The sequence below is a fragment of the Thioalkalivibrio sp. XN8 genome, assembly GCF_011058255.1.
In the GTDB taxonomy this organism is placed as follows: domain Bacteria; phylum Pseudomonadota; class Gammaproteobacteria; order Steroidobacterales; family XN24; genus XN24.
In genome coordinates, this window is the sequence record NZ_JAALFH010000067.1 from 1 (window position 1) to 55,008 (window position 55,008).

Consider the following 55,008-nt stretch of genomic DNA (forward strand, 5'->3'; position numbering starts at 1 on the left):
AGGACACGATGGCGCTTGGCGTCCGCGAGGGGGCGCCGGCAACGTCCGACGCACCGGCAGCGGGGCCCGGCGCTATCGCTGCCGCGGCGCCCGCCGCCGCCCCGGCACCGGCCGACGAACTGCCGCTCGGCCATGCGCTGGGCCAGCTTGGCGGGGTCTACATCCTGGCGCAGAACCGGGACGGGCTGGTCATCGTCGACATGCACGCGGCCCACGAGCGGGTCTTGTATGAGCGCCTGAAACAGGCGCTGGGGGGCACGGAGGCGGCGGGCCAGCCGCTGCTGGTGCCGCTCAGCGTGCGGGTGTCGGCGCGGGAAGCCGAGCTGGCGGACTCGGTGCGCCCGGAGCTGGCGCGCATCGGGCTCGAGATCGATCGCCGCGGCCCTGATGTCCTGGTGATCCGCCAGGTGCCGGTGCTGCTGGGCAACACCGATGCCGAGGCGCTGCTGCGCGACCTGCTCGCCGACCTGGCGGAGCAGGGCAGCAGCCGGCGGGTCGAGGAGCGCATGAACGAGGTGCTGGCCACCATGGCCTGCCATGGCTCGGTCCGGGCCAACCGCCAGCTGACGCTGGCGGAGATGAATGCCCTGTTGCGCGACATGGAGCGCACCGAACGGGCAGACCAGTGCAATCACGGGCGGCCGACCTGGACCCAGCTCAGCATGGCTGAACTCGACCGGCTGTTCCTGCGCGGCCGCTGAGCGACGGCGTGGAGCGCCAGCCCGCGATCCTGTTGATGGGCCCGACGGCGTCGGGCAAGACCGGCCTGGCCATCGAGCTGGCCCGCGCGCTGCCGCTGGAGATCGTCAGCGTGGACTCGGCGCTGGTGTATCGCGAGATGGATATCGGCACCGCCAAGCCGTCGCCGGCGCTGCGCGCGGAGACCCCGCACCACCTCGTGGACCTCGTCGATCCGGCCGAGACCTATTCCGCCGGCCGTTTCCGCCGCGAGGCGCTGGCGGCGATGACGGCCATCCGCGCCCGGGGCCGGGTCCCGCTGCTGACCGGCGGGACGATGATGTATTTTCGCGCCCTGCAGCGGGGCCTGGCCGAATTGCCCCCGGCCGACCCGGCGCTGCGGGTCGAGCTCGATCGCCAGGCGGCGGCGCACGGCTGGCCGGCGCTGCATGCCAGGCTGGCCGTGGTCGACCCGGTGGCGGCCAGCCGCATCCAGCCGGGCGATTCGCAGCGCATTCAGCGGGCGCTGGAGGTCTGGCAGCTTGCCGGCCGCCCGCTCTCCGAGCTGCAGGCGGCCGGCGACAGCCCGCTCGAGGGCTGGCGGCTGCTGAAGCTGGCGCTGGCGCCGCCCGACCGGGCCGCGCTGCATGCCCGCATCGAGCAGCGCTTCCGGGACATGATGGCGGCCGGCCTGCTGGCAGAGGTGGAACGGCTGCACGCGCGCGGCGACCTGCATGCCGGGCTGCCGTCGATCCGCGCCGTGGGATATCGCCAGCTGTGGCGCGCCGTCGCCGGGGAATGCGAGCTCGACCGGGCCGTGGCCGACGCCATCACGGCCACGCGCCGCCTGGCGAAGCGGCAGATGACCTGGTTGCGGGCGGAGTCCGAGCTCCACTGGCCGGCGGACGGCGCCGGCGCGCGGGCCCTGATCGAGCGCTGGCTGGGCTGAACTCCGGGCGGCCCGCAGGTGTCGGTATGCTAAACTTGGATATCAGGTGCGCGGGCTTGGGCCGGTGCGCGCATCGCCGGTGGAGGGAACTCCCGGAAGAATAACGGCCCGCCACGGAGAGCTCATTCAATGGCCAGAGGACAGTCGCTGCAGGACCCCTTCCTCAACGCCCTGCGCAGGGAAAAGGTGCCCGTTTCAATTTACCTGGTGAACGGCATCAAGCTGCAGGGCCAGATCGAGTCTTTCGACCAGTTCGTCGTACTGCTCAAGAACAGCGTCAGCCAGATGGTGTACAAGCACGCCATCTCCACCGTCGTGCCCTCGCGCAATGTGCGCATCGCGACCGGCGAAGACGCCGGCGACGACGACGGCCAGGGCTGAGGCGCAGCGGGAGGACCTGTTGTTCGAACGTCCGGGGCACGGTGAGCGTGCCGTTCTGGTCCAGGTCGGTTTCGGCGATCGTCCTTCCGCGGCAGAACTAGAAGAACTCGAGCGCCTGGCCGTTTCCGCCGGGGCCACGGTCGCGGGCCGGCTCACGGCCTCGCGGGCCGCGCCCGATCCGCGCCTCTATATCGGCTCCGGCAAGGCCGAGGAACTCGCCGCGTTGATCCGCGAGTCCGGCTCCGACCTGGTGCTGTTCAATCATTCGCTTTCCCCCAGCCAGGAACGCAACCTGGAAAAGGTTTTGAGCTGCCGCGTGCTCGATCGCACCGGGCTGATTCTCGATATCTTCGCCCAGCGCGCGCGCAGCTTCGAAGGCAAGCTGCAGGTCGAGCTCGCGCAGCTGCGGCACCTGTCCACCCGGCTGGTGCGGGGCTGGACCCACCTGGAGCGCCAGAAAGGCGGCATCGGCCTGCGCGGGCCCGGCGAGACCCAGCTGGAGACGGACCGGCGCCTGCTGGCGAACCGCATCAGGATGCTCACGCGGCGACTGGAGAAGGTCGACAAGCAGCGCGAGCAGGGCCGGCGGACCCGCGCCAAGGCGGAAGTGCCCACGGTTGCGCTGGTCGGGTACACCAATGCCGGCAAGTCGACGCTGTTCAATCGCCTCACTGAGGCGCGCGTGTACGCCGCCGACCAGCTTTTCGCCACCCTGGACCCGACGCTGCGCCGCCTCGAGCTGGCCGCCGGGCTCGACGTGGTGCTGGCCGACACGGTGGGTTTCGTGCGCGACCTGCCGCACGAGCTGGTGGCGGCCTTCCGCTCGACCCTGAAGGAAACCCGCGACGCGGCGCTGCTCCTGCACGTGATCGACAGCGCCGACCCGCTGCGGGACGAGCGCATCGAGCATGTCGACCGCGTACTGGCGGAGATCGGCGCGGAGGATGTGCCCCAGCTGCTGGTCTACAACAAGATCGATGCGACGGGGGAGGCGCCCGGTACCAGCCGGGACGAGGCCGGCCGCGTGCGCTCGGTGCGCGTATCGGCGCGCAGCGGCGCGGGGCTGGAGCTGCTGACCGCGACGCTGCGCGAGCACTTCGGCGCGGGCCGGGTCCTCGGCAGCTTGCACCTCGCTGCATCGGAGGGCGGCCTGCGCGCGAAACTCTATGATGCCGACATGGTGCGGCAGGAGTCGGGCGACGATGCCGGCGGCTGGAATCTCGAGGTCGAGGCGCCAAAGGTGGCCCTGGAACGATTCTGCCGCGATACTGGTCTGAAGCGCAGCCGGATACGCCCCCGTCCTTGTGAGGGGTCCGGCGCATCCCTACAATCGCGGACCGTGGCCTGAGTGACGATCCGCGCTCAGCGCGAACAACGAGTCTTTAAGGAACATCATGGCTTGGAACGAACCTGGCAAGGGCGGTAATCCCTGGAATTCCGGCGGCGGCAAGCAAGGCCCCCCGGACCTCGACAAGGTCGCCCGCGACCTGCAACGGAAGCTTTCCGGGGTCTTCGGCGGCAAGGGCCGCGGGACGGGCTCGGGCGGCGGCGGCGGCCGCGCGGCCGGAGCCGGCCTGGGGCTGGTGGCGGCGGCGGGTGTCGTGCTCTGGCTGCTGTCCGGCTTCTACCAGGTGGACGAAGCCGAGCGGGGCGTGGTCCTGCAGTTCGGCGCCTATCACAAGACCACCTTGCCCGGCCTGCACTGGCACATCCCTTACCCGATCCAGCGCGTCGAAACCGTCAATGTCGCGCAGGTCGACTCCTTCACCCACTCCACCCGGATGCTGACCGCCGACGAGAACATCGTCAGCGTGGACCTCAGGGTCCAGTTCCGTCGCACGGACGCGCAGGCCTTCCTGTTCAACGTGCGTGATCCCGAGCAGACGCTCGGCGAGGTCACCGAGACTGCGATCCGCGAGGTGGTGGGCAAGAGCCTGCTGGACTTCGTCCTGACCGAGGGCCGCGCCGAGGTCGCCGTGCAGGCCCGGGAAATCATCCAGTCGACGCTGGATTCCTACGGCACGGGTATCGAGGTCACCTCGGTGAACCTCGAGGACGCGAACTTCCCTTCGCAGGTGGAAGCGGCCGTGCAGGACGCCATCAAGGCGCGCGAGGACCGCGACCGCCTGGCGCTGGAAGCGGAGGCCTATGCCAACGACGTGGTGCCGCGCGCCCGCGGTGGCGCGGCCCGGCTGATGGAAAGCGCCGAGGCCTACCGGGCCCAGGTCATCGCCGAGGCGGAGGGTGAGACCGATCGCTTCCTCGCCCTGCTGGCCGAGTACACCCGCGCGCCCCAGGTGACGCGACAGCGCCTGTATTTCGAAACCATGGAACAGGTGCTCGGCAATGCCAGCAAGATCCTGGTCGATGCGCCGGGCAGCGGGACCCTGATGTACCTGCCGATCGAGGAGCTCTTGAAGCGCTCCGGCGGCGCCTCCACCCGCCTGGCGGATCCCGCCGACCAGGGCCAGGCGAGCCAGCCTCGCCAGACAGAGCGCGCGGCCCCGCCCACCACCGACCTGCGTTCGAGGGGGACCCGCTGATGGGCGCCAAAGGAACAAGCCTGCTGCTGATCGCCGTGGCAGCCGTGGTGCTGCTGTCGATGTCCGTGTTCATCGTCGACGAGCGCGAATATGCCATCAAGCTGCGTTTCGGCGAGATCGTGCGGATGGACTTCGAGCCGGGACTGCATTTCAAGACGCCGTTCGTCAACACGGTGCGGAAGTTCGACAACCGGGTGCTGACCCGCAACAACCCGAACGAGCCCTTCCTGACGGCCGAGAAGAAGAACCTGCGGGTGGACTTCTACGTCAAGTGGCGGATCGTGGATGTCGGCCAGTACTTCCGGGCGACCGGCGGCGACGAACGGCTCGCGACCAGCCGCCTGCTGGAAATCATGAAGGATGGCCTGCGCGCGCAGTTCGCCCGCCAGACCGTGCAGGAGGTCGTGACCGCCGACCGCGCCCAGGTGGTGGACGAGTTGATGGACACCGCCGGGGTCACGGCGCGCGAGCTCGGCATCGAGATCGTCGATGTCCGCGTCAAGACCCTGGACCTGCCGCCCGACGTCAGCGAGAGCGTGTTCAACCGCATGCGCCAGGAGCGCGCCCGGGTGGCTGCGCAGCTGCGCGCGGAGGGCGGGGAGACCGCCGAGCGGATTCGCTCCGACGCTGACCGCCAGCGCACCATCATCATCGCCGAGGCGCAGCGCGACGCCCAGCGCATTCGCGGCGCCGGCGATGCGCGGGCGGCCGAGGTGTATGCCCAGGCCTTCGAGCAGGACCGTGACTTCTACGAGTTCTGGCGCAGCATGCAGGCCTTCCGGACGTCCATCGGCCAGGGCAATGACATGCTGGTGATCGAGCCCGACGGCGAGTTCTTCCGCTTCCTGAAGGATCCGACGGGCGGGGCCGGGCGCTAAAGGGCGCCGCCGGCATGAACTGGACCGACCTGCTGGCGGCGGTCGCGCTGGTCATGGTGATCGAGGGATTGTTGCCCTTCGCCAACCCGCGCGGGTCGCGCAGGGCCATGGCCATGCTGGCCCAGATGCCGGAGGACAAGCTCCGGCTCATCGGCCTCGTGAGCATCGTGGCGGGGCTGCTGCTGCTGTATTTCGTGCGTTCCGGGGCTTGATCCAGGGGAGGCCTCCGTAGTGGGCAAGAACGTGGTCGTCATCGGCACCCAGTGGGGTGACGAGGGCAAGGGCAAGATCGTCGACCTCCTGACGGATCGCGTGGCCGCCGTGGTGCGCTTCCAGGGCGGCCACAACGCCGGCCACACGCTGGTCATCGAGGGGCGCAAGACCATCGTGCGCTTGTTGCCTTCCGGCATCCTGCGCGAGGGCGTGGCCTGCCTGATCGGCAACGGCGTGGTGCTGTCGCCGGAAGCGCTGCTGGGGGAGCTCGACGAGCTTACGGCGCGGGGCGTCCCGGTCGCCGAGCGCCTGCGCATCAGCCCCGCCTGCCCGCTGATCATTCCCTCGCACGTGGCGCTGGACGCGGCCCGGGAGCATGCCAAGGGCGCCGCCAAGATCGGCACGACCGGGCGGGGCATCGGCCCGGCCTACGAGGACAAGGTCGCCCGCCGGGCGCTGCGCGTGTCCGACCTCGCCCACCGCGAGCGCTTCGCCGCCAAGCTCGGCGAGGTGCTGGATTTCCATAACTTCGTGCTGCAGCGCTATTTCCAGCGCGACCCGGTGGACTTCCAGGAGACGCTGGAGACCCTGCTGGCCCAGGGGGAGCGGATCCTGCCGATGATGGCCGACGTGGCCAGCCTGCTCGAGGCTTACCGCCGCGCCGGCCACAACGTGCTGTTTGAAGGCGCGCAGGGCGCCCTGCTGGACATCGACCAGGGCACCTATCCCTACGTCACCTCGTCGAATACCACCGCCGGCGGCGCGTGCACCGGCGCCGGCGTGGGGCCGAGGGCCATCGATCACGTGCTCGGCATCGTCAAGGCCTACACCACCCGGGTCGGGGCGGGGCCGTTTCCGACCGAATTGTTCGACGAGATGGGTGAGCACCTGGCCCGGGTCGGCCACGAGTTCGGCTCGGTGACCGGCCGGGCGCGCCGCTGCGGCTGGTTCGACGCCGTGGCCCTGCGCCGCTCCATCGCCCTGAACAGCGTCTCGGGGCTGTGCGTGACCAAGCTCGACGTGCTGGATGACCTCGACACCATCCGCATCTGCGTGGGCTACAAGGTGGGTGGCGAGGTCGTGGATACGCCGCCGCTGGCCGCGGACCAGTACGCCGAGATCGAGCCCATTTACGAGGACGTGCCGGGCTGGAAGAGTTCGACGGTCGGGCTCACCGCCTATTCGGAACTGCCGGAAAACGCCCGCGCGTATCTCGACCGATTGCAGGACGTCGTCGGCGTGCCGATCGATATCATCTCCACCGGGCCTGACCGGGCCGAGACCATCGTCCTGCGTAACCCCTTCGATTGAGCCCCGGGGCTGGGGACTGTCCCCACTGGGGACAGTCCCCGCCGGATCTACTGCCTGACAGCGACATTGCGCTCGCTGAGGATGCTCTTCACGTGCCCCGGCTCGTGGCAGCCGATGCAGTGGGGCGCCGCTTGCAGGTACTCGGAATGCCGCTCGATGTAGTACGGGGCCACGGTGGCGACTTCCTCGTTCATGTGGCAGCCGATGCAGTTGGCCATGGTCTTGTCGGGGTAGCTGGCCAGCTGGTCGTGGTGCGGATCCATCTGCCCGGTGAACACCAGCCAGACCTTGCGCGCGCCCTGGGTCTTGTCCCGCCAGAAACCGCCGGTGTGGCAGTCGAGGCAGCCGACCTCGGGATGCATGCCGTGGTCCCAGGACGCCTTGTGGTAGGCGTGGCAGGAACTGCAGAAGGCGTCGGTCTTGGTCATCTTGTGGCCCGCCACGCCGCCCACGGCGAACAATGCGAGCAGGCCGGCGATGACGATGATCCAGAGCTTGTTCATCTCCTGCCTCCCGTCACTGTACGCGTTCCGTGCCGTTCCACACCAGGTCGGCCTCGGGCAGCAGCGGCAGGTACTGGAGCCAGACGTGCGAATCGAGGTGTTCCTGGCTCTGCTGCAGCTTGCGGCTGTGCTCGCGGATCGGCGGGACCAGTTCCTTGATCGGCGTGTCCATCACCTCGGCGATGGCGTAGCCGGAGGCCCGGATGGCCAGGCTGGCGGCCTGGTCGCTGTACTGCTGCGAGGCGGCGAGCGTGTCCAGGGCCTTGACGGGGTTGTGAGCGCCGGCGCTGTTCTCGGCCGAGACGTAATCCCAGAACCACTGGCCCTTGCGCACCAGCTCGCGCGCCTGCGCAAGTAGCTCCTCGTCGACGTCCGGCGTCTCCATGGCGCGCCGAATGGCCTCGTGCGCCCGAACCGACTTGTCTTGGGCAATCAGCAGCTGGTCCCAGACGCGCTCCTGGTTGTAGACCGTGCGCTCACGCAGGTCGGAGGGACTCTGGTCCGCATGGCAGCTGCCGCAGGAATTCTTGATCGACTCGTCGTTTTTCAGCGGCGAGGTCCAGTGGTGCGAGGTAATGGTCACCGGGCCTTCCTTGACGCGCGGCATGTGGCAGTCGGCGCATTGCACGCCGGCCTGGGCGTGGACGCTGTCGGAATACATCTCGTACTCGGGATGCTGGGTCTTCAGCATCGGCGCCTTGGACACCGCGTGGACCCAGTCGGTGAACTGGCCCTTGAAGCCGTCGCGCTCCGGGTCGCCTGCGGACATCAGCTCGTAAATATCTTCCGCGTTCAGGCCTTCGTCCCAGGGGAAGTGCACTTTCGCGGCGACGCCGGCGTCACCCTTCTCGAAGTAATACTCGACGTGGCACTGGGCGCACACCAGCGAGCGCATTTCGTCGTTCGAGGCATCCCGCCAGTCACGCCCCTGGCGCTTCAGGTAGTCGTCCAGCGGGATGCTGGTGATCACCAGCTTCATCTGGTTGTCGGGGTCGTGGCAGTTGGTGCAACCGATGTTGTGGCGCTCCGGGTCGTGCATCTCACGAAAGTCGTGGAAGTTCATCGCCCAGAAGTCGTTGCCATGCTTCTCCAGCAGCTGCGGGATGGTGTTGGTCTTGCAGTTCCAGCAGGTGGCAGGCAGGCCGGCCTGTTCGCTGTAGCGGTTGATCCGGTCGATCTTGGTCACGTCCTGGATCGCATAAGTATGGCCGCGGGCGCGGTCGTACTCGTAGCTGAAGGGATAGCCGAGCCACAGGTTCTTCAGGTATGGCTGGGCGTGCTTGTAGCCTTTCGGCAGCGGGTCCCAGTTATTGTGCTTCTGGTGCGGGACCGAGCCGGCGTACTCCGTCATCTCGGAGTCGTCGTTGTTCTGCAGGTACGACTGGTACTGGGGCAGGTTCTGGAAGGCCAGGTTGCCTTCGCCCAGTTCCCGTTCCGACGGCGGCTGGAAGGCCCCCGGGGTCTTGGGCGCCGAGGATTCGTCCGGCGACTGCGCGCTGAGCGAAAGGGCGCCGCCCGCCAGGACGGCGGTGGTAAGGAGGGCGATTAAGTAACGCATTGCGGTGGCTCCTGCAAGATTCTGCCCGTGGCAGCGATCGACAAAACCGGACGCCCCGTCCGGCCGTTAAATGAATCATATGAGATGCATCAAATAGGAGTGAATAGGGAGTTATCCCTATTGCGATGCAACAGCTCCGGCGCGGGCTGGCACACCGGGTGGCGGGTGCCCTGCGCTCCATGGCGCTGGCTAGGAGCCGGCGCCGATCAGGTAGGGATCGCCGTGCGCCGCGACGAGGATTTCCCGGGCCCGGCGCGCCTGCTCCCGGTCGGTGGCATGCACCACCACGGGGAAGGCCCCGGCGCGGGCGTCGTCCTGCGCGGCCGTCGCCAGCAACCCCTTGGCCGGGCGTGCGGACAGCAGGCCGCCCAGCAGCAATCCCGCGACGGCGCCGAAGGCGCCGGCCACGAAGAACATCAGCGCCGGCATGGCCAGTACCAGCGTCGAGCGTGCGTTCCAGGCGAACAGCCACAGCAGGATGCCGAGCACGGCACCCGCGGCGCCGAGCAAGACGTGCCAGCGGACGAGCGCCTTGCGGGTAGCACGCCGCTCGGCGCCGCGGGCCACCTGCAGCCCTTCGCTTTCGTCGACGATCTCTACCTGGGCCCGGGCGATGTTCGCCGCAGCCAGTTGCTCGATCGCCTTTTCGGCGGCCTCCCGCGACGAGAACCGGGCGCCGACGTCAACGGGCGCGGGATCGATCGCGACCCTGTCTTTCATGTCGAGCATGCGTGCCCCTGGGCTGTCGTTTCAGGCCAACGTTCGCAACTTCCGTGGATTACGGCACTGAGAAATCGCAATGCGGCGGCAGCGCCGTTGCGTCATGAATGTGTGACGACCTCGAAGAGAAAAGGGGGGCGATCATGCAGCCCATCAGCAGAGAAACACTGGAGAAGATGAACGAGCAGAAGAAGGATGACTTCGTGCTCATCAACGTGCTGCCCCGCGAGGCGTTCCGGGAAGCCCACATCCGCACGTCCATCAACATTCCCCACGAGGATGACACCTTCGTCGAAGAGGTGGAGAAAGTCGCCGGCGGCAAGGATCGCAAGATCGTCATGTACTGCGCGAACAAGGATTGTGACGCGTCTCCGACTGCCGCGAAGAAGCTGGACGAAGCGGGCTTCGAGCACGTCTACGACTACGAGGGGGGCACCAGGGACTGGCTGCGGAACCACTGAAGCATGTCCGACGACCACGACATCGAGCGCTTCGAAGACCTGCTGCAGGGGTTCGACCACGCCATGCTGGTCAGCGTGGCGAATGACGGCAGCCTGCACGCCCGGCCGATGGCCATCGCCGACAGCGACGGCGCGGCCCTGAGCTTCGCGACCAGCAATCGTTCGGCCAAGGCGACCGAAATCACCATGCGGCCCGGCGTGGCCGTCGTGATGCAGGCGGCGGGCGCCTACCTGGCGATCTCCGGGACGGCCCGGCTGGTCGACGACCGCGCCCGGGTGGAGGTGCTGTGGCGGGACGATTGGCAGCTCTGGTTCCCGGAGGGACCCGGGGATCCCGCACTGGTGCTGATCGAAGTCGATCCGGACCGGGCGGAGTACTGGGATCGTACGGGAGCACGCCGGCTCGAATTCCTGTGGGAGGCGGGCAAGGCGATGGCCGCGGGACGCCGGCTCAGCGAGAAGGAGCTGTCCGGCCACGGGAAATTCACTTTCGGCTGATGCCGAGCCGGCCGCCACGGGCGCCAGGTCGCGCCGCGGGCCGGCGCAATGTCTTCTTGGAGATGACGATGAACGAAAAATATTCACGGCCCGTGACCGTGCTCTGCGCCGCGGCCCTGGCCTTAGTGCTTGCTACGCCGCTGGCGGGGTGCCCGAACCGTTCGGACGAGCAGTCCGCATCCGAACAACCCAAGGCGGGAGAACTCGCGCGGGAGAAGGAGGCCGAGCGCAGGCCGGGCGCAGCGGAGCCCGAAACGGACCCGGGCGAAGTCGACTACACGGACGAGTACTCCGAGCCTCGCGAGTCATGGACCGGCGGCGGTACGGCGCGCGACGCCGAATTCACCGGCATCGCCGCAACCGATGCCCGCGCCCAGGAACAGCTGCGGGAGACGCTGGCGGCCCGCGAAGATTTCGGCGACGTCCAGGTCGAGGTGACGGACGGAATCGCCCATCTCACCGGTGAAGTCGACTCGATGGCGATCAAGCGCGACGCCGGCGCCCTCGCGATGGCCCTGGAAGGCGTGGTCGAGGTCCGCAACGACCTGAAGATCAGGACGGTCCCCGAATAAACACCGGGCGACCATCGGGCGCGGTCATAGAGGGCGATTAGCACTGGATTCTCGGGGCCGGTGCCGGTAGCCTCACGCGATGATCGCCCGACGACGGAAACATGCGCCGCTGCGCGCGCTGGCGGCGCTGACCGGGACCGCGTGCCTGGCCCTTCTTCCGGCTGTGGCAGCCGCGGCGGCCGAGGGCCCCGGCGACTGGTCCGGCTCGTGGGAGAGCCGTTGGCGCGGCGGTGGTGCGCAGCTGATACTCGAGCAGTCCGGCGACCGGGTCGAAGGGACGTATCCGGTGCTAGAGGGCGTTATCGAGGGCCAGGTCGAGGGATCCCGGCTCAAGGGCACCTGGCGCGACCCGAGCGGCTCGGGCGATTTCGTGTTCTCCATGGCGCCGGATGGGCAGACTTTCATGGGCCGCTTCGGCACCGGCGAGTGGTGGACCGCGCGCCGGCAGTCGCCCGGCGAGTCGGCGGCGATCTACAAAGACAAGTCGAGCCCGGCGAAGACGCTGTTTTCCTTCCTGCTTGGGGCCAACGAGGCGGCCACGGGCCGGATCGACCGCCTCGGCCCGACGCTTGAGCTGCTCGATTTCAGTGCTTACCACCAGACGCTGACGCCGACGGTGCGCATGCAGCTGGCAACGAGCTTCTTCAGGGTCCTGGACCGGCTTACGTTCCGCGTGTGGTCGGTGCGCTCGCTCGGGAACGGCGGCGGTGACGAGTTCTCCACCGAACTGGAACAGGCCGGCACCGGCGTCGAGTTCAACTTGCGCTTCCGGCGCGTCTCGGCGCCGGGCGAACCGGACGCCTGGCTGCTGGTGGTGCCCCCGGAAGACGAGATGGAAGAGGTGCTGGATCGCCTGCTCGAGGTCTACGACGGCGAGATCCCGCATGCACGGCAGCATCATGAGCTGAAGTCGCCGCGGGACACGATGCGCACCTTCCTCGAGGAGTGGCACGGGTGGCGCGTCGAGCCCTCGGAACTGTTGCTGCGGACGATGGACCTGTCGCGGCTGCCGGCGGCAACGCGCCTCGAGGAAGGCGCCCTCCGCGGCCAATACCTGAAAGAGATCATCAGCCGCATCGGCCCGGTGATCTGGCAGGAGATTCCCGACAATCCCCGGCAGCGCTCACCCTACGTGCATTTCCTGCACCCTGAAGGCAGCGTCGAGATCGTGCCCGTGCAGCAGGAGGAGGGTAGCTGGATCTGGCAGTTCAGCGCGGACACGGTCGCCAGCTCGCGCTCCCTGTTCATGGCGCTGGAGGACATGCCGCCGGACGCCCGGGTAATGCGGGAAGGGACGGAATCGACGCCGTTTTTCGAGGTTCGCAACCGGGTAAGGGCTGTTCATCGGGGCCTGCTCGTGGATATCGGCGGCGTCGAACTGTGGCAGTGGCTCGCCCTCGGGCTGTGGCTGGTCGTCAGCGTTCCGATCAGCTGGCTGCTGACGTCGTTGCTGGCGTGGGTCCTGCGGCTCAGGCGGGACGTGATACCGATCGACGGCTTCAGCGTCAACGCGACCTTCATCTGGCCAATGCGGCTGATCCTGATCACCTGGATCGGCCTGTTCGGCCTGCGGCGGCTGGGCCTGCCGCAACATGTGGACATCCCGCTGCGGGCGGCCATCGGCGTCGTCCTGTCGGTCGCCGGCGCCTGGCTCCTGTACCACCTCATCGGCAAGATCAGCGCGTTGTTCGAGGCACAGTCCCGGCGCTACAAGTTCCGCGACGAGATCCTGCGCTCGCTGCTGACCTCGATCGCCAAGCTGGCGGTCATTGTCGGCGCGTTCCTGTTCCTGGCCGAGATTCTCTCGATCCCGGTCCAGGGGGTGATCGCCGGTCTCGGCATCGGCGGCCTGGCGGTGGCGCTCGCCGCGCGCGGCACGCTGGAAAATTTCATCGGCGGCATCACGCTGTTTGCCGACAAGCCGATCGACGTGGGCGATTTCTGCAGCTTCGGCGACCGGCTCGGCGTGGTCGAGGCCATCGGCCTGCGCTCGGTCAAGATCCGCTCGCTCGATCGTACGGTCGTTACCGTCCCGAACGCAGAGTTTGCCAATCTGCATATCGTGAATCTCAGCCGCCGGGACCAGATGCTCTTGACTGCCGAAATCGGCTTGCGATATGAGACCACGCCGGACCAGTTGCGCTGGGTGCTCAGCGAGATTCGCAAGCTGCTGCTCGAGCATCCGCTGGTCACCGACGATCCCGCGCGCGCGCGCTTCATCGGCTTCGGTGAGCATGCCGTGAACATCGAGATTTTCGCCTTCGTGGCCACGTCGGACTGGAATCAGTTCCTGGCCGTGCGGGAAGATATCTTCCTGAGGCTGATCGAGATCGTCGAGGAAGCCGGTACCGGCTTTGCGTTCCCGTCCACGGTCAATTACCTTGCCCGTGACAGCGGCATCGACCAGGAGCGCAAGCAGCGCGCGGAAGAGACCATGGAGAAACTGCGCCAGGACCACAAGCTGCCGTTCCCGGACTTCGACGAAGCGACGCGGGAGGAGGTCCGCGACCGGCTGGATTACCCGCCGGCAGGCTCCCCGCACGCGAAGCGAGACTGAATCCGCCATGCGATCGCTGCTCCGTAAACGCCGCTTCCTGTCTCCGGTCTGGCGCGGCGCCGCGATCGCCTCGCTGGCTCTCCTGTCACCGCAGGCCGTCGCGGCCGAAAGCCTGCATCCGTGGCTCGACCAGAGGGTGGGCGCCTTCGTCGGCGCCGTGAACTTCGATGTGGACGTCACCATGGCGAAGTGGACCGAGGGCGAGCGCATCGACTACATCAACCTCGCCCGGCTCGGCGTGCCGGAAAGCGACACCGATCTCTGGGCGCGGCTGAGTACCCGCATTGGCACGCGGTGGCAGCTCGGCTTCGACTATTTCACCATCGATGTCGCCGGCGGCAGGGCGGTCGATTTCGAATTCGAGTTCGGCGACCTCGCGGTCCCGGTCGGGGCCTCGACGGAGGCGGCGCTGGATGCGGATTTCTATGTCGTCAGCATGAACTACTCTTTCTACCGGTCCCACCGCGCCGAGTTCGGCGCCGGGCTCGGGGTCCACGGCGTGGACCTGGAATACGACCTGTTCGCCGAAGTCCGCGCCGGATCCATGGTGAGGACACTGGGCGAGGAACAGGACGATTTCCTGGCGCCGCTGCCCAATGCGGCCATATACGCGGCCTACGCGTTCACCCCGAAGCTCCTGGGCCAGCTCAAGGGGGGCTGGATCAGCCTGAGCTACGACGAGTACGACGGCGAGTTGCTGGCGCTCCATGCCCAGCTGGCATACCTGCTTACCGGGCGAGTGAGCGTGGGGCTGGGCTACAGCATGTTCGATCTGGACGTGACGAGAGACCGGGGCACGCTGCGCGAATACTACGATTTCGATCTGCAGGGACCGAGGGTCTTTCTGGCCGTCGGGTTCTGATCAGCCCTTCGGGAGAGGCTGGTCCAGTCCGGATAGGGACGACTCGGCCGTCGAGATGGTGCCGAGGAGAGGACTTGAACCTCCACGGGGTTACCCCCACTGGCACCTGAAGCCAGCGCGTCTACCAATTCCGCCACCTCGGCACGAGGGCAAAGCAGGAGAACCCTGCTGAGCGGGACGCGAAGAATACGGCCGCCGTGTATCCTTGTCAACGCGGCCGGACAAGAATCCGGGCGCCAATCTGCATGGGCCCCAGGAAGCAAATATGAAACGTACCGGACGGCGTGGCGGCACGCCGACTCGACCCCGCGATGGCAAGCCGGACAGCGAGCGCTACCGCGTCGCCATCCCCTCCCGCGACGAGATCCTGAAAGCGCTCGAGCATGCCGGGCGGCCACTGGAGCCCAAGGCGCTGCACCAGGCACTGGGCATCGAGGACGACGAGGTGCGCAGCGCGCTGGGCAACCGCCTGCGGGCCATGATCCGCGACGGCCAGATCATCGCCAACCGGCGCGGCCACTACTGCCTGGTCGGGCACATCGGCCTGGTCACGGGCGTGGTGACCGGCCACCGGGACGGCTACGGCTTCGTCAGCCCCGACGAGGGCGGCGAGGACATCTATCTCTCGCCGCGCGAGATGCGGGAGGTCATGCACGGCGACAAGGTCGCGGTGCGCATCGCCCGTACCGACGCGCGCGGCCGCGCCGAGGGCAAGCTGGTCGAGGTGCTGGCGCGCAACACCTCCGAGATCGTGGGGCGCTACGTGCGCGAGAGCGGCATCGGCTTCGTCGTACCCGACAACCGGCGCTTCAGCCAGAGCATTGCGGTGCCGCCGCGCCAGGCCAACGGCGCCCAGCCCGGCGACATCGTGGTGGTGGAGCTGACCGACCCGCCGAGCCGGGACACCCAGCCGGTCGGGCGGGTGATCGAGAACCTCGGCGAGGCCGGCGGGCCGGGGATGGAAACCGAGATCGCCATGCGCGCCCATGGCCTGCCGTTCCGCTGGCCCGAGGAGGCGCTGGCGGAGGCTGGGGGCTGGGGCGACCGCGTGCGCCCCTCCGCCAAGCGCGGCCGCCTGGACCTGCGTGAAGTGCCGCTGGTCACCATCGACGGGGCGGACGCCAAGGACTTCGACGACGCGGTCTGGTGCGAGCGCGACGGCCGGGGCTGGCGGCTGCTGGTCGCCATTGCGGACGTCTCGCACTATGTGGCGGTCGACGGGGCGCTGGACACCGAGGCCCGCGAGCGCGGCACCTCGGTCTACTTCCCGCGCAAGGTCATCCCGATGCTGCCGGAAAGCCTCTCCAACGGGCTGTGCTCGCTGAACCCGGGCGTCGACCGGCTCTGCATGGTCTGCGAGATGCAGGTCGGGCCCACGGGCAAGGTCCGCGCCGCGACCTTCCACGAAGGCCTGATGCGCTCGCATGCCCGCCTGACCTACGACGAGGTCGCCGGCATCCTGGTCGAGGGCGACCCGGGCCTGCGGCGGCGGCACGAGAAGCTGCTGCCGCACCTGGAGGCCCTGCACGACCTGTGGCGGGCCCTGCACCGGGCCCGGGGCCGGCGCGGCGCGGTCGATTTCGACCTCCCCGAGGTGGTGCTGCGCTTCGACCCGAAGGGGCACATCGCGCGCATCGAGCCGCGCCATCGCAACGATGCCCACCGCATCATCGAGGAATGCATGATCGCCGCCAACGTGGAGGCGGCCCGGTTCCTCGAGAAGCACAAGATCCCGACCCTCTACCGGGTACATGCGCCGCCGGAGGAGGACCGCCTCGCCGCCCTGCGCGAGTTCCTCGGGGCCTTCGGCCTCAAGCTCCCGACCCGGGAGCGCCTTGAACCGAAGCACTTCTCCGAGCTGGTCGGGCAGGTCGCCGGGCGCCCCGACGCCGACCTGATCGAGACGGTGATCCTCCGGGCCATGAGCCAGGCGGTCTACCAGCCGGAGAACATTGGCCATTTCGGGCTGGCGCTGGAGCGTTACGCGCATTTCACCTCCCCGATCCGGCGCTACCCGGACCTGCTGGTCCATCGCGCGATCCGTCACCTGCTCCGCGGCGGCAAGCCGCAGGACTTCACCCACGGCCGGCGCGAGATGGAGGGCTTCGGCCGCCACTGCTCCATGACCGAACGCCGCGCCGACGAGGCCACCCGCGACGCCATGGACTGGCTGAAGTGCGAGTTCATGCAGGACCGCATCGGCGAGGAGTTCGACGCCGTGGTCACCGGCGTGGTCGATTTCGGGCTGTTCGTGCAGATTCCCGAATACCAGATCGACGGCCTGGTCCACGTCAGCTCGCTGGGCGGCGACTACTACCAGCGCGACGCGGTTCACCAGCGCCTGGTCGGCGAGCACACCGGCCGGGTATTCCGGCTCAGCGACCGGCTGCCGGTGCGCCTGATCCGGGTCAGCATGGACGACCGCAAGATCGACTTCGAGCTGGTCGAGCAGGCGCGGCCGGAACGCGGCGTCAAGGGCGGGCGCAAGCGGGGCGGCCGGGGCGGCGGCAAGGGCGGCAGGCATTGAGCACACGCGAGCTGGCCTGGGGCCTGCACCCCGTTCGCGAGGCGCTGCAGCGGGCGCCGGAGCGCGTGCTGGAGCTTTGGACCCAGGCCGGCCGGAGCGACGACCGGATGAGCGAGATCCTCGCGCTGGCCGGGGCCGAGGGCATCAAGTGCCAGGCGGTGCGGCGCGAGACGCTGGACGGGATGGCCGGCGGCGGGGCCCACCAGGGCGTCGTGGCGCGGCTGGCGCCGGTCGCGGCGCTGGACGAGAACGACCTCTACGAACTGCTGGACCGGCTGCAGTCCCCAGCGTTCCTGCTGGTGCTGGACGGGGTGCAGGACCCGCACAACCTCGGCGCCTGCCTGCGCACCGCCGATGCGGCCGGCGTGCATGCCGTCATCATCCCGAAGGATCGCGCGGCGGGCCTGACGCCGGCGGCGCGCAAGGCAGCCGCCGGCGCCGCCGAGACCGTGCCGCTGGTCCAGGTGGTCAACCTGGCGCGTTGCCTGCGGGGCCTGAAGGACCGGGGCATCTGGCTGGCCGGGGCCGAGGCCGGCGGCGAGTCGGCCCTCCAGGCCGACCTGGCCGGTCCGCTGGCCCTGGTGCTCGGAGCGGAGGGCGGCGGGCTGCGGCGCCTGACGCGGGAGACCTGCGACCTGCTGGTCAGCCTGCCGATGAAGGGTGCCGTGGAGAGCCTCAACGTCTCGGTGGCCGCCGGGGTGCTGCTCTACCTGGCGCTTGCGCAGAGGGGCGGCTAGCCGTTATCCTGCACGGCTTCGCGCCGGCATCGGGCCGGCGTGATTTCCCTGCCACACCGCCATGCCGGGCGGGTGGCTGCAACAACCCGAAGGGAGACAACATGCGGCACTACGAGATCGTGTTCCTGGTCCATCCGGACCAGAGCGAGCAGGTCCCCGCCATGATCGAACGCTATCGCGGGATGATCGAGGGCGAGGGCGGCACCATTCATCGCCAGGAAGACTGGGGCCGGCGCCAGCTCGCCTTCCCCATCCAGAAGGTCCACAAGGCCCATTACGTGCTGCTGAACATCGAGTGCAGCAAGCCGACGCTGGACGAACTGACCGGCGCTTTCCGCTTCAATGACGCCGTCCTGCGTCACATGGTCATTGCCCGCGACGAGGCCGTCACCGAGCCTTCGCCCATGGCGAAGCCGGAGGAAGAGCGGGGCGAGGGCCGTCGGCGCAGCCACGACGACGACGACGACAGCGATGACGACGACGATTCGTCGGATGATTGAGGAGGAGTAGCAGCAGATGGCTCGATTCACTCGCAGGAGAAAGTTCTGCCGCTTCACGGCAGACCAGGTGACCGAGATCGACTACAAGGATCTCGCCACGCTGAAGGCCTACGTGACCGAGACCGGGAAGATCGTCCCGAGCCGGATCACGGGCACCCGGTCGAACTACCAGCGCCAGCTCGCGGTCGCCGTCAAGCGCGCCCGTTACCTGGCGCTGCTGCCCTACACCGACCGTCACTGACGGTCGGCGCCGCCCGGGCCGCCACGCGCGCCCGGGAGGTGCGGCATGCTGGAGTTCGCCCGCTGGATCACCGAGCGCGAGTACCGGGCCGCCCTGATGGCGGCCGGGCTGGCGCTGCTGCCGATGCTGGCGCCGCTGAGCTGCGCGGTGCTCGCCCTGGCCGCGCTGCAGCACGGCGTGGGCCGGGGCTGGCGCGCGGCGGCCGGCGCCGGCGTACTGCTGGCGGGGGTGGGCTGGGCCGCAGGGATGCATCCGGTGGCGATGGTGATTTCGGCTGTCACCCTCTGGGCGCCGACCCTGGCGGTGACGCAGCTCCTGATGAGCAGCGGTTCACTCTCCACGGCGGCGCGCCTGGCCACGATCGGGGCGCTGGTGCTGGCCGGCGGCTGGGCCATGGCGGCCCCCGTCCAGGGCGAGCCATGGCGGACGCTGGTGGACCAGATGGTCGTCCCGCTGGCGGCGCAGACGGGCACGGACGCCGGGCTGCTGGCGGAGCGGCTGCTGGCCCTGATGCCGGGCATCATCGCGGCCTCGCTGCTGCTGGTGTCCCTGGGCGGGCTGTTTATCGCCATGTGGCTGCATGCCGGCCTGGCGCGCCCCGGCGCGTTCGGCGAGGCCTTCCGGGAGTTGCAGCTGGGCCCGGTGGTCGGCGGCGTGGGGGCGGTGGCGATAGTGACCGGCCTCGCGGGCGGGCCCGCGGCTGGGGCGGCCATGGCCCTGCCGGCGGGCATGGCCCTGATGCTCCAGGGCATCGCGGTGATGCACGCCATGGTGCGGCTCCGCAACCGGGGCCGGGGCTGGTTGATCGGCGGCTGGCTGGCCCTGGTGCTGCTGTCGCCGTGGGCGATGATGGCGTTTGCGTTTTACGGTTTGCTGGACACGTTCCTGGATACGCGGCGGAGGGCCGCCGGCAGGATGTAACACAAGAGGATTGAGACGATGGAAGTGATTCTGCTGGACAAGGTCGAGAACCTGGGCGGCATCGGCGACAAGGTCAAGGTCAAGGCCGGTTACGCGCGCAACTACCTGCTGCCGCAGGGGAAGGCCGCACGCGCGACCCCCGAGAACATCGCCGAGTTCGAGGCCCGGCGGGCGGAGCTCGAGGCCAAGGCCGCGGGCGTGATCGCCGAGGCGAAGGCGCGGGCGGAGAAGATCGAGGGGCTGAAGCTGACGATCACCGCCAAGGCAGGTTCCGAAGGCAAGCTGTTCGGCTCCGTGGGCCCGGTGGACATCTGCGAGGCGGCCGAGGCCGCCGGGGTGACCATCGAGCGCAGCGAGGTCCGGCTGGCCGAGGGGCCCCTGCGGACGGTGGGTGAGCACGAGGTCGAAGTGCACCTGCACTCGGAGGTCTCGCTGCCCATCACCGTCGTCGTCGAAGGCGAAGAATAAGGCGCGGCGGGCCGCGGCTTTGGTCGCGGCCCGCCTGTGATAATGTGACAGGCTCCCGTCCACGGGCGAGGTTGTACCCCATTGGCAGGCAGTCCTGAAGCAGTTTTCCCGGTGCGCAGTACCGAGGCGCTCCGCACGCCGCCGCACTCGGTCGAGGCCGAGCAGTCGGTGCTCGGCGGGCTGATGCTGGACAACAGCGCCTGGGACACCATCGCCGATGCCGTGTCGGCGGGCGATTTCTACCGTCGCGACCACAAGCTCGTCTTCACGGCGATCGGCGAGCTGGCCGAACGCGGAGAGCCCTGCGACGCAGTGACGGTGTCGGAGCTGCTGGACCGCAAGGGCGAGCTCGAGGATGCGGGCGGCCTGGCTTATCTCGGCCAGCTGGCGCGAGAGACGCCCAGCGCCGCCAACATCCGGGCCTACGCGGCGATCGTGCGCGAGCGCGCCATGCTCCGCGAGTTGATCCGCATCGGTGGCGAGATCGCCTCCAGCGCCTACCAGCCGGACGGGCGGGATGCCAGCCAGCTGGTCGACGAGGCCGAGCGCCGGGTGTTCGAGATTGCCGAGCAGGGCAAGCGCCGGGGCGCCGGGTTCCAGCACCTCAAGCGCATCCTGGGCAAGACCATCGACCGCCTCGACGAACTGCAGAAGAACGAGGGCGATGTCACGGGCCTCGCCACGGGCTTCAAGGACATCGACACCATGACGGCGGGCCTGCAGCCGGGCGACCTGGTGATCATCGCGGGCCGCCCGTCCATGGGCAAGACCAGCTTCGCGATGAACATGGCGGAGCATGCCGCCATCGGCATGGAGAAGTCGGTCGCCATCTTCAGCATGGAGATGTCGGCCGAGCAGCTGTCGTTCCGCATGATCTCCTCGCTGGGCCGCGTCAACCAGTCCAACCTGCGGCGCGGCAAGTTTTCCGACGAGGACTGGAGCCGCATCAACTCGGCGGTCTCGGTCATGTCCCGGGCCAGGGTGTTCATCGACGACACCCCGGCCCTGAACCCGACCGAGTTGCGGGCCCGGGCGCGGCGCCTGAAGCGGGAGCATGGCCTCGACCTGATCGTGGTGGACTACCTGCAGCTGATGCAGGTGACCGGCACGGCCGAGAACCGCGCTACCGAGATCTCGGAGATCTCCCGCTCGCTCAAGGCGCTCGCACGCGAGCTCGAAGTGCCGGTGATCACGCTCTCCCAGCTCAACCGCAGCGTCGAGCAGCGCACGGACAAGCGGCCGGTGATGTCCGACCTGCGCGAATCGGGCGCCATCGAGCAGGACGCTGACCTGATCGCCTTCATCTTCCGGGAGGAGGTCTACAACAAGGACTCGAACCGGAAGGGCATCGCGGACATCATCATCGCCAAGCAGCGCAACGGCCCGATCGGGGACGTGCAGCTGACCTTCCTCGGCGAATACACCAAGTTCGAGAACTACCTGCCCGATGCCTACGGCAGTTCCCCCTTCGGCTGAGCCCCGGCCGGCGGACCCTTCCCCGCGTCGTGCCGCCCGCGCCACGGTGTCCGCGGCCGCGTTGCAGCACAACCTGCGCCGGGTCCGCGAGCTGGCGCCCGGCGCCCGCGTGCTGGCGGTGATCAAGGCCAACGGCTACGGCCACGGGCTGGTCGGGACGGCCCGCGCCCTCAGGGCGGCCGACGCCTTCGCGGTGGCGCGCATGGAAGAAGCCGTGGCCTTGCGCGAGGCCGCTCTCGAGCAGCCCGTGGTCCTGCTCGAGGGCGTGCTGGACGCCCAGCAGCTGCCGCTGGCCTCCGCGCTCGGCCTGGAGGTCGTGGTGCACTCGCCGGAGCAGCTGGCAATGCTGGAGGCCGCCAGCCTCGCGCGGCCGGTGCAGGCCTGGCTCAAGATCGATACCGGCATGAACCGCCTGGGATTCCCGCCCGAGGCGGCCCGCGACGCGGCTGCCCGCCTCGGGCGCTGCGGCAACATCCTGCCCGCCCCCCGGCTCATGACCCACCTGGCCTGCGCCGACGAGCGCGACGATGCAGTCACCGGCCGCCAGCTGGAGCGCTTTGCCGCGGCCCTGGGCGACCTGCCCGGCGAGCGCAGCGTGGCCAATTCCGCCGCGACCCTGTGGCGCCCGGACAGCCACGCCGACTGGGTCCGCCCCGGCATCATGCTCTACGGCGTGTCTCCCTTCGCCGACCGCACCGGTCCCGAGCTGGGGCTGCAGCCGGCGATGGAGTTGCTGAGCACGGTGATCGCGCTGCGAACGGTGCGCCGCGGCGAGCGGGTCGGCTATGGCGGCGTGTGGACGGCGCGGGAGGATACCCGCCTGGCGATCGCGGCCATCGGCTACGGCGACGGCTACAGCCGGCACCTGGGCAGCGGCACGCCCGTGCTGGTGCGCGGCCAGCGCGCGCCGCTGGCGGGGCGGATTTCCATGGACATGATCGCAATCGACGTCACCCGGGTACCGGACGTCGAGGTCGGCGACGAAGTCATCCTGTGGGGTGCGGGCCTGGCGGTCGAGGAACTCGCGCGCCTGGCGGGGACGATCCCCTACGAGCTGCTCTGCGGGGTGACGCAGCGGGTCGGCGTGACCATGCGCTGAGGCCCGGCGGCCCCGGCCGCGGCTTCAGCCGGTGAAGAAGCCCATCTTGACGCCCGCCACCTCGAGCACGTCGTTGTCGTGCAGGGGCTGTGCGCTGCCGGCCAGCGGTTCCCCGTTCACCATGGGCAGGCCCTTGCCGCTGCCGCGCTGCATGTTCACGATCGTGTAACTCTCGCCGCGGCGCGTCACCGCCACGACCTGGATGCCCGGGCGGCCCAGCGTGGTGAGCGGCTTCTTCAGTTCGAGTTCCCGGCCGGCGAAGGGCCCGGTGAGGATCTGCAGCCGGGCGGGAGGCGCCTGCAGGAGCTGCGCGGCCCCGGGCGAGGCGGCGGCGCCGGGACGCTCGGGCGGCGGCTCGGCGATGCGGTCGAAGCGCAGCTCCTCGCGCGACAGCACCAGCGTCTTCTCGACCTCGTCGACGTCGTCGTGCTCGTTGTCGATGAAGTTCAGCTGGTGGTGGCCGACCGTGACGGAGTCGCCGTGCTGCAGGGCGTGCTTCTTGATCAGCCGGCCGTTGACGTAGGTGCCGTTGGTGCTGTTCAGGTCTTCGAGAAAGGAGTCGTTGAGGATGTTGATGATCAGCGCGTGGTGGCCGCTGACCGCCGGGTTGTCGATCCGGATGTCGTTGTCGGGCAGCCGCCCCACGGTGTAGCGCTCCTTGCTGAGGTTGTACTCGGCGAGGGTCTGGCCATTCAGGCTGAGGATCATCCGGGCCATCGCAACTCCGACCTTGCTGCTGTGCTAACTGAACCAGCCCCTGAGGCGGCTGACGATACCATGCGACTCGGCGAACGACTCGATCACCTGTGCCAGGCAGACCGAGATGTTGTCGCGGCCGCCGTTGGTGTTCGCCAGCTGGATCAGCTGGTCGCCGCCGGTCTTGAGGTTAGCACTAAAGGTGCTGAGGGTTAAGTGAATATCCTCTTCCTCGACCATGTCCGACAGCCCGTCGGAGCAGAGCATGTAGATGTCGTCCTTCTTGACCGTGTCTTCCTGGATCTCCACTTCGACGGCAGGCTCCACGCCCAGCGCCCGGGTGACGTAGTTGCGGTTGGCCGAGCGCATCGCCTCCTGCTGGGAGAAATAGCCGCGGTCCACGAGCTCCTGCATCAGGGAGTGATCCAGCGTCAGCTGCTCGAAACGGTTCTTGCGCAGGCGGTAGACGCGCGAGTCGCCGACATGGGCGATCGAGACACGGTCGTCATGGAACAGGCAGGCGACCATGGTGGTGCCCATGCCCCGGCACTGGGGCTGGGTCTGCGCCGTTTGCCAGATGATCTTGTTGGCCCGGATCACGGCGTTGCGCAAAACGATGCTCTGCCGCATCAGGCCGCTGGTCTCGTCGATGTCGCTGCGGGTCTCGCGCTCCACGCCGGCGCGCACCATGTCCGTGACCGTCTTGATCGCGAGCTCGGCGGCCACTTCGCCGGCGTTGTAACCCCCCATGCCGTCGGCCAGCAGCACCAGGCCGAGGTCCAGGTCACCGTACACGGCGTCCTCGTTGTGGTCGCGGACCTGTCCGGTGTGGGTGAACTCGAAGTAGCGGATCTTGTCCTGAAGGCTCATCGGGGGTCCGTGACGATGCTGTTCCTGGCCTGAACGGGCGCCGTGCCGGCACGGCTCGACGGACCCCCTGCTGGCGGCCCAACGTCTAATTGAACAGCCTAACCTACCTGCGGGACAAGTCCGCGGCTGAGTTCACACTATTGCCGGCGTGTTCTGCGCTTGCGGCCGGCGGCAAGCCCTGTGTAACTTGGCGGCTTGCCGTTGTTGCCGGAGGAGAGATGGCCAAGGCCCGCACGCTGTTCGTCTGCACCGAGTGCGGCGGCTCCAGTCCCAAGTGGGTCGGCCAGTGCCCCGACTGCGGGCGCTGGAACACCCTCGAGGAGACCCTGGAGGCGCCGCGGACGCGGGCGGTCGGCTGGGCCGGCGAGGCCCCGCGCCTGGTCGCCGAGGTCGAGTCCGACTCCGAGGCGCGCTGGCCGACCGGGATCGGCGAACTCGATCGCGTGCTCGGCGGCGGCCTGGTGCCGGGCTCGGTGACCCTGATCGGGGGCGATCCGGGCATCGGCAAGTCGACCCTGCTGCTCCAGGCTGCAGTGCGCCTGGCAGGCTCCCTGCCGGCCCTGTACGTGACCGGCGAGGAGTCGCTGCGCCAGGTCGGGATGCGGGCGCGGCGCATCGGGATGCAGGAGGGGTCGCTCAAGCTGCTGGCCGAAACCAATATCGAGCGCATCCTGGCCCAGGCCGACACCGTGCGCCCGCGGGTCATGGTGGTCGATTCGATCCAGACCATGCACACGGACGCGCTCCAGTCGGCCCCGGGGGCGGTGGCCCAGCTGCGCGAAAGCTCGGCGCGCCTCGTGCGCTATGCCAAGCAGGGCGGCCCGGCCGTATTCCTCGTCGGCCATGTGACCAAGGACGGCGCCATCGCCGGCCCCCGCGTGCTGGAGCACATGGTCGACGCGGTACTGTATTTCGAGAGCGATGTGGGCAGCCGGTTCCGGATCATCAGGGCCGTGAAGAACCGTTTCGGCGCGGCCAACGAGATCGGCGTGTTCGCCATGACGGGGCAGGGGCTGCGCGAGGTCCCGAACCCCTCCTCGATCTTTCTCTCGGGCCACGACGGCGCGGTCTCGGGCAGTGCCATCATGGTGGCGCGGGAGGGCAGCCGGCCCCTGCTGGTGGAGGTCCAGGCGCTGGTCGACGAGAGCCACTCGGGACATCCGCGCCGCGTGTCCGTCGGGCTGGACGCGAATCGGCTGGCCTTGCTGCTGGCCGTGACCCACCGCCATGCCGGCATCGCCATGTACGACCAGGACGTGTTCGTGAACGTGGTGGGCGGGGTGCGCATCGTGGAGACCGCGGCCGACCTGCCGATGGTGCTGGCGGCGCTCGGGAGCCTGCGCGACCGCCCGCTCGAGACGGGCCTGGTGTCTTTCGGCGAGGTGGGGCTGGCGGGCGAAATCCGGCCGGTGCCCTACGGCGAGGAACGGCTGCGGGAGGCCGCCAAGCACGGCTTCCGGCGGGCCATCGTGCCGGCGGCGAATGCGCCGCGCGGCCGGCTGGAAGGGCTCGAGGTGGTGCCCGTGCGCCGCCTCGGCGAGGCGATCGAGGCGGCTTTCGGCTAGACCCTAACCGTCGGTGCCGGCGGGCTGGCCCGGCGGCTGCACCCGCACGGCCCGCACCGCATTGTCTGCGGTCTGGACGATCTCCAGTTCGTAGCCGGCCAGGCGCAGGCGCGCGCCGGCTTCGGGGATCGTTTCGAGCCGCTCCACGATCAGGCCGTTCAGGGTTTTCGGCCCGTCGGTCGGCAGGCGCCAGGCCAGGGTCCGGTTGAGCTCGCGCACGTTGGCGCTGCCGCTGACCATGTAGGTGCCGTCCGGTTCGGCCTGGACCTCGCGGTAGATGTCGGCCGGGTCGGTGGTGAACTCGCCCACGATCTCCTCGAGGATGTCGTCCAGCGTCACCAGGCCCTGGATGTCCCCGTATTCGTCCACGACCAGCGCCAGGCGCCGCTTGGCCCGCTGGAAATTCAGCAGCTGGGTGTGCAACGGCGTACCCTCGGGCACGAAGTACGGTTCCAGGGCCCTGCTCTCGAGATCCTCGCGCGTGAGTTCCTGATCGAGCACGCGGTGAATGATAGTGCGCAGGTGCAGGATTCCGACGACCTGGTCGAGGTCGCCCCGGTAGACCGGCAGCCGCGTGTGGCGGCTCTCCATCAGCTGCTCGAGCAAGTCGTCCCAGTCGTCCTCCAGGTCCAGTCCGTCGATCTCGTTCCGCGGCACCATGATGTCGTCGACGGTGACGTCCTGCAGCTCGAGCACGCTGATCAGCATCCGCTGGTGGCGCTTGGGGATCAGGGCCCCGGCCTCGGCGACCACGGTGCGCAGCTCCTCGTGGGACAGGGCATGGCCCTGGACGTGGGCGGTGCTCACGCCCAGCAGCCGGAGCACGCCGTTGGCCAGCAGGTTGACGATCCAGACCACGGGGTAGGCGATCTTCAGCAGGGGGTAATAGATCAGGGCTGCGGGCAAGGCCAGCCGCTCGGGATGCAGGGCGGCCAGGGTCTTCGGCGCCACCTCGGAAAAGACCAGGATCACCAGGGTCAGGAGCCCGGCGCCGATGGCGATGGCGCCCTCGCCGCCGAGCCGCAGCGCGATGATGGTCACCAGGGACGCGGCGAGGATATTGACCGAATTGTTGCCGATCAGGATCAGCCCGATCAGGCGGTCCGGGCGCTGCAACAGCGCCTCGGCCAGGCGCGCGGCCCGCTGGCCCTGCCGCGCGCGATGACGCAGGCGATAACGATTGATGCTCATCATCGCCGTCTCGGTGCTGGAGAAGAAGGCCGAGAGCAGCAGCAGCAGCGCCAGCAGCGTGAACAGAGTGCCTAGCGGGACTTCGTTCAAGGGGGGTGCGGTCCTCCTAGCCCCACTGTCGGCCGAGGATGTACTCCAGTACGAACCGGCTGCCGAAGTAGGAGAGCGCGAGCAGCCCGTAGCCCGCCAGCACCCAGTGCACCGCCTGGCGCCCGCGCCAGCCCAGGCTGAGCCGGCCGAGCAGCAGGACGGCGAATACGCCCCAGGCCACGACCGACAGCACGGTCTTGTGCAACAGGTGCTGGGCCAGGATGTTCTCCAGGAACATCAGCCCGCTGAACAGGGCGAGGGTCAGGAGGGCGAAGCCCGCAGCCAGCGCGGTGAACAGAGCCGTCTCCAGCGACTCCAGCGGCGGCAGGATGCGCGTCCAGGCCTGCAGGCGGCGCTGGCGCAGGGTGCGCTCGCGATAGAGGAAGAGGATCGCGAGGGCGGCGCCCAGGCTCAGCAGGCTGTAGGCCAGGATCGACAGGGTGACATGGGCGTGGATGCCCCAGTCCGGCGCCGCGCCCCGCGGCGTCACCGGGTCCGGCACCAGCGCGGCCAGGGCGGCCAGGCCGGCCGCCGGCAGCACCACCGCCGCCAGCCCGCGGAACCGCGGCTTGATGGCCGCCAGCAGGGCGAATACCGCCAGCAGCCAGGCCACCAGCGACAGCACGCCGCCCAGGGAAAGGCCGGGGCCGCCGCGCTCGGACACCAGGCCGGCGAGGGCCAGCGAATGGAGGCCCAGGCCGGCGGCGCCGGTCAGCAGGGCGGGACCGACGCGGTCCGGGGTCACGTCTGCCGCGGCGCCGGCGAGCTGCCGGCGCAACAGCAGGCCGCCGGCGGCAAGGTAGAGGAGGAAGGCGATGATCGAGGTCATCCGGGCGCTCGGGAGCCAGTGGAAAACCGCATTCTGACACAGCGCCGCGCCGGGATAGAAACCGGGAAATCCGAAGCCGGCCGCGACAGGTATAATTGCGCGCCCGAGCCAAGTGCAGCCCGTCCCCCATGTTCGAGAACCTGACCGACCGACTGTCCCGCGCCGGCGACGCCCTGAAGGGGCGCGGCCGCATCACCGAGGACAATATCCGCGACACGCTGCGGCAGGTGCGCATGGCCCTGCTGGAGGCCGACGTGGCGCTGCCCGTGGTCAAGGACTTCATCGCGCGCACGCGCGAGCGGGCCCTGGGCGCGGAGGTCGCCAAGAGCCTGACGCCGGGGCAGGCCTTCGTCAAGATCATTCACGACGAGCTGGTGCGCACCATGGGGTCGGCGAACGAGTCGCTGAACCTGCGCGCCCAGCCGCCGGCGGTGGTGATGCTCGCCGGCCTGCAGGGCGCCGGCAAGACGACCACGGCCGCCAAGCTGGCGCGCCGCCTGCGCGAGCGCGACGGCAAGAAGGTGATGGTCGCCAGCGCGGATGTCTACCGCCCGGCCGCCATTCTCCAGCTGGAACGCCTCGCCGACGAGGTCGGCGCGGCGTTTTCCCCGAGCGCGGCCGGCGAAGACCCGGTAGCGATTGCACAGCGCGCCCTCGAGGCCGCGCGGCGCGAGCTGTGCGACGTGCTGATCGTCGACACCGCGGGCCGTTTGCACGTGGACCAGGACATGATGGCCGAGGCACAGCGGATCCAGGCGGCGGTCAGCCCGGTCGAAACGCTCTTCGTGGTCGACAGCATGGCCGGCCAGGACGCGGTCAATGCGGCCCGGGCCTTCGGCGAGGCCCTCGACCTGACCGGGGTCATCGTCACCAAGACCGACGGCGACGCCCGCGGCGGCGTGGCGCTGTCGGTCCGCCAGGTGACCGGCAAGCCGATCAAGTTCCTCGGCGCGGGCGAGAAGACCACCGCGCTCGAGCCCTTCCATCCCGACCGGCTGGCCTCGCGCATCCTCGGCATGGGCGACGTGGTGTCCCTGGTCGAGGAAGTACAGCAGAAGGTCGACCGGGACCAGGCCGACAAGCTGGCGCGCAAGATCTCCAAGGGCAAGGGCTTCACGCTGCAGGACCTCCGCGAGCAGATTCGCCAGATGCAGGACATGGGGGGACTGGCGGGGCTGCTGGACAAGCTGCCGGGGAAGGGCATGCCGGCGAGCGTGGACGCACGGGTCGGGGAGCGGGAGATGCGCCGCCAGGCGGCGGTGATCGACTCGATGACGCCGCGCGAGCGGCGTCATCCGGCGATCATCGACGGTTCGCGCAAGCGCCGCATCGCGGCGGGCGCGGGCGTCCAGGTCCAGGAGGTCAACCGGCTCCTCAAGCAGCACGCCCAGATGCAGAAGATGATGAAGAAGTTCAGCAAGGGCGGGATGACCAAGATGATGCGGGCCATGAAGGGCCGCCTGCCGCCGGGCTTCGGCTGAGAGCCCGGTCTCCGGGCTCTTCCCATCGGACGAATTTCCAGTAGAATAGCGGGTTTACTTGCGGCGGCCCCATGGCGGCCGCGTTGCGGTGCCCGGCCTCCGGCCGGCACGGCGCCCAGCACGAACGAGGAAATCTGGATCCATGGTGACGATTCGTCTGACCCGGGGCGGCGCCAAGAAGCGGCCCTTTTATCACGTGGTGGTGACCGACAGCCGGAACCGCCGCGACGGCCGTTATATCGAGCGGCTCGGCTTCTTCAACCCGATCGCCACCGGCAAGGCCGAAGGGCTGAAGCTGGACCTGGAGCGCGTGCAGTACTGGCTCGGCCAGGGCGCCCAGCCGTCCGAGCGCGTGGCCAAGCTGATCAAGCAAGTCGAGAAGCAGGCGGCCTGAGGCTGCCCGCGGCGCGGCTGCGGGGGGCGGGACGATGAGCGCGGCGCGGCGGGTGATTCTCGGCAAGGTCGGCGCGGTCCACGGCGTGCGTGGCTGGGTGCGGCTCTGGTCGTATACGGACCCGCCCGACAACCTGCTCGAGTACCGCGAGTTCGAGGCGGGCCGGGGCAGTGACTGGAGCCGGCTCGAGCTGGCTGAAGGGCGGCGCCAGGGGCAGGGCCTGGTCGGGCGGTTCACCGGCATCGAGGACCGGGAAGCCGCGGCGGCGCTGGTCGGCACCGAACTGGCGGTGGCGCGGGAGGCCTTGCCGCCGCCGGGAGAAGGCGAGTACTACTGGGCCGACCTGGTCGGGCTCGAGGTGGTGACCCGGGAAGGGACCAGCCTGGGCCGGGTCACGGAGATGATGGCCACCGGCGCCAACGACGTGATGGTCGTGGCCGGAGACCGGGAGCGCCTGCTCCCGTTCCTGCCGGGGCGCTCCGTGGACGAGGTGGACCTGGCCGGCGGCCGTATCGTCGTCGACTGGGATCCGGAGTTTTGAGGACGGCGTCATGCGTTTCGAGGTAGTGACGCTGTTCCCGGAGCTGGTCGCGAGCGTCGGCCGCTGCGGGGTGGTGGGCCGCGCGGTGGAACGCGGGGCGGTGCAGCTGGGGACGACGGACCCGCGGGACTTCGCGGCCGATCCCCATCGGACGGTGGACGACCGGCCCTACGGCGGCGGCCCCGGCATGGTGATGAAGGTCGAGCCCCTGCGGAGCGCGATCCGCGCCGCGCGGGCGCAGCTGCCGCCGGGAAGCCGGACGGTCGTGCTGTCGCCCCAGGGGCGGGTGTTCGACCAGCGGGTGGCGCAAGAGTACGCTGCGCTGCCCGGGCTGCTGCTCGTAGCCGGACGCTACGAGGGTATCGACGAGAGAGTCGTCCGCATGGAGGCGGACGAGACGCTGACGGTCGGCGACTACGTGTTGAGCGGGGGCGAGATCCCCGCGATGCTGGTGGTCGACGTGGTGGCCCGGTTGCTGCCGGGCGTGCTGGGCGACGAGGCCTCCGCGGCGGAGGACTCCTTCAGCGACGGGCTGCTGGACTGCCCGCACTACACGCGGCCGGAGGAGGTCGACGGGCTGCGGGTGCCGGGGGTACTGTTGTCGGGCGACCATGCGGCGATCCGCCGCTGGCGGCTGAAGCAGGCGCTGGGACGGACCTGGCAGCTGCGGCCGGACCTGCTGGCGGGCCGGACGCTGTCGGCAGAAGAGCAGGGATTGCTGGCAGAATACATCGCCGACCGGGCTACGGGCGGCGCGGATTGAACTGGAACTTGACTGGCTTGGGCCTGGGTGCGGGTGACGAAATGAGCAACATCATCGAAGAACTGGAAAAGGAACAGATGCAGCGGGAGATTCCCGACTTCGCCGCCGGCGACACCGTCGTGGTGCAGGTCAAGGTGAAGGAGGGCAACCGCGAGCGCCTGCAGGCCTTCGAAGGCGTGGTGATCGCGCGCCGCAATCGCGGCCTGAACTCTGCCTTCACGGTCCGCAAGATGTCCCACGGCGAGGGGGTGGAACGCGTGTTCCAGACCTACAGCCCGAGCATCGCCGGCATCCAGGTGAAGCGGCGCGGCGACGTGCGCCGGGCGAAGCTGTATTACCTGCGCGAACGGACCGGCAAGGCCGCTCGCATCAAGGAAAAGGTCTGATCCTTGCTGCGGCGTAGCCTCGGCCGGGTGTTCGGCTTCGCGTGGCGGGTCCTGGACGGGATCCGCCGGGGCGTGCACCTGGTCCTGATGCTGCTGGTGCTGGTGGCGCTGGTGGCGATCATTGCGCAGCGCCCCGGCGCGCTGCCGGACAAGTTCGCCCTGGTGCTGAACCCCCAGGGCGTGCTGGTGGAGCAATACGCCGGCGATGCGCTGGAGCGTGCCATGGACGCGGCGCGCGGGCTGGAGTCCAACCAGGTGCTGCTGAGCGAGCTGGTCGAGATGATCGACGCCGCCGCCGAGGACGGGCGCGTCACTGCGATCCACCTCGACCTGGATGGCTTCGAGGGCGGCAGCCTGGACAAGCTGGAGCGCGTCGCGGCGGCCCTGGGACGCGCTCGGGCCGCCGGCAAGCCCGTGATCGCCTCCGGCGCCAGCATCGGCCAGGCCCAGCTCTACCTCGGCGCCCACGCCGACGAGCTCTACCTGGATCCGGCCGGGGACTTGTTCTTCACCGGTTTCGGCTTCTACCGCAATTACTTCCGCAGCGCGCTGGACAAGCTGTCGATCGACTGGCACGTGTTCGCCGCCGGCGAGGCCAAGAGCTTCGGCGATCCCTACGTCCGCGACAGCATGTCCGAGGCGGCGCGGGCCAACCTGCAGCCGATCGCCGACGGGCTGTGGGGCGCGTGGCGCGCGGCGGTGGCGGAAGCGCGCGGCCTGGAGCCGGCCCTGCTGGACGACTACATCGATCGCTTCCTGCCGCGCCTGCGCGCCGCGGACGGGGACATGGCGCGGGCGGCGCTCGACGCCGGCTTGGTGGACGGCGTGCGGACCCTGGCGGAGCTCGAGCAGCAGCTCGCCGAGACCGGGGCCAGAGACAAGGATGGGGATTTTGCCGGGGTCTGGGCCGAGGAATACCAGGCGGCGCGCGAAGTGGCTGCGGCGGCCCGGCCCGGGGACGGGGAAGGCGCGGCGGTCGGGCTGATCGTAGCCCGCGGGAGCATCCTGCCGGGTTACCAGCCGCCTGGCAGCATCGGTGACGCGAGCTTGCGCGAGCTGCTGCGGCAGGCGGCGGAAGACGATGACATCCGGGCGGTGGTGCTGCGGGTCGACAGCGGCGGCGGCAGCGCGCTGGCCTCGGAAGCCATTCTGCGCGAAATGCAGATGGTACGCGACGCCGGCAAGCCGGTGATCGTGTCCATGGGCGGGGTGGCGGCTTCCGGCGGTTACATGATCTCGCTGGCCTCGGACGAGATCTGGGCCCATCCCACCACGGTGACCGGCTCCATCGGCGTGGTCGCCATGTTCCCCAACTTCGGCCGCCTGTTAGACCGCGTCGGGATCGGCGTCGACGGCGTCGGCACCCACGAGGCCAGCGACGCGCTGCGGCTCGATCAGCCGATGAGCGACGAGGTCAAGGTGGTGATCGAGACGCTCGTCGAGGGCGTGTACGACCGCTTCAAGGGCATGGTGGCCGAGCACCGGGAGCTGGAGCCCGAGGCCGTGCAGCGCTGGGCGGAAGGGCGGGTCTGGCTCGGCACCGTGGCGCAGGAGGCCGGCCTCGTGGACCGGCTCGGCAGCCTCGACGATGCCGTCGCAAGCGCGGCCGAGCGCGCCGGGCTGGGGGACGATTACCGGGTCGAGACCATCGAGGCCGAGGTGAGCTTCACCGAGCGGCTGATGGCCGAGCTGCTCTCCCGCGGCGCCCGGGCCGGGCTCATCCGGCTGCCGGGCTCATGGCTGGGGACTGTCCCCAGCGAGATGCGGGGCGTGCTCGGCGAGATCCGCGAGCTGGGCGAATTGTCCGACCCGCGCAACCTCTACTACCACTGCTTCTGCGGCACCTACTGAGCGCCCGCCGGCTGCCGGCGCCCGCGCTCAGGCCCAGTCCAGGATCACCTTGCCCGACTGGCCGGAGCCCATCGTCCGGAACCCTTCCAGGTAGTCGTTCGCCGGGAAGCGGTGGGTGATCACGGGGCTGACGTCCAGGCCGCTCTGCAGCATGCTGGCCATCTTGTACCAGGTCTCGAACATCTCGCGGCCGTAGATGCCCTTGATGGTCAGGCCCTTGAAGATCACCTGGTTCCAGTCGATCGCCATCTCTGCCGGCGGGATGCCCAGCAGCGCCACGCTGCCACCGTGATGCAGTGTCCGCAGCATGTCGCGGAAGGCCTGCGGGTTGCCCGACATCTCCAGCCCCACGTCGAAGCCTTCCTGCATCTCCAGTTCCTGCATCACCTCGTCGAGCGACTGGCGCGTGACGTTCACCGCCCGCGTGGCGCCCATCTGCCGGGCCAGGTCGAGCCGGTAGTCGTTAACGTCCGTGATCACCACGTGGCGCGCGCCCACGTGCCGCGCGATCGCGGCAGCCATGATGCCGATCGGGCCGGCGCCGGTGATCAGCACGTCCTCGCCCACGAGGTCGAAGGACAGGGCCGTGTGCACCGCATTCCCGAGCGGATCCAGGATGGAGGCGACCTCGTCGGTGATCGCGTCCGGCAGCTTGAACACGTTGCTCGCCGGAATGCAAAGGTACTCGGCGAAGCAGCCCTGGCGGTTCACGCCCACGCCGATGGTGTTGCGACAGAGGTGCCTGCGGCCGGCACGGCAGTTGCGGCAGTGGCCGCAGGTCAGGTGACCCTCGCCCGAGACGCGGTCGCCCGGCAGGACCCCCTGCACCTCGCTGCCGATCGCCTCGACGATGCCGACGTACTCGTGGCCGACCGCCATCGGCACCGGGATGGTCTTCGCCGCCCACTCGTCCCACTGGTAGATATGCATGTCGGTACCGCAGATCGCGGTCTTGCGGATCCGGATCAGGACGTCGTTGGGACCGGGTTCCGGCCGGCGGATGTCCTGCATCCAGATCCCGGGTTCGGCCTTGGCCTTGACGAGCGCGCGCATGGGTGACTCCGTGGTGACAGGGGCGTGGCAGTGATATTCGCTGGCGGGGCTTCAGCGGATGACGCCGAGGTCCCGCCCGACCTTTTCGAAGGCGGCGACCGCTTTCTCGAGGTGATGGGTACTGTGGCCGGCCGACATCTGGGTGCGGATGCGGGCCTCGCCGTGCGGCACCACCGGGTAGGAGAAGCCGATCACGTAGACGCCTTCCTCCAGCAAGCGGTCGGCCATCTGGCCGGCGAGCTTCGCGTCGCCGAGCATGACCGGGATGATCGGATGCGAGCCGGGCTTCAGGTTGAAGCCGAGCTGGGTCATCCGCTCGCGAAAGAAATGGGTGTTGTCCCACAGGCGCCGGCGCAGCTCGTTGCCCGACTCGAGCAGGTCGAGGACCCGGATCGAGGTATGGGCGATCACCGGCGCGACGGTGTTCGAGAACAGGTAGGGACGCGAGCGCTGCCGCAGCCACTCGACGATGGGCCCGCGGGCGGCGACGAAGCCGCCCGAAGCCCCGCCCAGGGCCTTGCCCAGCGTGCCGCTGATGATGTCCACGCGGCCGAGCACCCCCTGGCGCTCGTGCGTCCCGCGGCCGGTCGCGCCGAGAAAGCCGGTGGCATGGCAGTCGTCGATCATCACCAGGGCGTCGTGCGCCTCCGCCAGCTCGCAGATGCGGGCAAGGTCGGCAATGGTGCCGTCCATGGAGAAGACGCCGTCGGTCGCGACCAGGCGGACGCGTGCGTCCGCGGCTTCGCGCAGCTTCGCCTCGAGGTCCGCCATGTCATTGTGGCGATAGCGGTAACGGCGCGCCTTGGAAAGCCGGATCCCGTCGATGATGGAGGCGTGGTTCAGCTGGTCGCTGATGACTGCGTCCTCGTCGCCGAGCAGGGTCTCGAACAGGCCGCCGTTGGCGTCGAAACAGGAGGGGTAGAGGATGGTGTCCTCCATGCCGAGGAAAGCGCTGATGCGGCGCTCTAGCTCCTTGTGCGGCGTCTGAGTGCCGCAGATGAAGCGCACCGAGGCCATCCCGTAGCCATAGCGGTCGAGGGCCTCGTGGGCGGCGGCAATCAGCTCCGGGTGGTTGGCCAGGCCGAGATAGTTGTTGGCGCAGAGGTTGATCACTTCCCGCCCGCCGCGGATGTGGACTGCGGCCTGCTGCGGCGAATCGATGACGCGCTCCGACTTGTACAGGCCCTCGGCCTTGAGGTTGGCGAGTTCCTGCTGGAGCCGGTCGAGCAATGCCTGGTTCATCGCGGGTTCCTGCTGCGGCAAAGGCGGCGATTATAGCAAGCCCACCCGCTGCAACCGGAGCCTGCTGCGCGTAAACTGCGCCCATGGGACAGGACGACGTCCGGCTCGACCGCTGGCTCTGGGCCGCCCGCTTTTTCAAGACCAGGGGCCTGGCACAGGCCGCGATCGCCGGTGGCCACGTGCACGTCAACGGCCAGCGCGCCAAGGCGGCGCGGGTCGTGCGGCCGGGTGACCGGCTGGAGATTTCCCGCGGCGAAGAGCGGCTGGAGATCGAGGTGGTGGCGCTGGCGGCACGGCGCGGGCCGGCCAGCGTTGCGCGGGAGCTGTACGCGGAGACCGAGGCCAGCGTCGCCGCCCGGCAGGCGGCGCAGCAATTGCGGCGCGATCTCGCCGGCAACCGGCCGCCGAGCGTGCGGCCCGACAAGCGGTCCCGCCGGCGGCTGATCGACCTGACACGCACGACATGACGCGCCGGCTGCCCTGGCGGGGCGGCGCTCGCAGGACACGGGAGACGAAGACTTGAACGGAACAGAGCAGGTGCAGGGGGAGCTCCTGGGCGGCGTGCCCTTTATCGTCGCCGAGCCGGGCGCCGCCGAGTCGGCGGTCGCCCGGACGGTGAATCCCCGCTATCTCGCCGACGAAACGCCGCTGGTGCGTGAGCTGGCGGACCTGGCGCGGGTGAGCCCCGAGGAAACGGCCGAGATTCGCGCCACTGCCGTTCGCCTGGTCGAGGCGGTGCGGCAGAACCGGCAGCGGGTGAGCGGGCTCGACGCCTTCCTCCAGAAATACGACCTGTCCAGCCAGGAGGGCGTGGTCCTGATGTGCCTCGCCGAGGCGCTGTTGCGCGTGCCGGACAAGGACACCGCGGACCGGCTGATCGCTGACAAGCTGACCTCCGCCGACTGGCGCAGCCACCTCGGCACCAGCGACTCCACTTTCGTCAACGCCTCGACCTGGGGCCTGATGCTCACCGGGCGGATCATCCGCCCGGCCAACCGCGACGTGGAGCAGCCGGGCAAGTTCATGCAACGCCTGGCCAGCCGCCTGGGCGAGCCGGTGGTGCGCGGCGCGATGCGCCAGGCCATGCGCATCATGGGCCACCAGTTCGTCATGGGGCGCACCATCGGCGACGCCCTCAAGCGCGCGTCCGGCGGCGAAGGGGCGGCCTACCGCTACTCCTTCGACATGCTGGGCGAGGCGGCGCTCACTGCCGCCGACAGCCAGCGCTACCTGGAGGCCTACCATGCCGGCATTCGCGCCATCGCGGCCGCGGATCGCAGGCCGGACTCCATCTTCGCCGCCGACAGCATCTCGGTGAAGCTGTCGGCGCTGTTCCCGCGGTACGAGTTCGCCAAGCGCGAGCGCGTGCTCGGGGAGCTCACGCCCCGGATCCTGGAACTGGCGGCCGCGGCACGCCAGGCGGGCGTGGGGCTGACCATCGACGCCGAGGAAGCCGACCGGCTGCAGATTTCGCTGGAGCTGTTCGAGCGCGTGTTCCGCGACCCGGCCCTGGCCGGGTGGGACGGCTTCGGGCTGGCGATCCAGTCCTACCTGAAGCGCGGCCTCGATGCCTGTCGCTGGGTGATCGCACTGGCGGAAGAGGCCGGTCGCTGCATCCCCGTGCGCCTGGTCAAGGGCGCGTACTGGGACGCCGAGATCAAGCGCGCCCAGGAGAACGGGCTGGAAAGCTATCCCGTCTTCACGCGCAAGGTGAACAGCGACGTCTCGTTCCTGGCCTGCGCGCGGGAGCTGCTGGCTGCGCAGGGGCGGGTGTACCCGCAGTTCGCCACCCACAACGCCCACAGCGTGGCCAGCATCATCCGCTTCGCCGGCGAGCACCGGCAGTTCGAGTTCCAGCGCCTGCACGGGATGGGCGAGGAGCTCTATGCCGAGGTCATCGGCCGGGACAAGTTCGACCTGCCGTGTCGCGTGTACGCCCCGGTGGGGAACCATGAGGACCTGTTGCCCTACCTCGTGCGCCGGCTGCTGGAAAACGGTTCCAACACTTCCTTCGTCAACCGCATCGTGGACGAGGAGGCGCCGGTGGAGCAGATCGTCGCCGACCCGGTAGCGACCGTGGATGCCCTCGAGACGATCCCGCACCCGCGGATTCCGTCGCCGCTGGGCATCTTCGGCGACGAGCGGCCGAACTCGCGCGGCATCAACCTCGCGGACCCGGCAGCGCTGCGACCGCTGGCCGACGGCATGGCTCACGCCATGGCCCAGCCGCGCCGGGCGGTGCCGCTGACCGGCGGGCAGCAGCAGTCCCGCGAGCCGCGGCCGGTACGCGACCCGGCCGACAATCGCCGGGTCGTCGGGGAGGTCGTCTGGGCGACGCCCGAACAGGCGCTGGCGGCCCTCGATCAGGCGCACCGCGCCCAGCGGCGCTGGAATGTCGCCGGCGCGGCGGCCCGGGCGACCGTGCTGGAACGCGCCGCGGACCTGTTCGAGGCCCACACCGCCGAGCTGCTCGCGCTGTGCGTCCGCGAGGGCGGCCGCAGCATCCCGGACGCCTTGTCGGAACTGCGCGAGGCGGTCGACTTCCTCCGCTATTACGCCGCGCAGGCGAAGCGCGAATTGGCGACCGCAACCAGGCTGCCGGGCCCGACCGGGGAGAGCAACGAACTCAGCAACCACGGCCGCGGCGTGTTCCTGTGCATCAGCCCGTGGAATTTTCCGCTGGCCATCTTCACCGGGCAGGTCGCCGCCGCCCTGGTGACCGGTAATACCGTGCTGGCCAAGCCGGCTGAGCAGACCCCGCTGGTCGCGTCGGCTGCGGTGCGCTTACTGCATGAGGCCGGCGTGCCGGGCGAAGTCCTGCACCTGCTGCCGGGCAGCGGCCCGGAACTCGGCGCCGCGCTGTTGCCGGATCCCCGGGTCGCGGGGGTCGCCTTCACCGGCTCGACGGACGTGGCACGGCTGATCAACCGCAGCCTGGCGGCCCGCGATGCCGCCATCCCCACGCTGATTGCTGAAACCGGCGGGCAGAATGCGCTGCTGGTCGACAGCTCGGCGCTGCCGGAACAGGTGGTGCTCGATTCGGTGAAATCCGCTTTCAACAGCGCCGGCCAGCGCTGCTCCGCGCTGCGGGTGCTGTACCTGCAGGACGAGGTCGCGGATCGTACCCTGCGGCTGCTGCAGGGGTTCATGCGGGAGCTGAAGATCGGCGATCCCGGGCTGTTGGCCACGGACGTGGGGCCAGTGATCGACGGCGAGGCGCTCGCCACCCTGGAGGCGCATGTCGGGCGCATGGAGCAGGCGGGCCGGATCCTGGCGCGCTGCGACCTGCCGGCACCGGCGGCCCACGGCACCTTCCTCGCCCCGACGGTGGTGCAGCTCGAGAGCATCCGGGACCTGGAGCGGGAGGTGTTCGGTCCCGTGCTGCACGTGGTGCGCTACGCCGCGGCCGACCTCGACCGGGTCATCGAGGACATCAACGGGACCGGCTATGCGCTGACGCTCGGGGTGCACAGCAGGATCGACGCCCGGGCGCGCGAGATCTTCGCCAAGACGCGCGCCGGCAATGTCTACGTCAACCGCAACATGGTGGGCGCGGTGGTCGGCGTGCAGCCCTTCGGCGGCCAGGGCCTCTCCGGCACGGGGCCGAAGGCGGGTGGTCCGGCCTACCTGCATCGCTTCTGCACCGAGCGCACCCTGACCATCAACACCTCGGCGGTCGGCGGCAACGCCAGCCTGCTGTCGCTGGCGGACGGCTGAGGCGCACCGTGGCGATCAGCATTTTCGACCTGATCAAGGTGGGCGTCGGGCCCTCGAGCTCCCATACCATGGGGCCGATGCTGGCCGCCCGCCGCTTCCTGCTCGGCCTGGAAGAGCGGGACCTGCTGGGGCGCGTGCACCGGGTGGGCGCGCAGCTCTACGGCTCGCTGGCGCTGACCGGGAAGGGTCACTGTACGGACCGTGCCATCCTGCTCGGCTTCGAGGGGGAGATTCCGGAAACCCTCGAGCCCGCGGCGGTCGAAGCGCGGCTGGCCCGCATCCGGGACGAAGGCCGCCTGCGCCTGCTGGGCGAGCACGAGATCGCCTTCGACGAGCCGATGGACCTGCTGTTCCACCGCGAGCAGGTGCTCCAGCGCCACACCAACGGCATGCGCTTCAGCGCGTTCGACGCGGCGGGCGGGCTGCTGGCCAGCGAAGACTTCTATTCCATCGGCGGCGGTTTCATCGTCAGCGGCGACGAGCCCGAGGCGCGCCCCGGCGACCGCGCGGTTACGGTACCGTTTCCCTTCGACAGCGCCGCGGACCTGCTCGAGCAGTGCCGGCGCCACGGGCTGAAGATCCACGAGCTGGTAATCGCCAACGAGACGGCCTGGCGGCCGCCGGAGGAGACGCGGGCCCGGTTGCTGGAACTGTGGCAGGTGATGAAGGACTGCGTGCAACAGGGGTTCCATGCCGAGGGCGTGCTGCCCGGCGTGCTCAAGCTCCCGCGCCGCGCGCCAAGGCTCTACCGCGAACTCTGCGGCGAGGGGGCGGCCGGCGACTTCATGGACTGGGTGAACGCCTACGCGCTGGCGGTGAACGAGGAGAATGCCGCCGGCGGGCGCATCGTGACGGCGCCGACCAACGGCGCGGCGGGGATCCTGCCGGCCGTGCTGCATTACTACCGCCGCTTCGTCAGCGGCGGCGACGAGGAGGGCGTGCTGCGCTTCCTGCTCACCGCCGGCGCGATTGCCATTCTCTACAAGCGCAATGCCTCGATCTCGGGCGCCGAAATGGGCTGCCAGGGCGAAGTCGGCGTGGCCTGCTCGATGGCGGCCGGCGGGCTGGTCGCCGCCATGGGCGGGAGCAACGCCCAGGTCGAGAACGCGGCAGAAATCGGCATGGAACACAATCTCGGCCTGACCTGCGACCCGATCGCCGGCCTGGTGCAGATTCCCTGCATCGAGCGCAACGCCATGGGGGCAGTCAAGGCGGTCAACGCGGCCCGCATGGCCTTTCGCGGCGACGGCAGCCACAAGGTGAGCCTGGACCAGGTGATTGCCACCATGCGCCAGACCGGCCTGGACATGTCCACCAGCTACAAGGAAACGTCCCAGGGCGGTCTGGCGGTGAACGTGCCGGAGTGCTGAGCGGGTTGACGGCCGGCCCGCATGCCCGTTAGGTTGACGCAATGCAGCACGAACTGAGCCCGGTTCACCTGTCCGGGCACAAGCGCCCTCAGTCGGTCGGCGAGGAGATCGCCAACAGCGTCAGCCACGGGGCGGGTTTCCTCGGCGCGGCCATCGCGACCCCTTTCCTGCTGGCCGAGGCCGCAGGCCATGGGGTCGCGAACCTCGTGGGAGCCGCGGTGTTCGCGGTCACCGTGATGCTGGCCTACCTGGCGTCCACCCTTTACCACGCCGTCGCGGCGCCGCGCGCGAAGAAAATCCTGCGCGTCATCGACCACGGCTCGATCTTCCTGCTGATCGCCGGCACCTACACGCCGTTCACGCTCGGGGTGCTGCGCGGAGGCTGGGGCTGGACGCTGTTCGGCCTGATCTGGTCGCTGGCGCTGGCCGGCCTGGTGATGAAGGCCATGGGGGGCGTACGCTTCCGCCGCCTTTCGGTCGTCATCTACCTGGCCATGGGCTGGCTGGTGCTGGTGGCGATCGGGCCGCTGGTCGAGCGCATGGCGCCGGCCGGCCTCGCCTGGCTGGTGGCGGGCGGCGTGAGCTACACCCTGGGCGTCGTGTTCTATGCGCTCGACGGCCGGCGCTTCCTGCACTTCGTCTGGCACCTGTTCGTGCTAGGGGGCACGGCGTGCCATTTCGTCGCCGTGATGCGCTACGCGGCGGGGGCCTGACGCGGCCGACCCGCAAGGCTGCGGAAACTGCTGACAGTATTCCTGCGGATGCCGACTGCCCGGTCCCGGGCCTAAGCTGGTGGCCCTCAGCTCCATGGATGAGGCAGGGGCGCCGTCGGGATGCGCGATTACAGTCCTGCCACCGAAGGCTATGCCGCCTTCCGAGGCTACAAGACCCGGTTCAGGGTCGTCGGCAAGACCCGTTCGCGCCACGCATTGATTTGCATTCACGGTGGTCCGGGCTACGGCCTCGATTACCTGGAACCCCTCGAGGAGATGCAGGCCACCGGCCGCCAGGTCGTTTTCTACGACCAGCTCGGCTGCGGCCGCTCCGACCACCTGCGTCCCGGGGCCGCATGGTCGCTGGAGCTGTTCGTGGCCGAACTCGAGGCCGTCATCGCGGCGGCGGGCCTGTTCGACTGCCATGTTCTCGGCCACGGCTGGGGCGGCATGATCGCGCTCGAGTATGCGCTCCGCCATCCTGCGGGAGTAGCCAGCCTGGTGCTGTCGGGCACGCCGGCCAGCGTGCCCAAGTGGCGCGCAGAGCTCGCCGGGCTGATCCGCCGCCTGCCCGAGGAGATCCGCGCGCCCCTCGAGCGCCAGCGCCGTTCCGGAGCCCCGGACACGGCGCCTTCCCGCGGCCTTGTCGATGCCTTCCTGCGCCGCCACCTGTGTCTCCTGAACCCGTGGCCGGAAGAACTGGAGCGGAGCCTGGCGCAGGCGCGCCGGGAGCCGGGCGCGCGCGCTGCGCTGCTCGGCGCCAGCGAGCTCGAGCCGGGCGGGCTGCTGGCCGACTGGGACCTGGTCCCGCGCCTGGGTGAGATCGACGTGCCGACCCTGGTGACCTCGGGCCGGGCCGACCTGGTGCCGCCGCCGCTCGCGGCGGTGCTCTACCGCGAGATCCCGCGCTCGGAGTGGGTGGTGTTCGAGCACAGTGCGCACATGCCGCACCTGGAAGAGCCCCAGCACTACCTCGAGGTGCTCGACGGCTTCCTCGCCCGCGTCGAGGTGCGCGCCCAGCTCGCGCCGGCCTGAGGCGGCGCTCAGCCGGGTTGTTTCTTCGGGTAATCGAACCAGCAGAGCTCGGCGTTGGCCGGGCGGATGTCCGCCCACGAAGCGGCGTCGAACTCCACGCACAGCATGGCGGCCGTCGGCATGTTGTCCAGGCGGATGTCGTCCAGCCGGTTCGCCAGCTCCGTCAGCCCGGGGTTGTGACCCACCACCATCAGCGCGTCGACGCCTGCCGGCGTCGCATGCACGACGGCGAGGATCTCGTCAGGCGTCGCGAGGTAAAGTTCCGGCGCCTCGCGAATGCGGTCCTCCCGGTAGCCGACCTCGCGCGCGACGCCGCGCGCCGTGGCCAGCGCGCGCACGGCGGGGCTGGAGACGACCAGGCCGGGGACAGGCCCCCGCCGGGCCAGGCGCCGGCCCATTTCCGGCACGTTGCGCAGGCCGCGTGGAGCGAGGGGGCGGTCGAAGTCGTCGAGCCGAGCGTCATCCCAGCTGGATTTTCCGTGCCGCAAGAGGATGAGCTGCAGCATCCCTCAGTCCGGGAGTTCCACCTCGATCCGGCCTTCGTGCACCCGCACCGGGAAGGTCTGGACCGCGGCGTAAGCAGGCGGGGTGAGGGCGCGACCGGTGCGCAGGCAGAAGCGGGCCCCGTGGCGCGGGCAGACCACCTGGTCGCCGACCACCGGTCCGCCGGCCAGTTCGGCGCCGTCGTGGGTGCAGACGTCCTCGATGGCGTACAGGGTCCCGTCCACGTTGAACACTGCCGCCGTGAGGTCGTCGGTCTCCAGCAGGGCGAAGCCGCCCGGCTCGATGTCGCCTTCGGCCGTAACGTCGTGCCACCTGCCCATCTCAGTACATCCCTGTCTGCAGGCGCGCCGCTTCGGACATCATGTCCCGGTTCCACGGCGGGTCGAAAGTGAGTTCGACCCGCGCCTCGCGGATGGTCGGAATGATCTCCAGCTTGTCCTTGACGTCCATCACCAGCACTTCGCCCATGCCGCAGCCGGGCGCGGTGAGGGTCATCTTGACCTCGACGTCGCGCTCGCCGCCCTCGGCGTGCTGCAGCTTGCACTCGTAGATCAGCCCCAGGTCCACGATGTTGATCGGGATCTCCGGGTCGAAGCAGGTACGCAGCTGGTCCCAGACCAGGTCCTCCACGTCCTCGTCTTCCGCGTCAGGCGGCAGCTGCGGCGGCGGCACCGGCTCCTTGCCCAGGGCGTCGGCGTCTTCGCCAGCGATGCGAAACAGGTTGCCGTCGAGGTAGACGGTGAAGCTGCCGCCGAGGGCCTGGGTGATCAGCCCGCGCGCGCCCTTGCGGAGCATCACCTGGTCGCCGGCCGGCACGATGATCGCGATGCAGTCGCGGGCCAGGGTTACGGGTTCGCTGTCTTGTCCGTACATGGGGACCTTCTGCGGTTGATTACTCGGTACTCACGGTCCCGCCCTCGTCCAGGGCGGAGTGGGCCGTATGCCAGCACAGGCTGGCGCATTTTACCCGGGTCGGGTATTCCCGCACCCCGGCCAGCGCAGCCAGCTTGCCCAGTGCGCCGACATCGGGCTCTTCCCGGCCGGTCAGCATGGCGTGGATGCGTTCGAACAGCGCCTCCGCCTCGGCGCGGGTGCGGCCGCGCAGCGCTTCCGTCATCAGGGAGGCGGACGCCACCGAGATGGCGCAGCCGGAGCCTTCGAAGGAGATGTCCTCGATGCGGTCGTCCGCCCCGACCTTGAGGTAGACCTGCAGCTTGTCGCCGCACAGCGGGTTGAGGCCCTCGGCATGGCTGCAGGGCGGCGGAATCTTGCGGAAATTCCGCGGCGTGCGGTTGTGATCGATGATCACGTCCCGGTAGAGATCGGCCAGATCCATCAGGCGAACACCTCGCGGGCCTGCCGCAGGGCGGCGGCCAGCCGATCGATTTCGGCCTTGGTGTTGTAGAAGGCAAAGGAAGCCCGCGCCGTGGCCGGCAGGCCGTAATACTCCATCACCGGCATGGCGCAGTGATGGCCGGTGCGGATCGCCACGCCCGCGTGATCCACGATGGTGCCGATGTCGTGGGGATGGACGCCGTCCAGGACGAAGGAGATCACGGCCGCCTTGCGGGGCGCGGTGCCGATGATCTTCAGGCCCTCGATCGCGCCCAGGACCTCGGTGCCGTAGACCAGCAGCTCGTGTTCCCAGGCCGCGGCGGCGTCGAAGTCGAGCCGCTCCAGGTAGTCGATGGCAGCGCCGAGACCGACGCCGCCGGCGATGTGCGGCGTGCCGGCCTCGAATTTCCAGGGCAGCGCGTTATAGGTCGTCTGCTCGAAGCTCACGGCCAGGATCATGTCGCCGCCGCCCTGCCAGGGCGGCATGGCGCGCAGCAGCTCCTCCCGGCCCCACAGCACGCCGATGCCGGTGGGCGCAAACATCTTGTGGCCGGAAAAGGCGTAGAAGTCGCAACCCAGCGCCTGCACGTCCACACGCATGTGCGGCACGCCCTGGGCGCCGTCGAGCAGCACCAGCGCGCCGGCGGCGCGCGCCAGCCCGACCAGTTCCTCGACCGGGTTGATGGTGCCGAGCGCATTGGAAACGTGGCCGAAGGCCAGCAGTCGGGTGGCGCTGCCGATGATTTCGCGCGCGGCCTCGAGATCGATTTCGCCGCTGGCGGTCATCGGGATCACGCGCAGTCGGGCGCCGGTCTGTTCGCACAGCATCTGCCAGGGCACGATGTTGGCGTGATGCTCCAGGTGGGTGATGACGATCTCGTCCCCGGGCCCGAGGTTGGCGCGGCCCCAGCTCTGCGCCACCAGGTTGATCGCCTCGGTGGTGCCGCGGGTGAAAATGATCTCGCGCTCGGAGGCGGCGTTGATAAAGCGCTGCACCTTCTCGCGGGCGCCCTCGAAGGCGGCGGTGGCTCGCTGGCTCAGCTGGTGCACGCCGCGGTGCACGTTGGCATGGTCGCGCCGGTAGTACTCCGCCACGGCCTCGATGACCTGCACGGGGTGCTGGGCCGAGGCAGCGTTGTCGAGATAGGCCAGCGGCCGGTCGTGAACCTCCTGGTGCAGCACCGGGAAGTCCTGCCGCACGGCCTCGACGTCAAAGGCCGGCCGGGAGACGGCGGCGTCCTGGCGGGCGGCGCTCATGTGAACTCCCGGATGCGGTCGGCGTCGGGCAGGCGCCCGACCACCAGTTGCTCGGCATGACGCCGCAGCGGGGCCAGCGGCATGCGCGCCAGCACGACGTCGGCGAAGGCGAAGGTCAGCAGGCTGCGGGCAGTACTTTCGTCCACCCCGCGGGAGCGCAGGTAGAACAGGGCATTGGCGTCCAGCTGGCCGGTGGTCGCACCGTGGGAGCACTTCACGTCGTCGGCATAGATCTCCAGCTCCGGCTTGGTGTCGATCTCGGCGTCGGGCGACAGCAGCAGGTTGGCGTTCGACTGCTGGGCATCGGTCCCGGCCGCGCCGGGATGAACCACGGCCTTGCCGTTGAACACTGCGCGGCTCTTGCCGCTGAGCACGCCCCGGTAGAGCTGGTCACTCGAGGTGCGCGGCACGGCATGGTCGACCCGGCTGTGGCTGTCTGCGTGCTGGCGTTCACGCACCACGTAGAGGCCGTTCATGGTGACGTGGGCGCCCGGCTCGGCCAGGGCGGCATCGAGGTCGAGCCGCGCGATGCGGCCGCCGACCGACAGATTGTGGCTGACGAGCGTCGAGTCGCGCTCCAGCCTGGCCGCGAGAACGCCCAGGTGGAAGGCCTCGGGCGCGCTCTCCTGCAGGCGATAGTGCTCGATCATGGCGCCGGGGCCGGCGGCAACCTCGGTCACCGCGAGGCTCAGCGACTCCCCGGTGCCGGCGCCGTAATGCTCGATCACCGTGGCCCGGCTGTTGGCCCCGGCCCGGATCAGCACCCGCGGGCATTCCAGCACCGGCGTATCCCCGGCGGCCGCCAGGAAAACCAGTCGCAGGGGCTGCTCGAGAACCGTGCCGGCCGGCAGGTCCACGAGCACGCCGTCGGCGAACAGCGCCGTAGAGAGCGCGGCGAAGCGATGGCGCGCGGGGTCGGCGATGGTCGCCAGGAGCTCCCGGCAGGCGGGGTCATCGGCCGCGATCGCGGCGGCCAGCGGCTGTACGCCGACGGCTTGCGGGACGCCGTGGCTGGCGGCGAGCCGCCCGTTGACGAAGACCAGGGACGGGCAGTCCAGGCCCTCGATGGCCGGGAGTTCCGGCGCGGCGGCGATGCCGGCGCCGAAACTGCGCCGCGTGACGAGCTTCAGGTCGGTGTACTTCCAGGCCTCGTCGCGACGGGTCGGGAAGCCGGCGGCGGCAAAGGCCGCAAGGCCGGCCCGGCGGCGCTCCTGCAGCCATGCCGGCCCCGCGGCCGCCGCGGCCGCGTGCTCGATCCAGTCGGGCAGGGCGGGCGCATGCGCGCCCCTGGCGGCGGTGGCAGTGCTCATGCCGCGTTCGCCCCCCCGCGCAGCCAGTCATAACCGCGCTCCTCCAGTTCGAGCGCCAGTTCACGCCCGCCGGTGCGGACGATGCGCCCGTCGGAGAGCACGTGCACGAAATCCGGCACGATGTAGTCGAGCAGCCGCTGGTAGTGCGTCACCACCACCATCGAGCGGTCCGGCGAGCGCAGGCTGTTCACCCCGTTGGCCACGACCTTGAGGGCGTCGATGTCGAGGCCGGAGTCGGTCTCGTCGAGAACCGCCAGGGCGGGTTCCAGCACCGCCATCTGCAGGATCTCGTTGCGCTTTTTCTCGCCGCCGGAGAAACCCTCGTTGACGCCGCGGTTGAGGAAGCTGTCGCCCATCTGCATCAGCTTCATGCGGTCCTTGACCAGGGCCAGGAACTCGAAGGCGTCGAGCTCCGACTCGCCGCGATGCTTGCGGACGGCATTCAGGGCGGCCTTAAGGAGGTAGACGTTGTTCACGCCCGGGATCTCGACCGGGTACTGGAAGGCCAGGAACACGCCCTCGCGGGCCCGCTCCTCGGGATCGAGGTCGAGCAGGTCCTGGCCGCGGTAGGTCACGGTGCCCTCGGTCACTTCCAGATCCGGGCGCCCCGCCAGCACCCCGGCCAGCGTGCTCTTGCCGGAGCCGTTCGGGCCCATGATGGCGTGCACTTCGCCGGGGCCGACCTCGAGGTCCAGTCCCTTCAGGATGTCGCGCTCGCCGGCGCGGGCGTGGAGGTTCTTGATGCTCAGCATGGCTTGGTTCCTGTAGTCCTTCAGCCGACCGCGCCTTCGAGGCTGACGCTCAGCAGGTTCTGGGCTTCGACGGCGAACTCCATCGGCAGCTCGCGGAAGACTTCCTTGCAGAAGCCGTTGACGATCATGTTGACGGCGTCTTCCTCCGAAATGCCGCGCTGGCGGCAGTAGAACAGCTGCTCGTCGCTGATCTTGGAGGTCGTCGCCTCGTGCTCGACCACGGCCGTGGGGTTGCCGATCTCCATGTACGGGAAGGTGTGCGCGCCGCAGTCGCTGCCCATCAGCAGCGAGTCGCATTGGGTGTGGTTGCGCGCGCCCTCGGCGCCGGGGAGGATCTTCACCAGGCCGCGGTAGGCGTTCTGGCCCCGGCCGGCGGAGATGCCCTTGGAGACGATGGTGCTGCGGGTGTTCCGCCCGATGTGGATCATCTTGGTGCCGGTGTCGGCCTGCTGCAGGTTGTTGGTCAGCGCGACCGAGTAGAACTCCCCGACCGAGTTGTCCCCCCGCAGGATGCAGCTCGGATACTTCCAGGTGATGGCCGAGCCGGTTTCCACCTGGGTCCAGGAGATCTTCGCGTTGCGGCCGCGGCAGTCGCCCCGCTTGGTGACGAAGTTGTAAATGCCGCCGACGCCGTTCTCGTCGCCGGGGTACCAGTTCTGCACCGTGGAGTACTTGATCTCGGCGTCGTCCTCCGCGATCAGCTCCACCACCGCGGCGTGCAGCTGGTTCTCGTCGCGCATCGGCGCGGTGCAGCCCTCGAGGTAGCTGACGTGGCTGCCTTCGTCGGCCACGATCAGGGTGCGCTCGAACTGGCCGGTATTGGCGGCGTTGATGCGGAAATAAGTCGACAGCTCCATCGGGCAGCGGACACCCTTCGGGATATACACGAAGGACCCGTCGGTGAAGACGGCGGAGTTCAGGGCGGCGAAGAAATTGTCGCCCGGTGGCACCACGGTGCCGAGATACTTCTCGAGCAGCTCGGGATACTCCTGCACGGCCTCGGAGAAGGGGCAGAAAATGACGCCCGCATCCTTCAGTTTCTGCTTGAAGGTGGTGGCGACCGAGACGCTGTCGAAGACGGCGTCCACCGCGACGCCGGCGAGCCGGGCGCGCTCGTGCAGCGGGATGCCGAGCTTGTCGTAGGTCTCGAGCAGCTTCGGATCGACCTCGTCCAGGCTCTTGGGACCGTCGGTCTTTTTCTTCGGCGCCGAGTAGTAGGAGATGGCCTGGTAGTCGATAGGCGCAATGCGCACGTGGGCCCAGTCGGGCTCGGGCATGGTCAGCCAGTGCTCGAAGGCGCGCAGGCGCCACTGCAGCAGGAACTCCGGTTCCTTTTTCTTGTGCGAAATCAGCCGGATGACCGATTCGTCCAGCCCGGGCGGCACGGTATCTGACTCGATATCCGTGACGAAGCCGTGGCGGTACTTGCGCGCTACGAGCTGTTCGACGTCTTGCTGTCCAGTTGCCATGCCTCGCTCCCCGCGGCCTCAGCCGCGCTCCAGTCGCGCCAGCTTGCCCGGCGACGACACGATTGCTCTCAGGTCCACCCGCGGCCGGTAGCCGGCCTGCATGTTGGCGAGCTCGGCGAGAGTGATCTCGTCCAGCGCGCCGCGGATGGCCACGTTGATCCGCTGCCAGGCGTTCCCGACCAGGCAGGAAGCCTCCAGCTCGCAGCTGCCGGTCTCCACCGAGCACTCGGTCAGCGCCAGCGGCCCGTCGAGTGCATCGAGCACCTCGGCGGCGGTAATGTCGGTCGCCGGGCGCGCCAGCAGGTACCCCCCCTGGGCGCCGCGCTGCGAACTCACCAGCCCGCCCCGCGTCAGCAGCTTCAGGATCTTGCTCACGGTGGCGGCCGGCAGGCCGGTCTGTTCAGCCACCTCGCTGGCGCTGTGGGGCACCTGTTCCGCGGCGGCCAGGTAGGCCAGCACGCCGGTGCCGTAATCGGTCAAGCGACTCATTTTCAACATCTTGGGGCCCGTCCCGCCGGCCTGCGGCTTGAATGGGGACCATTTTAGTCCTGATTGCTGCCGAGGCCAACCCCGGAGGGCCGGGGAGCGTGTGTTAGCATGCGCGCTCGTCGGGGCCCGGCCTCCTGGTCCCGGCCCTGCACACCTCGGCTGCGGAGCACTGGATGAAGAGCGGATGTCCCGGCGCGGACAACATCATCGTCGTCCGCGACCTGCATTACGCCCGCGGCCAGGCGATGGTGTTCGACGGGCTCGACCTGGAGATCCGCCGCGGCGGCGTGACCGCCATCATGGGGCCCAGCGGCACCGGCAAGACCACCTTGCTGCGGCTCATCACCGGCCAGGAAATCCCCGATCGCGGCAGTATCCTGTTCGACGGGGACGAAGTGACGCGGATGAGCCGCCGCCAGCTGTTCCGGATGCGCCGGCGCGTCGGCATGCTGTTCCAGAACGGCGCGCTGCTCACCGATCTCAACGTCTACGACAACGTCGCCTTCCCGCTGCGCGAGCATACCCGCCTGCCGGAGCGGCTGATCCGGCACATCGTGCTCACCAAGCTGCATGCGGTCGGCCTGCGCGGCGCCTGGCGCCTGATGCCGGCGCAGCTGTCGGGCGGCATGGCCCGGCGGGTGGCGCTGGCGCGGGCGATCGTGATGGACCCGGATATCATCTATTACGACGAGCCCTTCGTCGGCCTGGACCCGATTTCCATGGGCGTAGTGGTGCGCCTGATCCGGCGCATGAACGACGCGCTCGGCCTGACCAGCGTGGTAGTGACCCATGACGTGGACGAGGTGTCCACCATCGCCGACTGCAGCTTCCTGCTGGCGGACGGCAGGGTGGCGGCGACAGGGACGCCGGAACAGCTGCGCGACCATCACTCCGAGACGGTCACCCAGTTCATGCAGGGCATGGCGGACGGGCCGGTGCCGTTTCACTACCCGGCGCCCGACTACGGCGAGCAGCTGCTCGCGCCCGAGCGCGACTGAGGCTGCGCCATGACCGCACCCCGGGTCCCTGGCTGGCGCCGCCTGCTGCTCGAGGCCGGTTACTCGCTGCGCGACTTTTTCGGCACCTTCGGTGCCGGCCAGCTGTTCCTGCTGCGGATCCTCGCCAGCCTGCCCTATGCGCTGGCGCGGCCGCGCCTGGTGATTCAGCAGGTTTACGTGGCCGGCGTCCAGTCGCTGGTGGTGATCATGCTGGCGGGCCTGTTCGTCGGCATGGTGCTGGCGCTGCAGGGACACAACACGCTGTCGCGCTTCGGGGCCGAAGACACCATCGGCATGGTCGCGGCGCTGGGCCTGGTGCGGGAACTGGGCCCCGTGGTGACCGCGCTGCTGTTCGCCGGCCGGGCCGGGACCGCGCTGTCGTCCGAGATCGGCCTGATGAAGGCCACGGACCAGCTGGCCGGCATGGAAATGATGGCCGTCGACCCGATCAAGCGGGTGGTGGCGCCGCGCTTTCTCGGCGGGGTGATCGCAGTGCCGATCCTGACCCTGATCTTCAATGCCATGGGCATTTTCGGCGCCTGGCTGGAGGCGGTGATCGTGCTCGGCGTGGACGAGGGGGCCTTCTGGTCGCAGATGCAGGCGCAGGTCGACCTGCAGGACGACGTGCTCTCCGGCATTGTGAAGAGCGTGTTCTTCGGGGTGGCCGCCAGCCTGCTCGCGGTGTTCGAGGGTTACAATTGCGTCCCCACCGCCGAGGGCGTCGGGCGGGCGACCACCCGCGCGGTCGTTCATACTTCGTTAACGGTGCTGGTGTTGAACTTCATGCTCACGGCCTGGCTGCTGGGAGGGAACTGAGTCATGCAACAAACGCGCGCCGTGGAACTCGGCACCGGGCTGTTTGTCTTCATGGGCATAGTGGCCCTGTTTTTCCTCACCACCCGGGTGAGCAGTTTCGACGAATATGCCGGGCAGGAGGGCTACGAGCTGCAGGCCCGGTTCGACCAGGTCGGCACGCTCAAGGTCCGGGCGCCGGTGTCGATCGCCGGCGTGCAAATTGGCCGGGTGACGGCGATCGAATTCGACACCGAGCGGCTGGAGGCGGTCGTGACCATGCGCATCGCCTCGCAGTACGACCGGATTCCGGCAGATTCGGATGCGAGCATCCTGACTTCGGGCATCCTGGGCGGCCAGTATGTCGGGCTGCAGCCGGGCGGTGCGGAGGATTACCTGGCCGCGGGCGACGAGATCCTGTACACGCAGTCTGCTGTGGTGCTGGAGCAACTGATTAGCAAGTACCTGTTCAACCAGGCAGGCGCTGGAGAGTAAGAGAATGCAACGAACGACAACTGGCTGGATGATCCTGGCGCTGGGGCTGCTGGTCCTGGCGCTGCCGTTCGCGGCGGCGGCCGAACCGGGTTTCGAGGCGGGGCCGGAAAAAGTCATCCGGGAAGCCTCGGAACTCACCATGCAGGCCATCGAGGGCCGCCGCGGCGAGCTCCGCGAGGATCGCGCGGCGCTGTTCGCCATCGTCGACGAGGTGCTGCTGCCCCGCTGGGACCGCAGCGCCACGGGCCAGGCGGTGATGGGACGTTACTGGCGGGAAGCGACGCCGGAACAGCGCGAAGCCTTCATCGACGGTCTCTACCGCAAGCTGCTGGAGAGCTATGGCGAAGGCATCCTCGAATATGAGTCCGACCAGCTGAACATCACCGGCACGCGCGGCGATCCCGAGAAGGGGCTGGCGGTGGTCGACTCCGAAGTCCGGATGCGGGACGGCACGGTGGTGCCGGTGAGCTACCGGCTGCGGCTCCATGACGGCAGCTGGAAGGTCTTCGACGTCATCGTCGAGGGCATTTCCTACCTCACGACTTACCGCAACCAGTACGCCAGCGAGTTCCGCAACAAGGGCATCCAGCAGGTCATCGACGAGCTCCAGGCCGACGGGGAGCAGGCGGGCTCTTGAGCGGCGTCGAGGCCATCCCGCGCCGGGCCGCGCGGGTGAGGTTCGACGCCACCGGGCCGGGCCGCTTCCGGGTCGAGGGCGAGCTCAGTTTCGCCACCGCCGCCGCGGCCCTGGCCCGGAGCCGGAGCCTGTTCCGCGACCATGCCGTGATCGAGCTGGACCTGTCGGGGGTCACGCGGGGCGACAGCGCCGGGCTGGCGCTGCTGCTGGAGTGGGTCACCTGGGCCCGGGCCAATGCGCGCGAACTCCAGTTCCACCACCTGCCCGAGCAGCTGCTCGCCATCGCCCAGATCAGCGAAGTGGACGATATGCTGCGCCGGGCGGAGCGCTGGGACGGGGCGGAGGTTGCGCCCGACTGAGGCTGCTCAGCGCGGCTCGTCGTCGTCGAATTCGAAGTCGAAGTCGTCCTCCAGCGGGACCTCGCCGCGAATCGAGAATTCCATGCGCTGGCGAAATGCCTCGCGGGTCAGAATGTAGGGATCGGGCGCCTCGTCCACCATGCGGTCGATGCGCAGCAGCTGGTGGCGCAGGTCGACGAACTGGAGGACCGTCAGCTTGTCGCGCACGCTGCGGTTGTTGTCCAGGTAATTCCACACGATGTCGGTCTGGAAACGCGCGTACCACGCAAGTCCGGTGCGGGGCGTGTTCGGTCCCAGGACGGGCAGGACCAGGTAGGGCCCGGGGGGGATCCCCCATTTGCCGAAAGTCTGGTCGAAGCGCGCCGGCTTCTCCGCAATGCCGTTCATGCTGGCGGGGTCGAGCACCCCGGCCAGCCCGAAGGTCGAGTTCATCAGGAAGCGCCCCACCTGCCGGCCGGCTTCCCCCGGCTGGCCCTGCAGGACGTGGTTCAGCGCCCAGATGGGCGTCGAGAGATTGTCGAAAAAGTTCGTGACGCCGGTCTTTACCGGCTGCGGCGTGATCCGGTCGTAGCCGCGGGCCACCGGCCTGAGCACCCACCGGTCGAGCACCTCGTTGAAGGCGAAGACCTGGCGGTTGACCGGTTCGAAGGGGTCGAACTCCGAGCCCGGGTCGTCCGCGGTGCGGGTCGACGCGCAGCCGGAAGCAAGCAGCAGGGCGCAAACCGCCAGCAGGATGCGCAGCGCCGGCCGGGACCCAGGGCGCCGGCCAGCGCGGTGATGTTCTCCGGTCACTCGTTCTTTTCCTCTTCCACTCGCCTGGCTCCGCGGCCGGCCAGGAACGGCTCGAGTTCCGCCACGCGCGCCTCGAAGCGGGCCCGTTGCCATGGCTTCAGGCCGGGTTGCCGCAGGGCGAGGCGGAGCTTGTCGAGCGCCATGGCCAGGTCGCCCGTGAGCAGATGATACTCGGACATGTAAAACAGTGCCTCTGCCGGCAGTCCTGCGGCGTCGGCCGCATTGGCGATCAGGCGGACCTGTGGCGGCGTCGGCCGCACGACGTTGAACAGGTCGAGCAGGACGGCGTGGGCGCGCTCGAAGTTCCGGGTACGCAGCAGCGCTTCGGCATAGCGCACGACCAGGGGGCGGTTGCGGGGGAAGAGGGCCATGGCACGTTCGAATACCGCCAGGCCTTCGGCCTCGCGCCCCGCGAGGACCAGGGCCTCGCCCAGCGCCGAATGGAACACCACGACGTTCTCGTCAGTCTCCAGCAAGGGGGCGAAGGTGGCGACGGCTTCCTCGTACCGGCCGGCCCGCAGCAGCGCCAGGCCCAGGCCGTAGCGTTGCGCGGGATCTGCTGAGCCGCGCTCCAGCCGGGTTTCGAACAGCGCCACCGCCTGGTCTGCCGAGCGCGCGTTGATGACCTCCACGCGGGCTTTCATGAGACCGTAGCTGCGGCTCTCGTGAACGGCCCGGGCCTCGGTTCGCTCGGCCCGGTCACGCGTCTCGGCAACGCGGTTGCTGGAGAGCGGGTGGGTTTGCAGGAACTCTGGCAGGCGGCTGCCGGGCATGCCCGCCTGGCGCATCAGCACCTCGAAAAAGGACGGCATGCCCATGGGATCGAAGCCTGCCCGCGCCAGGTACTCGAGCCCGACCCGGTCCGCCTCGTACTCGTTGGCGCGGGTGTAGTTGATCTGTTCCTGGATGGCGAGGCCCTGGGCGCTCATGATGGCGGCGGGGATTACGTCACCGCCGGCGCCCAGCATGATCGCTGCAAGGATCGCGGCGGTGGCGAGAATGCTGGACTTGCCGGTCCCGGCGATGCGCCGCGCGATGTGCTGCTGGGTGACGTGGGCGATTTCGTGCGCCAGCACGCCCGCCAGCTCGCTCTCGCTGCGCGTGGCCTTGATCAGTCCCGAGTTGATGCCGATGTAGCCCCCGGGCAGGGCGAAGGCGTTGATCTCGTCCTCGTTCACCACGAAGAAGTGAAAGCTGTGCTCGCCGTCATGTGCATGGGGCGCGATGCGCTGGCCGAGGTCGGTGACGTACTCCGCGACCTCGGGATCCTCGAGCACATTGCCCTGCTCACGCATCTGCCTGAGGATCGTGCGCCCGATGCTCTCGGCCTGGCTGCGCGTGAATACCGTGTCGGCGGGACTGCCGATATCCGGCAGGTC

The 55,008-nt window shown here is 69.3% G+C and carries 57 protein-coding genes, 1 tRNA gene and 1 pseudogene (1 of these 59 only partly in view); 38 read left to right on the forward strand and 21 right to left on the reverse strand.

Annotation, left to right across the window (positions count from 1 at the left end; all coding sequences use genetic code 11):
* The 8 genes and pseudogenes from mutL to G6N75_RS12290 form a co-directional block, all read left to right on the forward strand.
* A pseudogene (gene mutL / locus G6N75_RS12255) lies at nt 1-701 on the forward strand (DNA mismatch repair protein MutL); the annotation flags it as partial.
* Between the two features lie 35 nt (nt 702-736).
* Nucleotides 737-1,627: a tRNA (adenosine(37)-N6)-dimethylallyltransferase MiaA gene (miaA, locus tag G6N75_RS12260; protein ID WP_240901144.1), complete on the forward strand. Its 891-nt coding sequence runs from the start codon at nt 737-739 to the stop codon at nt 1,625-1,627.
* A 129-nt stretch (nt 1,628-1,756) separates the two neighbouring features.
* Nucleotides 1,757-2,008: an RNA chaperone Hfq gene (gene hfq / locus G6N75_RS12265; protein WP_165348659.1), complete on the forward strand. Its 252-nt coding sequence runs from the start codon at nt 1,757-1,759 to the stop codon at nt 2,006-2,008.
* A gap of 19 nt (nt 2,009-2,027) precedes the next feature.
* Nucleotides 2,028-3,356 carry a ribosome rescue GTPase HflX gene (gene hflX, locus G6N75_RS12270; protein ID WP_165348660.1) on the forward strand — a complete coding sequence of 443 codons (1,329 nt, stop codon included), beginning with the start codon at nt 2,028-2,030 and terminating at the stop codon, nt 3,354-3,356.
* 46 nt (nt 3,357-3,402) lie between these two features.
* Nucleotides 3,403-4,551: an FtsH protease activity modulator HflK gene (hflK, locus tag G6N75_RS12275; protein WP_165348661.1), complete on the forward strand. Its 1,149-nt coding sequence runs from the start codon at nt 3,403-3,405 to the stop codon at nt 4,549-4,551.
* On the forward strand, nt 4,551-5,429 hold the full coding sequence (hflC, locus tag G6N75_RS12280; RefSeq protein WP_165348662.1) for a protease modulator HflC: 879 nt from the start codon (nt 4,551-4,553) through the stop codon (nt 5,427-5,429). The genes hflK and hflC overlap by 1 nt, the downstream gene beginning before the upstream one ends.
* A gap of 14 nt (nt 5,430-5,443) precedes the next feature.
* The gene (locus G6N75_RS12285) at nt 5,444-5,641 is read left to right on the forward strand and encodes a DUF2065 domain-containing protein (protein ID WP_165348663.1); all 198 of its coding nucleotides are present in this window, start codon (nt 5,444-5,446) and stop codon (nt 5,639-5,641) included.
* 19 nt (nt 5,642-5,660) lie between these two features.
* Entirely contained in the window at nt 5,661-6,953 is a 1,293-nt protein-coding gene (locus tag G6N75_RS12290; RefSeq protein ID WP_165348664.1) for an adenylosuccinate synthase, read from the forward strand.
* Between the two features lie 47 nt (nt 6,954-7,000).
* Here G6N75_RS12290 and G6N75_RS12295 read toward each other — a convergent pair whose 3' ends face one another.
* The 3 genes from G6N75_RS12295 to G6N75_RS12305 form a co-directional block, all read right to left on the reverse strand.
* Nucleotides 7,001-7,456 carry a NapC/NirT family cytochrome c gene (locus tag G6N75_RS12295; RefSeq protein ID WP_165348665.1) on the reverse strand — a complete coding sequence of 152 codons (456 nt, stop codon included), beginning with the start codon at nt 7,454-7,456 and terminating at the stop codon, nt 7,001-7,003.
* Nucleotides 7,457-7,469: 13 nt separating this feature from the next.
* Complete coding sequence (locus G6N75_RS12300) at nt 7,470-9,014, reverse strand: ammonia-forming cytochrome c nitrite reductase subunit c552 (protein WP_165348666.1); 1,545 nt, start codon at nt 9,012-9,014, stop codon at nt 7,470-7,472.
* Between the two features lie 189 nt (nt 9,015-9,203).
* Nucleotides 9,204-9,734, reverse strand: a complete 531-nt coding sequence (locus G6N75_RS12305) for a hypothetical protein (protein WP_165348667.1) — start codon at nt 9,732-9,734, stop codon at nt 9,204-9,206.
* Nucleotides 9,735-9,877: 143 nt separating this feature from the next.
* Between G6N75_RS12305 and G6N75_RS12310 the strand changes: the two genes are divergently transcribed.
* The 5 genes from G6N75_RS12310 (at nt 9,878) to G6N75_RS12330 (ending at nt 14,684) form a co-directional block, all read left to right on the forward strand.
* Nucleotides 9,878-10,195 (forward strand): rhodanese-like domain-containing protein, encoded by a 318-nt coding sequence (locus G6N75_RS12310; RefSeq protein ID WP_165348668.1) that lies wholly within the window; start codon nt 9,878-9,880, stop codon nt 10,193-10,195.
* 3 nt (nt 10,196-10,198) lie between these two features.
* Nucleotides 10,199-10,693 (forward strand): pyridoxamine 5'-phosphate oxidase family protein, encoded by a 495-nt coding sequence (locus tag G6N75_RS12315; protein ID WP_165348669.1) that lies wholly within the window; start codon nt 10,199-10,201, stop codon nt 10,691-10,693.
* Between the two features lie 68 nt (nt 10,694-10,761).
* Nucleotides 10,762-11,265 carry a BON domain-containing protein gene (locus G6N75_RS12320; RefSeq protein WP_165348670.1) on the forward strand — a complete coding sequence of 168 codons (504 nt, stop codon included), beginning with the start codon at nt 10,762-10,764 and terminating at the stop codon, nt 11,263-11,265.
* A 79-nt stretch (nt 11,266-11,344) separates the two neighbouring features.
* Entirely contained in the window at nt 11,345-13,822 is a 2,478-nt protein-coding gene (locus G6N75_RS12325) for a mechanosensitive ion channel family protein (protein WP_165348671.1), read from the forward strand.
* A 7-nt stretch (nt 13,823-13,829) separates the two neighbouring features.
* Nucleotides 13,830-14,684, forward strand: a complete 855-nt coding sequence (locus G6N75_RS12330; protein ID WP_165348672.1) for a hypothetical protein — start codon at nt 13,830-13,832, stop codon at nt 14,682-14,684.
* 56 nt (nt 14,685-14,740) lie between these two features.
* Here G6N75_RS12330 and G6N75_RS12335 read toward each other — a convergent pair.
* Nucleotides 14,741-14,827 (reverse strand) — tRNA-Leu (locus G6N75_RS12335).
* A 122-nt stretch (nt 14,828-14,949) separates the two neighbouring features.
* Between G6N75_RS12335 and rnr the strand changes: the two genes are divergently transcribed.
* The 8 genes from rnr to alr all read left to right on the forward strand — a co-directional run bounded on the left by rnr (nt 14,950) and on the right by alr (nt 22,653).
* A complete protein-coding gene (rnr, locus tag G6N75_RS12340) occupies nt 14,950-17,211 on the forward strand; it encodes a ribonuclease R (protein ID WP_165348673.1) in 2,262 nt (753 codons plus the stop codon).
* Nucleotides 17,208-17,948 carry a 23S rRNA (guanosine(2251)-2'-O)-methyltransferase RlmB gene (gene rlmB, locus G6N75_RS12345; RefSeq protein ID WP_165348674.1) on the forward strand — a complete coding sequence of 247 codons (741 nt, stop codon included), beginning with the start codon at nt 17,208-17,210 and terminating at the stop codon, nt 17,946-17,948. The genes rnr and rlmB overlap by 4 nt, the downstream gene beginning before the upstream one ends.
* A 101-nt stretch (nt 17,949-18,049) precedes the next feature.
* Entirely contained in the window at nt 18,050-18,448 is a 399-nt protein-coding gene (gene rpsF, locus G6N75_RS12350) for a 30S ribosomal protein S6 (protein ID WP_165348675.1), read from the forward strand.
* Between the two features lie 16 nt (nt 18,449-18,464).
* Nucleotides 18,465-18,689 (forward strand): 30S ribosomal protein S18, encoded by a 225-nt coding sequence (rpsR, locus tag G6N75_RS12355; protein WP_165348676.1) that lies wholly within the window; start codon nt 18,465-18,467, stop codon nt 18,687-18,689.
* Between the two features lie 45 nt (nt 18,690-18,734).
* Nucleotides 18,735-19,610 carry a hypothetical protein gene (locus G6N75_RS12360; RefSeq protein ID WP_165348677.1) on the forward strand — a complete coding sequence of 292 codons (876 nt, stop codon included), beginning with the start codon at nt 18,735-18,737 and terminating at the stop codon, nt 19,608-19,610.
* 18 nt (nt 19,611-19,628) lie between these two features.
* Complete coding sequence (gene rplI / locus G6N75_RS12365) at nt 19,629-20,078, forward strand: 50S ribosomal protein L9 (protein ID WP_165348678.1); 450 nt, start codon at nt 19,629-19,631, stop codon at nt 20,076-20,078.
* A gap of 111 nt (nt 20,079-20,189) precedes the next feature.
* On the forward strand, nt 20,190-21,554 hold the full coding sequence (gene dnaB / locus G6N75_RS12370) for a replicative DNA helicase (RefSeq protein ID WP_165348679.1): 1,365 nt from the start codon (nt 20,190-20,192) through the stop codon (nt 21,552-21,554).
* A complete protein-coding gene (alr, locus tag G6N75_RS12375) occupies nt 21,526-22,653 on the forward strand; it encodes an alanine racemase (RefSeq protein WP_165348680.1) in 1,128 nt (375 codons plus the stop codon). The genes dnaB and alr overlap by 29 nt, the downstream gene beginning before the upstream one ends.
* A 24-nt stretch (nt 22,654-22,677) precedes the next feature.
* On the opposite strand, the gene G6N75_RS12380 is transcribed toward alr, so the two are convergent.
* Nucleotides 22,678-23,370, reverse strand: a complete 693-nt coding sequence (locus G6N75_RS12380; protein ID WP_165348681.1) for an FHA domain-containing protein — start codon at nt 23,368-23,370, stop codon at nt 22,678-22,680.
* Nucleotides 23,371-23,394: 24 nt separating this feature from the next.
* Nucleotides 23,395-24,219, reverse strand: a complete 825-nt coding sequence (locus G6N75_RS12385; RefSeq protein ID WP_165348682.1) for a Stp1/IreP family PP2C-type Ser/Thr phosphatase — start codon at nt 24,217-24,219, stop codon at nt 23,395-23,397.
* A 218-nt stretch (nt 24,220-24,437) separates the two neighbouring features.
* Between G6N75_RS12385 and radA the strand changes: the two genes are divergently transcribed.
* Nucleotides 24,438-25,784: a DNA repair protein RadA gene (radA, locus tag G6N75_RS12390; RefSeq protein ID WP_165348683.1), complete on the forward strand. Its 1,347-nt coding sequence runs from the start codon at nt 24,438-24,440 to the stop codon at nt 25,782-25,784.
* 3 nt (nt 25,785-25,787) lie between these two features.
* On the opposite strand, the gene G6N75_RS12395 is transcribed toward radA, so the two are convergent.
* Nucleotides 25,788-27,065, reverse strand: a complete 1,278-nt coding sequence (locus tag G6N75_RS12395) for an HlyC/CorC family transporter (RefSeq protein WP_165348684.1) — start codon at nt 27,063-27,065, stop codon at nt 25,788-25,790.
* A 16-nt stretch (nt 27,066-27,081) separates the two neighbouring features.
* Nucleotides 27,082-27,894, reverse strand: coding sequence for a cytochrome c biogenesis protein CcsA (gene ccsA / locus G6N75_RS12400; RefSeq protein ID WP_165348685.1), 813 nt, complete (start codon nt 27,892-27,894; stop codon nt 27,082-27,084).
* 128 nt (nt 27,895-28,022) lie between these two features.
* Here ccsA and ffh point away from each other — a divergent pair, with 128 nt between their 5' ends.
* From ffh to sppA, 6 genes are all read left to right on the forward strand, one after another.
* Entirely contained in the window at nt 28,023-29,375 is a 1,353-nt protein-coding gene (ffh, locus tag G6N75_RS12405; protein ID WP_165348686.1) for a signal recognition particle protein, read from the forward strand.
* A gap of 142 nt (nt 29,376-29,517) precedes the next feature.
* The gene (rpsP, locus tag G6N75_RS12410; protein ID WP_165348687.1) at nt 29,518-29,769 is read left to right on the forward strand and encodes a 30S ribosomal protein S16; all 252 of its coding nucleotides are present in this window, start codon (nt 29,518-29,520) and stop codon (nt 29,767-29,769) included.
* A gap of 34 nt (nt 29,770-29,803) precedes the next feature.
* Nucleotides 29,804-30,310 (forward strand): ribosome maturation factor RimM, encoded by a 507-nt coding sequence (rimM, locus tag G6N75_RS12415; RefSeq protein WP_165348688.1) that lies wholly within the window; start codon nt 29,804-29,806, stop codon nt 30,308-30,310.
* 10 nt (nt 30,311-30,320) lie between these two features.
* On the forward strand, nt 30,321-31,073 hold the full coding sequence (gene trmD, locus G6N75_RS12420) for a tRNA (guanosine(37)-N1)-methyltransferase TrmD (RefSeq protein ID WP_165348689.1): 753 nt from the start codon (nt 30,321-30,323) through the stop codon (nt 31,071-31,073).
* A gap of 41 nt (nt 31,074-31,114) precedes the next feature.
* Nucleotides 31,115-31,459, forward strand: a complete 345-nt coding sequence (gene rplS, locus G6N75_RS12425; RefSeq protein ID WP_165348690.1) for a 50S ribosomal protein L19 — start codon at nt 31,115-31,117, stop codon at nt 31,457-31,459.
* Between the two features lie 3 nt (nt 31,460-31,462).
* Nucleotides 31,463-33,310, forward strand: coding sequence for a signal peptide peptidase SppA (gene sppA / locus G6N75_RS12430; RefSeq protein ID WP_165348691.1), 1,848 nt, complete (start codon nt 31,463-31,465; stop codon nt 33,308-33,310).
* Between the two features lie 27 nt (nt 33,311-33,337).
* Here sppA and tdh read toward each other — a convergent pair whose 3' ends face one another.
* Together tdh and G6N75_RS12440 are read right to left on the reverse strand one after the other, a co-directional pair.
* A complete protein-coding gene (tdh, locus tag G6N75_RS12435) occupies nt 33,338-34,363 on the reverse strand; it encodes an L-threonine 3-dehydrogenase (protein WP_165348692.1) in 1,026 nt (341 codons plus the stop codon).
* 51 nt (nt 34,364-34,414) lie between these two features.
* A complete protein-coding gene (locus G6N75_RS12440) occupies nt 34,415-35,605 on the reverse strand; it encodes a glycine C-acetyltransferase (protein ID WP_165348693.1) in 1,191 nt (396 codons plus the stop codon).
* 83 nt (nt 35,606-35,688) lie between these two features.
* Between G6N75_RS12440 and G6N75_RS12445 the strand changes: the two genes are divergently transcribed.
* From G6N75_RS12445 to G6N75_RS12465, 5 genes are all read left to right on the forward strand, one after another.
* Entirely contained in the window at nt 35,689-36,072 is a 384-nt protein-coding gene (locus G6N75_RS12445; protein ID WP_165348694.1) for an RNA-binding S4 domain-containing protein, read from the forward strand.
* A gap of 52 nt (nt 36,073-36,124) precedes the next feature.
* The gene (gene putA / locus G6N75_RS12450) at nt 36,125-39,322 is read left to right on the forward strand and encodes a bifunctional proline dehydrogenase/L-glutamate gamma-semialdehyde dehydrogenase PutA (RefSeq protein ID WP_240901127.1); all 3,198 of its coding nucleotides are present in this window, start codon (nt 36,125-36,127) and stop codon (nt 39,320-39,322) included.
* Nucleotides 39,323-39,330: 8 nt separating this feature from the next.
* On the forward strand, nt 39,331-40,692 hold the full coding sequence (locus tag G6N75_RS12455) for an L-serine ammonia-lyase (RefSeq protein ID WP_165348695.1): 1,362 nt from the start codon (nt 39,331-39,333) through the stop codon (nt 40,690-40,692).
* A gap of 41 nt (nt 40,693-40,733) precedes the next feature.
* Nucleotides 40,734-41,405 carry a hemolysin III family protein gene (locus tag G6N75_RS12460; protein ID WP_165348696.1) on the forward strand — a complete coding sequence of 224 codons (672 nt, stop codon included), beginning with the start codon at nt 40,734-40,736 and terminating at the stop codon, nt 41,403-41,405.
* Between the two features lie 120 nt (nt 41,406-41,525).
* Nucleotides 41,526-42,440: a proline iminopeptidase-family hydrolase gene (locus G6N75_RS12465; RefSeq protein ID WP_165348697.1), complete on the forward strand. Its 915-nt coding sequence runs from the start codon at nt 41,526-41,528 to the stop codon at nt 42,438-42,440.
* Between the two features lie 8 nt (nt 42,441-42,448).
* Here the strand turns inward: G6N75_RS12465 and G6N75_RS12470 are convergent, their stop codons facing one another.
* From G6N75_RS12470 to G6N75_RS12510, 9 genes are read right to left on the reverse strand one after another with little or no spacing between them, the layout of a single operon-like run.
* The gene (locus G6N75_RS12470) at nt 42,449-42,946 is read right to left on the reverse strand and encodes a histidine phosphatase family protein (RefSeq protein WP_165348698.1); all 498 of its coding nucleotides are present in this window, start codon (nt 42,944-42,946) and stop codon (nt 42,449-42,451) included.
* 3 nt (nt 42,947-42,949) lie between these two features.
* Nucleotides 42,950-43,264, reverse strand: a complete 315-nt coding sequence (locus tag G6N75_RS12475) for a non-heme iron oxygenase ferredoxin subunit (RefSeq protein ID WP_165348699.1) — start codon at nt 43,262-43,264, stop codon at nt 42,950-42,952.
* 1 nt (nt 43,265) lies between these two features.
* Complete coding sequence (gene sufT / locus G6N75_RS12480; protein WP_165348700.1) at nt 43,266-43,817, reverse strand: putative Fe-S cluster assembly protein SufT; 552 nt, start codon at nt 43,815-43,817, stop codon at nt 43,266-43,268.
* A gap of 19 nt (nt 43,818-43,836) precedes the next feature.
* A complete protein-coding gene (gene sufU, locus G6N75_RS12485) occupies nt 43,837-44,280 on the reverse strand; it encodes a Fe-S cluster assembly sulfur transfer protein SufU (protein WP_165348701.1) in 444 nt (147 codons plus the stop codon).
* A complete protein-coding gene (locus tag G6N75_RS12490) occupies nt 44,280-45,536 on the reverse strand; it encodes a cysteine desulfurase (RefSeq protein WP_165348702.1) in 1,257 nt (418 codons plus the stop codon). The genes sufU and G6N75_RS12490 overlap by 1 nt, the downstream gene beginning before the upstream one ends.
* Nucleotides 45,533-46,846, reverse strand: coding sequence for a Fe-S cluster assembly protein SufD (gene sufD, locus G6N75_RS12495; RefSeq protein WP_165348703.1), 1,314 nt, complete (start codon nt 46,844-46,846; stop codon nt 45,533-45,535). Before sufD ends, G6N75_RS12490 begins: the two co-directional genes overlap by 4 nt.
* Nucleotides 46,843-47,598, reverse strand: coding sequence for a Fe-S cluster assembly ATPase SufC (gene sufC, locus G6N75_RS12500; RefSeq protein WP_165348704.1), 756 nt, complete (start codon nt 47,596-47,598; stop codon nt 46,843-46,845). The genes sufD and sufC overlap by 4 nt, the downstream gene beginning before the upstream one ends.
* A gap of 20 nt (nt 47,599-47,618) precedes the next feature.
* On the reverse strand, nt 47,619-49,067 hold the full coding sequence (sufB, locus tag G6N75_RS12505; protein ID WP_165348705.1) for a Fe-S cluster assembly protein SufB: 1,449 nt from the start codon (nt 49,065-49,067) through the stop codon (nt 47,619-47,621).
* Between the two features lie 18 nt (nt 49,068-49,085).
* A complete protein-coding gene (locus G6N75_RS12510; protein ID WP_165348706.1) occupies nt 49,086-49,556 on the reverse strand; it encodes an SUF system Fe-S cluster assembly regulator in 471 nt (156 codons plus the stop codon).
* A 173-nt stretch (nt 49,557-49,729) separates the two neighbouring features.
* Here G6N75_RS12510 and G6N75_RS12515 point away from each other — a divergent pair, with 173 nt between their 5' ends.
* Genes G6N75_RS12515 through G6N75_RS12535 form a run of 5 tightly spaced genes read left to right on the forward strand, consistent with a single transcriptional unit; the run spans nt 49,730 to nt 52,837 of the window.
* Nucleotides 49,730-50,554 carry an ATP-binding cassette domain-containing protein gene (locus G6N75_RS12515; protein ID WP_165348707.1) on the forward strand — a complete coding sequence of 275 codons (825 nt, stop codon included), beginning with the start codon at nt 49,730-49,732 and terminating at the stop codon, nt 50,552-50,554.
* A 9-nt stretch (nt 50,555-50,563) separates the two neighbouring features.
* Nucleotides 50,564-51,370 (forward strand): lipid asymmetry maintenance ABC transporter permease subunit MlaE, encoded by an 807-nt coding sequence (gene mlaE / locus G6N75_RS12520; RefSeq protein WP_165348708.1) that lies wholly within the window; start codon nt 50,564-50,566, stop codon nt 51,368-51,370.
* 3 nt (nt 51,371-51,373) lie between these two features.
* Entirely contained in the window at nt 51,374-51,841 is a 468-nt protein-coding gene (mlaD, locus tag G6N75_RS12525) for an outer membrane lipid asymmetry maintenance protein MlaD (RefSeq protein ID WP_165348709.1), read from the forward strand.
* A 4-nt stretch (nt 51,842-51,845) separates the two neighbouring features.
* Nucleotides 51,846-52,478 carry an ABC transporter substrate-binding protein gene (locus tag G6N75_RS12530; protein WP_165348710.1) on the forward strand — a complete coding sequence of 211 codons (633 nt, stop codon included), beginning with the start codon at nt 51,846-51,848 and terminating at the stop codon, nt 52,476-52,478.
* Nucleotides 52,475-52,837, forward strand: coding sequence for an STAS domain-containing protein (locus tag G6N75_RS12535; RefSeq protein ID WP_165348711.1), 363 nt, complete (start codon nt 52,475-52,477; stop codon nt 52,835-52,837). The genes G6N75_RS12530 and G6N75_RS12535 overlap by 4 nt, the downstream gene beginning before the upstream one ends.
* Nucleotides 52,838-52,843: 6 nt before the next feature.
* On the opposite strand, the gene G6N75_RS12540 is transcribed toward G6N75_RS12535, so the two are convergent.
* Nucleotides 52,844-53,629 (reverse strand): VacJ family lipoprotein, encoded by a 786-nt coding sequence (locus tag G6N75_RS12540; protein WP_165348712.1) that lies wholly within the window; start codon nt 53,627-53,629, stop codon nt 52,844-52,846.
* A protein-coding gene (locus G6N75_RS12545; RefSeq protein WP_165348713.1) for a M48 family metalloprotease crosses the window boundary here: on the reverse strand, nt 53,626-55,008 show its 3' portion. The gene runs 72 nt beyond the window's last position; 1,383 of the gene's 1,455 nt are visible here — the last part of the coding sequence; the start codon falls outside the window, past its right edge; it ends in the stop codon at nt 53,626-53,628. Before G6N75_RS12545 ends, G6N75_RS12540 begins: the two co-directional genes overlap by 4 nt.

Bases quoted from the DNA above. Each gene is read 5' to 3' on its own strand.
- mlaD (WP_165348709.1), top strand. From the start codon at position 51,374: ATGCAACAAACGCGCGCCGTGGAACTCGGCACCGGGCTGTTTGTCTTC.
- tdh (WP_165348692.1), bottom strand. From the start codon at position 34,363: ATGCGCGCGCTCGTCAAGGCCAAGGCCGAACCCGGGATCTGGATGCAG.
- hfq (WP_165348659.1), top strand. From the start codon at position 1,757: ATGGCCAGAGGACAGTCGCTGCAGGACCCCTTCCTCAACGCCCTGCGC.
- rpsP (WP_165348687.1), top strand. From the start codon at position 29,518: ATGGTGACGATTCGTCTGACCCGGGGCGGCGCCAAGAAGCGGCCCTTT.
- G6N75_RS12490 (WP_165348702.1), bottom strand. From the start codon at position 45,536: ATGAGCGCCGCCCGCCAGGACGCCGCCGTCTCCCGGCCGGCCTTTGAC.
- rnr (WP_165348673.1), top strand. From the start codon at position 14,950: ATGAAACGTACCGGACGGCGTGGCGGCACGCCGACTCGACCCCGCGAT.
- G6N75_RS12440 (WP_165348693.1), bottom strand. From the start codon at position 35,605: ATGAACCAGGCATTGCTCGACCGGCTCCAGCAGGAACTCGCCAACCTC.
- rpsF (WP_165348675.1), top strand. From the start codon at position 18,050: ATGCGGCACTACGAGATCGTGTTCCTGGTCCATCCGGACCAGAGCGAG.
- alr (WP_165348680.1), top strand. From the start codon at position 21,526: ATGCCTACGGCAGTTCCCCCTTCGGCTGAGCCCCGGCCGGCGGACCCT.
- G6N75_RS12300 (WP_165348666.1), bottom strand. From the start codon at position 9,014: ATGCGTTACTTAATCGCCCTCCTTACCACCGCCGTCCTGGCGGGCGGC.
- rpsR (WP_165348676.1), top strand. From the start codon at position 18,465: ATGGCTCGATTCACTCGCAGGAGAAAGTTCTGCCGCTTCACGGCAGAC.
- miaA (WP_240901144.1), top strand. From the start codon at position 737: ATGGGCCCGACGGCGTCGGGCAAGACCGGCCTGGCCATCGAGCTGGCC.
- G6N75_RS12465 (WP_165348697.1), top strand. From the start codon at position 41,526: ATGCGCGATTACAGTCCTGCCACCGAAGGCTATGCCGCCTTCCGAGGC.
- rplI (WP_165348678.1), top strand. From the start codon at position 19,629: ATGGAAGTGATTCTGCTGGACAAGGTCGAGAACCTGGGCGGCATCGGC.
- rplS (WP_165348690.1), top strand. From the start codon at position 31,115: ATGAGCAACATCATCGAAGAACTGGAAAAGGAACAGATGCAGCGGGAG.
- G6N75_RS12285 (WP_165348663.1), top strand. From the start codon at position 5,444: ATGAACTGGACCGACCTGCTGGCGGCGGTCGCGCTGGTCATGGTGATC.
- G6N75_RS12380 (WP_165348681.1), bottom strand. From the start codon at position 23,370: ATGGCCCGGATGATCCTCAGCCTGAATGGCCAGACCCTCGCCGAGTAC.
- G6N75_RS12360 (WP_165348677.1), top strand. From the start codon at position 18,735: ATGCTGGAGTTCGCCCGCTGGATCACCGAGCGCGAGTACCGGGCCGCC.
- sufB (WP_165348705.1), bottom strand. From the start codon at position 49,067: ATGGCAACTGGACAGCAAGACGTCGAACAGCTCGTAGCGCGCAAGTAC.
- rimM (WP_165348688.1), top strand. From the start codon at position 29,804: ATGAGCGCGGCGCGGCGGGTGATTCTCGGCAAGGTCGGCGCGGTCCAC.
- G6N75_RS12515 (WP_165348707.1), top strand. From the start codon at position 49,730: ATGAAGAGCGGATGTCCCGGCGCGGACAACATCATCGTCGTCCGCGAC.
- hflK (WP_165348661.1), top strand. From the start codon at position 3,403: ATGGCTTGGAACGAACCTGGCAAGGGCGGTAATCCCTGGAATTCCGGC.
- G6N75_RS12445 (WP_165348694.1), top strand. From the start codon at position 35,689: ATGGGACAGGACGACGTCCGGCTCGACCGCTGGCTCTGGGCCGCCCGC.
- G6N75_RS12385 (WP_165348682.1), bottom strand. From the start codon at position 24,219: ATGAGCCTTCAGGACAAGATCCGCTACTTCGAGTTCACCCACACCGGA.
- G6N75_RS12530 (WP_165348710.1), top strand. From the start codon at position 51,846: ATGCAACGAACGACAACTGGCTGGATGATCCTGGCGCTGGGGCTGCTG.
- sufC (WP_165348704.1), bottom strand. From the start codon at position 47,598: ATGCTGAGCATCAAGAACCTCCACGCCCGCGCCGGCGAGCGCGACATC.
- G6N75_RS12295 (WP_165348665.1), bottom strand. From the start codon at position 7,456: ATGAACAAGCTCTGGATCATCGTCATCGCCGGCCTGCTCGCATTGTTC.
- ccsA (WP_165348685.1), bottom strand. From the start codon at position 27,894: ATGACCTCGATCATCGCCTTCCTCCTCTACCTTGCCGCCGGCGGCCTG.
- sufT (WP_165348700.1), bottom strand. From the start codon at position 43,817: ATGTACGGACAAGACAGCGAACCCGTAACCCTGGCCCGCGACTGCATC.
- G6N75_RS12470 (WP_165348698.1), bottom strand. From the start codon at position 42,946: ATGCTGCAGCTCATCCTCTTGCGGCACGGAAAATCCAGCTGGGATGAC.
- G6N75_RS12510 (WP_165348706.1), bottom strand. From the start codon at position 49,556: ATGAGTCGCTTGACCGATTACGGCACCGGCGTGCTGGCCTACCTGGCC.
- G6N75_RS12325 (WP_165348671.1), top strand. From the start codon at position 11,345: ATGATCGCCCGACGACGGAAACATGCGCCGCTGCGCGCGCTGGCGGCG.
- G6N75_RS12460 (WP_165348696.1), top strand. From the start codon at position 40,734: ATGCAGCACGAACTGAGCCCGGTTCACCTGTCCGGGCACAAGCGCCCT.
- G6N75_RS12310 (WP_165348668.1), top strand. From the start codon at position 9,878: ATGCAGCCCATCAGCAGAGAAACACTGGAGAAGATGAACGAGCAGAAG.
- ffh (WP_165348686.1), top strand. From the start codon at position 28,023: ATGTTCGAGAACCTGACCGACCGACTGTCCCGCGCCGGCGACGCCCTG.
- sufD (WP_165348703.1), bottom strand. From the start codon at position 46,846: ATGAGCACTGCCACCGCCGCCAGGGGCGCGCATGCGCCCGCCCTGCCC.
- hflC (WP_165348662.1), top strand. From the start codon at position 4,551: ATGGGCGCCAAAGGAACAAGCCTGCTGCTGATCGCCGTGGCAGCCGTG.
- radA (WP_165348683.1), top strand. From the start codon at position 24,438: ATGGCCAAGGCCCGCACGCTGTTCGTCTGCACCGAGTGCGGCGGCTCC.
- G6N75_RS12305 (WP_165348667.1), bottom strand. From the start codon at position 9,734: ATGAAAGACAGGGTCGCGATCGATCCCGCGCCCGTTGACGTCGGCGCC.
- mlaE (WP_165348708.1), top strand. From the start codon at position 50,564: ATGACCGCACCCCGGGTCCCTGGCTGGCGCCGCCTGCTGCTCGAGGCC.
- G6N75_RS12475 (WP_165348699.1), bottom strand. From the start codon at position 43,264: ATGGGCAGGTGGCACGACGTTACGGCCGAAGGCGACATCGAGCCGGGC.
- G6N75_RS12320 (WP_165348670.1), top strand. From the start codon at position 10,762: ATGAACGAAAAATATTCACGGCCCGTGACCGTGCTCTGCGCCGCGGCC.
- G6N75_RS12315 (WP_165348669.1), top strand. From the start codon at position 10,199: ATGTCCGACGACCACGACATCGAGCGCTTCGAAGACCTGCTGCAGGGG.
- sufU (WP_165348701.1), bottom strand. From the start codon at position 44,280: ATGGATCTGGCCGATCTCTACCGGGACGTGATCATCGATCACAACCGC.
- trmD (WP_165348689.1), top strand. From the start codon at position 30,321: ATGCGTTTCGAGGTAGTGACGCTGTTCCCGGAGCTGGTCGCGAGCGTC.
- G6N75_RS12330 (WP_165348672.1), top strand. From the start codon at position 13,830: ATGCGATCGCTGCTCCGTAAACGCCGCTTCCTGTCTCCGGTCTGGCGC.